51 protein-coding genes and 1 other RNA gene (2 of these 52 cut by a window edge) are annotated in these 57,671 nt (G+C 38.2%); 13 read left to right on the plus strand and 39 right to left on the minus strand.

The annotated features are described in order from the left end of the window. Window positions 1–717, plus strand: partial view of a sn-glycerol-3-phosphate import ATP-binding protein UgpC gene (locus tag D1092_RS00390; protein ID WP_120121682.1) — the 3' portion only. The gene continues 330 nt to the left of window position 1, outside the view; 717 of the gene's 1,047 nt are visible here — the last part of the coding sequence; the start codon falls outside the window, past its left edge; the stop codon is at window positions 715–717. 858 nt (window positions 718–1,575) lie between these two features. On the opposite strand, the gene D1092_RS00395 is transcribed toward D1092_RS00390, so the two are convergent. Genes D1092_RS00395 through D1092_RS00405 form a run of 3 tightly spaced genes read right to left on the minus strand, consistent with a single transcriptional unit; the run spans window position 1,576 to window position 4,132 of the window. Beyond that, window positions 1,576–2,496 carry a metal ABC transporter solute-binding protein, Zn/Mn family gene (locus D1092_RS00395; protein WP_120121683.1) on the minus strand — a complete coding sequence of 307 codons (921 nt, stop codon included), beginning with the start codon at window positions 2,494–2,496 and terminating at the stop codon, window positions 1,576–1,578. Between the two features lie 10 nt (window positions 2,497–2,506). Beyond that, the gene (locus tag D1092_RS00400; RefSeq protein ID WP_120121684.1) at window positions 2,507–3,376 is read right to left on the minus strand and encodes a metal ABC transporter permease; all 870 of its coding nucleotides are present in this window, start codon (window positions 3,374–3,376) and stop codon (window positions 2,507–2,509) included. Between the two features lie 3 nt (window positions 3,377–3,379). Continuing rightward, window positions 3,380–4,132 carry an ABC transporter ATP-binding protein gene (locus tag D1092_RS00405; protein WP_120121685.1) on the minus strand — a complete coding sequence of 251 codons (753 nt, stop codon included), beginning with the start codon at window positions 4,130–4,132 and terminating at the stop codon, window positions 3,380–3,382. A gap of 689 nt (window positions 4,133–4,821) precedes the next feature. Between D1092_RS00405 and nrdH the strand changes: the two genes are divergently transcribed. Genes nrdH through nrdF form a run of 4 tightly spaced genes read left to right on the plus strand, consistent with a single transcriptional unit; the run spans window position 4,822 to window position 8,562 of the window. After that, a complete protein-coding gene (nrdH, locus tag D1092_RS00410; RefSeq protein ID WP_120121686.1) occupies window positions 4,822–5,046 on the plus strand; it encodes a glutaredoxin-like protein NrdH in 225 nt (74 codons plus the stop codon). Next, a complete protein-coding gene (nrdI, locus tag D1092_RS00415; RefSeq protein ID WP_120121687.1) occupies window positions 5,046–5,444 on the plus strand; it encodes a class Ib ribonucleoside-diphosphate reductase assembly flavoprotein NrdI in 399 nt (132 codons plus the stop codon). Before nrdH ends, nrdI begins: the two co-directional genes overlap by 1 nt. Further along, entirely contained in the window at window positions 5,426–7,576 is a 2,151-nt protein-coding gene (gene nrdE / locus D1092_RS00420) for a class 1b ribonucleoside-diphosphate reductase subunit alpha (RefSeq protein ID WP_120121688.1), read from the plus strand. The genes nrdI and nrdE overlap by 19 nt, the downstream gene beginning before the upstream one ends. A gap of 11 nt (window positions 7,577–7,587) precedes the next feature. Continuing rightward, entirely contained in the window at window positions 7,588–8,562 is a 975-nt protein-coding gene (gene nrdF / locus D1092_RS00425; RefSeq protein WP_120121689.1) for a class 1b ribonucleoside-diphosphate reductase subunit beta, read from the plus strand. Here the strand turns inward: nrdF and prmC are convergent. The 4 genes from prmC to secA form a co-directional block, all read right to left on the minus strand. Beyond that, window positions 8,559–9,425: a peptide chain release factor N(5)-glutamine methyltransferase gene (prmC, locus tag D1092_RS00430; protein WP_120121690.1), complete on the minus strand. Its 867-nt coding sequence runs from the start codon at window positions 9,423–9,425 to the stop codon at window positions 8,559–8,561. The genes nrdF and prmC overlap by 4 nt on opposite strands. Then, a complete protein-coding gene (prfA, locus tag D1092_RS00435) occupies window positions 9,422–10,501 on the minus strand; it encodes a peptide chain release factor 1 (RefSeq protein WP_120121691.1) in 1,080 nt (359 codons plus the stop codon). The genes prmC and prfA overlap by 4 nt, the downstream gene beginning before the upstream one ends. Before the next feature lie 191 nt (window positions 10,502–10,692). Further along, window positions 10,693–11,112: a Fur family transcriptional regulator gene (locus tag D1092_RS00440; protein ID WP_120121692.1), complete on the minus strand. Its 420-nt coding sequence runs from the start codon at window positions 11,110–11,112 to the stop codon at window positions 10,693–10,695. Between the two features lie 14 nt (window positions 11,113–11,126). Further along, complete coding sequence (gene secA / locus D1092_RS00445; RefSeq protein ID WP_120121693.1) at window positions 11,127–13,844, minus strand: preprotein translocase subunit SecA; 2,718 nt, start codon at window positions 13,842–13,844, stop codon at window positions 11,127–11,129. Window positions 13,845–14,266: 422 nt separating this feature from the next. Between secA and D1092_RS00450 the strand changes: the two genes are divergently transcribed. The 3 genes from D1092_RS00450 (at window position 14,267) to D1092_RS00460 (ending at window position 17,126) form a co-directional block, all read left to right on the plus strand. Next, on the plus strand, window positions 14,267–15,220 hold the full coding sequence (locus tag D1092_RS00450; protein WP_120121694.1) for a peptidylprolyl isomerase: 954 nt from the start codon (window positions 14,267–14,269) through the stop codon (window positions 15,218–15,220). A gap of 128 nt (window positions 15,221–15,348) precedes the next feature. Further along, entirely contained in the window at window positions 15,349–16,581 is a 1,233-nt protein-coding gene (gene argJ, locus D1092_RS00455) for a bifunctional glutamate N-acetyltransferase/amino-acid acetyltransferase ArgJ (protein WP_120121695.1), read from the plus strand. A 131-nt stretch (window positions 16,582–16,712) separates the two neighbouring features. Then, window positions 16,713–17,126: a (deoxy)nucleoside triphosphate pyrophosphohydrolase gene (locus D1092_RS00460; protein WP_120121696.1), complete on the plus strand. Its 414-nt coding sequence runs from the start codon at window positions 16,713–16,715 to the stop codon at window positions 17,124–17,126. A gap of 672 nt (window positions 17,127–17,798) precedes the next feature. On the opposite strand, the gene D1092_RS00465 is transcribed toward D1092_RS00460, so the two are convergent. The 4 genes from D1092_RS00465 to D1092_RS00480 form a co-directional block, all read right to left on the minus strand. After that, window positions 17,799–18,677 carry a C40 family peptidase gene (locus D1092_RS00465; RefSeq protein ID WP_120121697.1) on the minus strand — a complete coding sequence of 293 codons (879 nt, stop codon included), beginning with the start codon at window positions 18,675–18,677 and terminating at the stop codon, window positions 17,799–17,801. Window positions 18,678–18,838: 161 nt separating this feature from the next. Then, entirely contained in the window at window positions 18,839–20,206 is a 1,368-nt protein-coding gene (locus D1092_RS00470; protein WP_120121698.1) for a leucyl aminopeptidase family protein, read from the minus strand. A gap of 13 nt (window positions 20,207–20,219) precedes the next feature. Further along, complete coding sequence (gene coaA, locus D1092_RS00475) at window positions 20,220–21,164, minus strand: type I pantothenate kinase (RefSeq protein WP_241436499.1); 945 nt, start codon at window positions 21,162–21,164, stop codon at window positions 20,220–20,222. A gap of 59 nt (window positions 21,165–21,223) precedes the next feature. Further along, the gene (locus tag D1092_RS00480; protein ID WP_120121700.1) at window positions 21,224–22,213 is read right to left on the minus strand and encodes an asparaginase; all 990 of its coding nucleotides are present in this window, start codon (window positions 22,211–22,213) and stop codon (window positions 21,224–21,226) included. Between the two features lie 218 nt (window positions 22,214–22,431). On the opposite strand from D1092_RS00480, the gene hslV reads away from it, so the two are divergent. Together hslV and hslU are read left to right on the plus strand one after the other, a co-directional pair. Continuing rightward, window positions 22,432–23,013 carry an ATP-dependent protease subunit HslV gene (gene hslV, locus D1092_RS00485; protein WP_120121701.1) on the plus strand — a complete coding sequence of 194 codons (582 nt, stop codon included), beginning with the start codon at window positions 22,432–22,434 and terminating at the stop codon, window positions 23,011–23,013. Further along, window positions 23,014–24,324 (plus strand): ATP-dependent protease ATPase subunit HslU, encoded by a 1,311-nt coding sequence (hslU, locus tag D1092_RS00490; RefSeq protein WP_120121702.1) that lies wholly within the window; start codon window positions 23,014–23,016, stop codon window positions 24,322–24,324. Between the two features lie 17 nt (window positions 24,325–24,341). On the opposite strand, the gene D1092_RS00495 is transcribed toward hslU, so the two are convergent. From D1092_RS00495 to rpsO, 3 genes are all read right to left on the minus strand, one after another. Beyond that, entirely contained in the window at window positions 24,342–25,337 is a 996-nt protein-coding gene (locus tag D1092_RS00495; RefSeq protein WP_120121703.1) for a class I SAM-dependent methyltransferase, read from the minus strand. 73 nt (window positions 25,338–25,410) lie between these two features. Next, the gene (gene pnp / locus D1092_RS00500; RefSeq protein WP_120121704.1) at window positions 25,411–27,606 is read right to left on the minus strand and encodes a polyribonucleotide nucleotidyltransferase; all 2,196 of its coding nucleotides are present in this window, start codon (window positions 27,604–27,606) and stop codon (window positions 25,411–25,413) included. A gap of 250 nt (window positions 27,607–27,856) precedes the next feature. After that, a complete protein-coding gene (gene rpsO, locus D1092_RS00505; RefSeq protein WP_120121706.1) occupies window positions 27,857–28,126 on the minus strand; it encodes a 30S ribosomal protein S15 in 270 nt (89 codons plus the stop codon). A 313-nt stretch (window positions 28,127–28,439) separates the two neighbouring features. On the opposite strand from rpsO, the gene D1092_RS00510 reads away from it, so the two are divergent. Beyond that, window positions 28,440–30,068, plus strand: a complete 1,629-nt coding sequence (locus D1092_RS00510) for an MFS transporter (protein WP_120121707.1) — start codon at window positions 28,440–28,442, stop codon at window positions 30,066–30,068. A gap of 446 nt (window positions 30,069–30,514) precedes the next feature. Here D1092_RS00510 and truB read toward each other — a convergent pair whose 3' ends face one another. The 24 genes from truB to D1092_RS00630 form a co-directional block, all read right to left on the minus strand. Beyond that, the gene (gene truB, locus D1092_RS00515) at window positions 30,515–31,477 is read right to left on the minus strand and encodes a tRNA pseudouridine(55) synthase TruB (RefSeq protein WP_120122738.1); all 963 of its coding nucleotides are present in this window, start codon (window positions 31,475–31,477) and stop codon (window positions 30,515–30,517) included. Window positions 31,478–31,481: 4 nt separating this feature from the next. Beyond that, window positions 31,482–31,886, minus strand: coding sequence for a 30S ribosome-binding factor RbfA (rbfA, locus tag D1092_RS00520; RefSeq protein WP_120121708.1), 405 nt, complete (start codon window positions 31,884–31,886; stop codon window positions 31,482–31,484). Window positions 31,887–32,012: 126 nt separating this feature from the next. Next, window positions 32,013–34,541: a translation initiation factor IF-2 gene (infB, locus tag D1092_RS00525; protein ID WP_120121709.1), complete on the minus strand. Its 2,529-nt coding sequence runs from the start codon at window positions 34,539–34,541 to the stop codon at window positions 32,013–32,015. Next, entirely contained in the window at window positions 34,538–35,173 is a 636-nt protein-coding gene (locus D1092_RS00530) for an RNA-binding protein (protein ID WP_120121710.1), read from the minus strand. Before D1092_RS00530 ends, infB begins: the two co-directional genes overlap by 4 nt. Beyond that, window positions 35,174–36,805, minus strand: coding sequence for a transcription termination factor NusA (nusA, locus tag D1092_RS00535; protein WP_120121711.1), 1,632 nt, complete (start codon window positions 36,803–36,805; stop codon window positions 35,174–35,176). Between the two features lie 47 nt (window positions 36,806–36,852). Continuing rightward, window positions 36,853–37,479 (minus strand): ribosome maturation factor RimP, encoded by a 627-nt coding sequence (gene rimP, locus D1092_RS00540; protein WP_120121712.1) that lies wholly within the window; start codon window positions 37,477–37,479, stop codon window positions 36,853–36,855. 151 nt (window positions 37,480–37,630) lie between these two features. Beyond that, entirely contained in the window at window positions 37,631–38,332 is a 702-nt protein-coding gene (locus tag D1092_RS00545; protein WP_120122739.1) for a tRNA (guanine(46)-N(7))-methyltransferase TrmB, read from the minus strand. Beyond that, window positions 38,329–39,597 (minus strand): methionine adenosyltransferase, encoded by a 1,269-nt coding sequence (gene metK, locus D1092_RS00550; RefSeq protein WP_120121713.1) that lies wholly within the window; start codon window positions 39,595–39,597, stop codon window positions 38,329–38,331. Before metK ends, D1092_RS00545 begins: the two co-directional genes overlap by 4 nt. Before the next feature lie 131 nt (window positions 39,598–39,728). Then, window positions 39,729–40,142, minus strand: coding sequence for a helix-turn-helix domain-containing protein (locus tag D1092_RS00555; protein ID WP_120121714.1), 414 nt, complete (start codon window positions 40,140–40,142; stop codon window positions 39,729–39,731). A 149-nt stretch (window positions 40,143–40,291) separates the two neighbouring features. Next, a complete protein-coding gene (gene lnt / locus D1092_RS00560; protein ID WP_120121715.1) occupies window positions 40,292–41,926 on the minus strand; it encodes an apolipoprotein N-acyltransferase in 1,635 nt (544 codons plus the stop codon). Next, on the minus strand, window positions 41,889–42,914 hold the full coding sequence (locus D1092_RS00565) for a hemolysin family protein (RefSeq protein WP_120121716.1): 1,026 nt from the start codon (window positions 42,912–42,914) through the stop codon (window positions 41,889–41,891). Before D1092_RS00565 ends, lnt begins: the two co-directional genes overlap by 38 nt. Before the next feature lie 85 nt (window positions 42,915–42,999). After that, window positions 43,000–43,491 (minus strand): rRNA maturation RNase YbeY, encoded by a 492-nt coding sequence (gene ybeY, locus D1092_RS00570; protein ID WP_120121717.1) that lies wholly within the window; start codon window positions 43,489–43,491, stop codon window positions 43,000–43,002. Continuing rightward, window positions 43,488–44,645, minus strand: a complete 1,158-nt coding sequence (locus tag D1092_RS00575) for a PhoH family protein (protein WP_120121718.1) — start codon at window positions 44,643–44,645, stop codon at window positions 43,488–43,490. The genes ybeY and D1092_RS00575 overlap by 4 nt, the downstream gene beginning before the upstream one ends. A 129-nt stretch (window positions 44,646–44,774) precedes the next feature. Continuing rightward, complete coding sequence (miaB, locus tag D1092_RS00580) at window positions 44,775–46,151, minus strand: tRNA (N6-isopentenyl adenosine(37)-C2)-methylthiotransferase MiaB (RefSeq protein WP_120121719.1); 1,377 nt, start codon at window positions 46,149–46,151, stop codon at window positions 44,775–44,777. 36 nt (window positions 46,152–46,187) lie between these two features. After that, entirely contained in the window at window positions 46,188–46,673 is a 486-nt protein-coding gene (gene rimI, locus D1092_RS00585; RefSeq protein WP_120121720.1) for a ribosomal protein S18-alanine N-acetyltransferase, read from the minus strand. After that, a complete protein-coding gene (gene tsaB / locus D1092_RS00590) occupies window positions 46,666–47,358 on the minus strand; it encodes a tRNA (adenosine(37)-N6)-threonylcarbamoyltransferase complex dimerization subunit type 1 TsaB (RefSeq protein WP_120121721.1) in 693 nt (230 codons plus the stop codon). Before tsaB ends, rimI begins: the two co-directional genes overlap by 8 nt. A 710-nt stretch (window positions 47,359–48,068) precedes the next feature. Further along, a complete protein-coding gene (locus D1092_RS00595; protein WP_120121722.1) occupies window positions 48,069–49,097 on the minus strand; it encodes a YeiH family protein in 1,029 nt (342 codons plus the stop codon). A 49-nt stretch (window positions 49,098–49,146) separates the two neighbouring features. Continuing rightward, the gene (gene recR / locus D1092_RS00600; protein ID WP_120121723.1) at window positions 49,147–49,752 is read right to left on the minus strand and encodes a recombination mediator RecR; all 606 of its coding nucleotides are present in this window, start codon (window positions 49,750–49,752) and stop codon (window positions 49,147–49,149) included. Window positions 49,753–49,769: 17 nt separating this feature from the next. After that, window positions 49,770–50,093 carry a YbaB/EbfC family nucleoid-associated protein gene (locus D1092_RS00605; protein ID WP_120121724.1) on the minus strand — a complete coding sequence of 108 codons (324 nt, stop codon included), beginning with the start codon at window positions 50,091–50,093 and terminating at the stop codon, window positions 49,770–49,772. Window positions 50,094–50,107: 14 nt separating this feature from the next. Beyond that, entirely contained in the window at window positions 50,108–52,048 is a 1,941-nt protein-coding gene (locus tag D1092_RS00610) for a DNA polymerase III subunit gamma/tau (protein ID WP_120121725.1), read from the minus strand. 220 nt (window positions 52,049–52,268) lie between these two features. Continuing rightward, window positions 52,269–52,366: signal recognition particle sRNA small type (ffs, locus tag D1092_RS00615), an RNA gene on the minus strand. A 215-nt stretch (window positions 52,367–52,581) separates the two neighbouring features. Beyond that, window positions 52,582–52,986, minus strand: a complete 405-nt coding sequence (locus tag D1092_RS00620; RefSeq protein ID WP_120121726.1) for a hypothetical protein — start codon at window positions 52,984–52,986, stop codon at window positions 52,582–52,584. A 541-nt stretch (window positions 52,987–53,527) separates the two neighbouring features. Then, a complete protein-coding gene (locus D1092_RS00625) occupies window positions 53,528–54,391 on the minus strand; it encodes a prephenate dehydratase (protein WP_120121727.1) in 864 nt (287 codons plus the stop codon). Further along, complete coding sequence (locus tag D1092_RS00630) at window positions 54,388–55,119, minus strand: 3-deoxy-manno-octulosonate cytidylyltransferase (RefSeq protein WP_120121728.1); 732 nt, start codon at window positions 55,117–55,119, stop codon at window positions 54,388–54,390. The genes D1092_RS00625 and D1092_RS00630 overlap by 4 nt, the downstream gene beginning before the upstream one ends. Window positions 55,120–55,223: 104 nt before the next feature. Between D1092_RS00630 and D1092_RS00635 the strand changes: the two genes are divergently transcribed. Beyond that, window positions 55,224–55,787, plus strand: a complete 564-nt coding sequence (locus tag D1092_RS00635; protein ID WP_120121729.1) for a c-type cytochrome — start codon at window positions 55,224–55,226, stop codon at window positions 55,785–55,787. Between the two features lie 923 nt (window positions 55,788–56,710). Here D1092_RS00635 and D1092_RS00640 read toward each other — a convergent pair. After that, window positions 56,711–57,484, minus strand: coding sequence for a molybdopterin-synthase adenylyltransferase MoeB (locus tag D1092_RS00640; RefSeq protein ID WP_120121730.1), 774 nt, complete (start codon window positions 57,482–57,484; stop codon window positions 56,711–56,713). 87 nt (window positions 57,485–57,571) lie between these two features. Between D1092_RS00640 and gshB the strand changes: the two genes are divergently transcribed. Further along, window positions 57,572–57,671: the beginning of a glutathione synthase gene (gene gshB, locus D1092_RS00645; RefSeq protein ID WP_120121731.1), read on the plus strand. It continues 839 nt past the right edge of the window; the window shows 100 of its 939 coding nt (coding positions 1–100); it begins with the start codon at window positions 57,572–57,574; the stop codon falls past the right edge of the window.

Here is a 57,671-nt window from a genome sequence, read left to right on the forward strand (position 1 = left end):
ATAAAAAAACGCATTGCACATGCTGCAAAGCTTTTGGAGATAGAGCCATTTCTTGATCGTAAACCGCGACAATTATCAGGAGGACAACGCCAGCGTGTTGCGATGGGACGTGTAATTGTACGTCAACCCCGTGTTTTTCTCTTTGATGAACCTCTTTCCAATCTTGATGCAAAATTACGGGCACAGATGTGTATTGAGATAAAAACGCTACAGCGTTCATTAGGAACAACCAGCGTCTATGTTACCCATGATCAACTAGAAGCTATGACATTAGCCGATAGAATTGTCGTTTTGAATAAAGGAGCTATCGAGCAAATTGGAACACCAATGGAAATTTACGATACTCCAGCAACCATATTTGTTGCTGATTTTATTGGTTCTCCTCCTATGAATTTTCTTGATCGTCATGTCTTAGAACAACATTTAGGGCATTCATTTTCTTATAGCGAAGAAACGGATTTTTTAGCTTTCAGACCTGAAATAGTCTTATTGGGTGAACACCCAGATAAAGGACCTGTTTTCCACACAAAAATTGAGCTTATAAAGCCGATCGGAACAGGTTGCCATGTTTTAACACGTTGGAATGATCTCATTTTTACGATTGAAATTAAAGAACGTTTGACACACGACTATGGTCAAAAACTAAGTTTCACTGTAGCTCATCAAGATTTTCATACCTTTAACAAAAACACTGGAAAGCGTACAAGGAATAAGTAAACATTAATTGATGTGACAAGACTTTCTTTTATGCATCATCATGATAGTGTTGTGTTTTTAGCGCTCTCTATTACATTCATAAAATCAACGTGTACCGATGAGATTAAAAAATTAAAAGTTTTTGTAATGATTCATTGTCACATAATAGTGAGAATGTCGAAATGCTCATATGAAGGAAATTTATCTTTTTACATTCTATAAGAAGAATATTATTTTCGAATATAATAAAGTTTTTTCATTGTAGAACACATCAATAGGTAATAACTATTTACAAACCATTTTTTCTTTCATTTTGAAATGAGATTTATTTATAAAAACAATATGTTATTAATTTTCCCTGAGGCGATAATTTATGTCTTTTATAAAGAATGAATAAGAAAAATAAAGAGAGAAAACTACTCACAAATGGTGGCACTAAATCCCCCATATCTCAGCTTTGATGGGTGATATAAAAAATCCATTTTATCCTTAAAAACGCGACAATGTTCTGAATGCCTTGTATAAAATAGGGACGCTCTGCTTAACGGCAGCATATTGATTTATAATGATAATTCACGGTTTTGTATGTTGAGTGAGAAAATTCCAAATACCATAAGATTTTCCCATTCCAAATCTGTTTCATGTTGAACTCATAAAAATCATTTGTTTTCCGTTATAAGCGAAGAGAGCCATGCGGATAAAAAACTATTAAGAAAGAATTAAAATGCTTTTTATGAATTAATTTACGTGTTGAGAATTATAGCAAAAGAAACATTGGAAAATAGAATAATAATACTCGCGGCTTGGACACCATGAAATAACAACTCCACTTATGACTTTAATTTATAGGATATAAGTTTCCTTCTATAAAAATATTTTTTAATGTTTTGTGATGGCATCAATGATAGTATTCACATTATGCTCCATCATATCGAGATAAGTTGCAGCAGGGCCATTTTCGTTTGACAATGCATCAGAATAAAGGGTTCCACCAATTTTTAAACCTGTTTCTTTTGAAATTTGTTTTATGAGACGAGGATTAGAGATATTTTCAACGAACAAAGCTGCTGCCTTATTTGCTTTAATTTGTTTGATAAGTTTAGCAACATCAGCTGCGGTTGCTTCAGTTTCTGTTGAAGCGCTTTGGGGGGCTAAGATAGTGAAGCCATATTCTTTGGCAAAATAGCCAAAAGCGTCATGAGATGTAATAATGACACGTTTATCTTTAGGGATTGTGGCAATTTTTGTTTTTAGGGCATCTTGTGCTGTTTTAAGCTTTTTGATGTAGGTTTCGGCATTTTTATTGTATTGAGTGCAAGATTGTGGATCAATTTTACAAAAAGCAACAGCGATATTCTTCACATAGATTTCGGCATTGGGAATTGTTTGCCAAGCATGTGGATCAATAACGTTGTGATGATGGTGATGGGTATCATGTTCTTGATTTTTCATTTTGAGGGAGGGAATGTTAGCACTAACCTCGACAAGGAGTGCTCTTGTCCCACTTGCTGTGATAAGGCGGTCAATGAATCCCTCTAAATGAAGTCCATTGATAAAGATAATCTGAGCATTTTTAAGAGCTTGAGCATCATGAGGGGTGGGTTCATAAGTATGGCTATTCGCATTAGGTCCCACAAAAGTGGTTATAGAGATATTATTGCCTCCTACATTTTTTACTAAATCTGCAAGAATAGAAAAGCTTGCAACAACTTTTATTTTATTGTGTGCAGAAGCAGGAAAGGGAGAAAGGGCAAACAATAAAGCACTCAGCAGAACAAATTTTTGAGTAAATTTAGGCATCTTTTTTTCTTTAAAGTGAGGAAGTATAAAAAAGGTGGGGAAACCATGTTACAATAAAACCGCGTGGGCTTATGAGGCAGGAAGCAAGGTAAATAAATCCTGCGGCAATGATGATAGCAGGGCCAGAGGGCAGTGAGAGATGAAAAGAAAGCAGAAGACCACATACGCTAGAAATGATTCCAAAAAGAATGGAAAGCACACAAATAGGGCCTAAGCGTGAAAACCAAAAACGGGCTGTAATCGCTGGAATCATCATAATGCCAACGGAAAGTAATGTTCCAAGCGACTGAAAGCCTCCAACCAGATTCAACACCACAAGTCCAAGCAATGAAATATGAATATATTTACTCAATGGAGAGAGTGATTTAAAAAAGAGAGGGTCAAAGCTTTCTAAGACAAGTGCACGCCAAAAAATAAAAAGGCAGCAGAGTGTGATCAGCATTATGATAGTGATCAACCAAAGAGCCTGTGTATCAATTGCTAAAACTGATCCAAATAAGAGATGAAGCAGTTCAATGGTTGAATCTTTCAGTGAGATAATAATGACACCTGCTGCAAGTGCAATAAGATAAAAAACAGTCATGGATGCATCTTCTTTCTGAAAGCTATTTCGTGAAATTAAAATGGTTGCTAAAGCAACAATAAGGCCGGCGAAAATACCGCCAAGTGTCATAGATATGAGTGAAAAGCCGCAAATAAGAAAAGCAGTTGCAACACCAGGAAGAATAGCGTGGGATATAGCATCTCCTGTTAAGCTCATTCCACGAAGCATCAAAAAGACACCAACAGGACAAGCACTCATAGAGAGAAGGATTGAGCCGATAAGGGCATTTTGCATAAAGTGGAAATCAACAAAGGGGGCAAGAAAAAATGCATACACGTCTTATAGCCTAAGAAAGAGAGAGTCATTAATAGGAAGGAGGCGCTTTCGTGCACTAATACACAAAGGGTTAGCGGTGAGAGGGGACATAATGGGGTGAATGGTATTGTCGAGAAACTGTGTTGTTTCTCCATAAAAAGCGTTTTGTTGATTAATTTGAATCATTTGAGGAAAAAACTCTCGCACGACAAGAGGATCATGGAGTGCTGTGAGAACTGTGCGTCCTTGCTGTTGCCAGTACGTGATCAGTGTAAGAAGGTCTTTTTGAGTATTGCGATCGATACCATTGAAAGGCTCGTCAAGCAATATAATATCAGCATCTTGTACGATGATACGTGCAAAAAGAGCGCGTTGTAATTGCCCACCTGATAATGTTTCAAGCGAACGGCTAGCAAGTGCTGTGAGCCCAACCATTTCAAGCGCATTCTGAATCTTAGACTCATAAGGGCGCTGGTTTTTCCATAATCCACAAAAAGACCATAGTCCTGTTCTTACAAGTGTTTTCACATCAATTGGAAATGTTTGATCTATATCACATTGCTGAGAAAGATAAGCGATCCGACTGTTTTTCGGCTTTATAACTTTACCTTTAAGAGGTTTAATCAACCCAGCAATGGCTTTTAGCAATGTTGATTTTCCAGCACCGTTATCACCTGTGACTGCGACCAATGAACCTGCTTTTAATTTTGCTGAAAAACCTTTGATCGCTATTCTATTCCCATAGCCTAATGTTGTCTTTTTAAAGTGCAGATTCATAACTTATACCATATTTGCTTATTATTTTAGATAACTATGTAATAATATAACGTTTGTCAATAAAATGTTATATTATTACACAATTTTGAGAGCTGAATATTTTAGTGGGAAGATCGTGGACAATTCAAAATAATCGTCGAATTCTCCTTGACGAAAGAGAGAGAGTATATACTATATATAGTATCAAAATGATTGGTGATTCTAAATAAGCACAAGAGAGGGTATTAGTGTGTTTCGTTTGGTATCTAAGTTATTTCCAATGTTATTGTAAAATTATTGAGCAAGGGTATAGCGATATTCTTGCTGAAGTGTTTCTTTTGGAAGGATTTCCTTTCATTTTTGTAATTGATTTTTGCCGTAAAAGAGTAAGACAGAACTCTTGAAAACGGCGGTTTAGAACGTTAGTTTTTAGACAGCAGGAGGGAGTTGTTTGCCAAGCAAAAGATTGTTTTATAACTGGGGGTTCCCATTTAAGTTGTAGAATAATTTCTTATTCTCATCATAGTCTTTAAGGTTATTTGATGAGGGATTCTGTTATGTTTAGGAATCTGTGTGCTATTTGAAAATAATCACACGTTTTGCGTACAATTTCTGTTGTTTGTTATTCTTGAGTATTTATAAAATTATTAGAAAGTTATTAGATTGACTCTTTTAGGGTTGATTGTTTTGAATTGTGAAAGTTGAAGAAAATGTCGATCACTATCTATAGCAAACCATCTTGTGTTCAATGTGATGCTACACGCCGTGCTTTTGATGCAAAAGGTATTCGTTATCGTGTTGTTGATATTTCCTGTGATGAACAAGCCTACAGTTTTGTTCAATCTCTGGGGTATCGCCAGGTTCCTGTCGTTGTTTGTGGTGAAAATCATTGGTCTGGTTTTAGACCAGATATGATTAGTGGTCTTTGTGTTTAATGGGACTTCTTGTTTATTATTCAAGTGCTACGGGTAATACTGAACATTTTGTTTCACAGCTTGGTCAAAAACTTTTTAAAATTGATAAGAAAAAATCATCTGTGTTGGTTGGTGAGCCTTATGTATTGGTTGTTCCTACCTATGCAGATGGTGAAGGCAGAGGAGCTGTGCCAAAAGCAGTTATTCATTTCCTCAATGAAAGTGAGAATCGCAAATTCATTCATGGTGTCATTGGTGGTGGGAATCGTAATTTTGGTCGCTATTATAATTTAGCAAGCAAGATCATTTCTGAAAAATGTTGTGTGCCTTGCCTTTATCGTTTTGAGTTACGTGGAACTGATGAAGACGTTATTTGTGTAAAAAAGGGATTGGAAAGATTTTGGAAACAATTGGGATAGAACAGTCGCAGAAATCAGGTCAGATCACCGATTATCATGCACTGAATGCGATGCTTAATCTGTATGATGAAAATGGTCATATCCAATTTGATATGGATAGGCTTGCAGCGCGACAATATTTTCTCCAGCATGTTAATCAAAACACGGTTTTTTTTCATAATTTGAAGGAAAAAATAGACTACTTGATAGAAGAAGGTTACTATGAAAAAGATTTGTTTGAGCTCTATGATTTTTCTTTTATCAAAAAGCTTTTTAAGCGTGCTTATGCATTTAAGTTTCGCTTTCCCACTTTTTTGGGTGCGTTTAAATATTATACCAGCTATACACTGAAGACTTTTGATGGGAAGCGCTATCTTGAGCGTTATGAAGACCGTGTATGTCTTGTCTCTTTATATTTAGCAAGGGGCGATAAGGCTCTTGCTGAGAACTTTGTGGATGAAATTATTACAGGACGGTTTCAACCTGCAACCCCGACATTTTTGAATGCAGGGAAAAAACAACGGGGCGAATTGGTATCGTGTTTTCTGTTGCGTGTTGAAGATAACATGGAATCGATAGGGCGTTCAGTTAATTCAGCTTTACAGCTTTCAAAGCGGGGTGGAGGAGTAGCACTTTGTTTGACAAATTTGCGAGAAGCAGGAGCTCCGATTAAGCAGATAGAAAATCAATCTTCCGGTGTTTTACCGGTGATGAAACTCTTGGAAGATTCTTTCTCTTATGCTAATCAACTTGGTGCAAGGCAGGGGGCTGGTGCTGTTTATTTACATGCACATCATTTAGATATTATGAAGTTTTTGGATACAAAGCGTGAGAATGCTGATGAGAAAGTCAGAATTAAGACGCTTTCACTTGGTGTTGTTATTCCCGATATTACTTTTGAGCTTGCACGTAATAATGAGGATATGTACCTGTTCTCATCTTATGATATTGAGCGCGTTACAGGTAAACCCTTTAGTGATATTTCTTTGACGGAGCATTATCGGTCTTTTGTTGATGATGCAAGAATTCGTAAAAAGAAAATAAGTGCACGTGTTTTTTTCCAGACCTTGGCGGAGATTCAATTTGAATCAGGTTATCCCTATATTTTATTTGAGGATACTGCTAATCGAGCCAATCCGATAGCTGGGCGTATAAGTATGAGCAATTTATGTTCAGAAATTTTACAGGTGAGTGAGGCAAGTGAATTAGAGACGGATTTAACCTATCGCACTGTTGGAAGTGATATATCTTGTAATCTTGGTTCCATGAATATTGCAAAAGCAATGAAAAGTCCTGATTTCGGGCAAACGGTGGAAGCTGCTGTTCGTGCTCTTACTGCTGTTTCCGATATGAGCGATATTGCTTGTGTACCTTCCATCGCCAAAGGCAATGCTGAAAGTCACGCGATTGGTTTGGGACAAATGAATTTGCATGGTTTTTTAGCGCGTGAGAAGATTTATTATGGGTCTCCAGAAGCAATTGATTTTACCAATATTTATTTTTATACGGTAACCTATCATGCAATACGTGCTTCCAATTTAATTGCACGAGAGCGTAAGAAAATCTTTGCAGGATTTGAGAAGTCCGCTTATGCAGACGGTCGTTTTTTTGACAAATATATTGAGAGAGAATGGAAACCACAATTTGCACTTGTACAAGAGCTTTTTGCACGGAATAATATTTCTATACCAGACCAAAAGGATTGGCAGGAGCTCAAGGATTTAGTCGTTGAATACGGGCTTTATAATCGCAATCTGCAAGCTGTTCCCCCAACTGGATCTATTTCCTATATTAATCACGCGACCTCTTCTATTCATCCCATCGCTTCGAAGATTGAAATTCGCAAAGAGGGAAAAATTGGGCGCGTTTATTATCCTGCTCCTTACATGGATAATACAAATCTGGATTTTTACCAAGATGCTTATGAGATTGGTCCTGAAAAAATTATTGATACCTATGCTGCTGCTACACAGCATGTTGATCAAGGCCTTTCATTAACGCTCTTTTTCCCGGATACCGCTACCACGCGTGATATTAACCGTGCACAAATTTATGCCTGGAAAAAAGGTATAAAGAGCATTTATTATATAAGGTTGCGACAAGTAGCGTTGAGTGGAACGGAAGTGGATGGCTGTGTTTCGTGCAGTCTATAGGAGATAATCATATGACAAAGATTACAACCAAAAATCCTGTTGTTTGCGCTGTCAATTGGAATAGATTGCATGATGAGAAAGATCTTGAAGTATGGAACCGTTTAACGGGAAATTTTTGGTTACCTGAAAAGGTTCCGCTTTCCAATGATATTCCTTCGTGGTCAAGTTTGACAGAGGAAGAACGTAAGCTCACGATTCGTGTTTTTACTGGTTTAACACTTCTAGATACGATTCAAAATACTGTGGGTGCCATTTCACTGCTCGCTGATGCAATTACAGAGCATGAGGAGGCAGTATTGACCAATATTGCCTTCATGGAAGCAGTTCATGCGCGTTCTTATTCTTCTATTTTTTCAACCCTTTGTTCAACGGTAGAAGTTGATGATGCGTTTAGATGGTCAGAGGAAAATATTCATTTACAAAAAAAAGCCAGATTAGTGCTTGAACGTTATGAAGGGAATGATCCACTAAAGAAGAAAATTGCTTCGACTTTGCTAGAAAGCTTTTTATTCTATTCTGGTTTCTATTTGCCTATGTATTGGGCCAGCCGCGCTAAATTAACAAATACGGCGGATCTCATTCGGCTTATCATTCGCGATGAAGCTGTCCATGGTTACTATATTGGCTATAAATTTCAATTAGGGTTTGCAAAACTTGATGAGGACAAAAAGCAAGAAATTAAAGACTTTGCTTTTAATTTGCTCTTTGACCTTTATAATATTGAATGCAAATATACTGAAGATCTTTATGACGCTCTTGGCTTAACAGAAGATGTGAAAATTTTTCTTCATTATAATGCAAACAAAGCTTTAATGAATTTGGGTTTTGAAGCTCTTTTTCCACCTGAAGTTTGCCGTGTTAATCCGGCTATTTTGGCTTCTTTGTCACCAAACTCTGATGAAAATCATGACTTTTTTTCAGGAGCTGGTTCTTCCTATGTTATTGGTAAGGCAGTTGCTACGACAGATGATGATTGGGAATTTTAAGGGTTGTATACAAAGAGAAGGGCGCGGGGTATACCGTTTAAATCTTTGCGTATTTCTAAACGCTTAAAGCCATTTTTTTCAAATAAGTCGCAAACTTCTTTTTCTTGAGAGTAGCCGATTTCAACAGCAACATAACCTTCTGCTTTTAAGTAGTTTGCGGCTTTATCAGAAAGCTTTCGATAAAAATTAAGACCATCTTTCCCACCAATCAGTGCACGCAATGGATCATAGAGCCGCACTTCTTTGGCAAGATTTTGGATATCTTTTTCTGGAATATAAGGTGGATTGGAAATAATAAGATCAAATTGACCTGTAACAGAATCAAACCAATCACTAAGAAGAGGCGTAAAACGATTTATAACATCCGCATTCTCTGCATTTTTTTTCGCTGCTTTAAGAGCACAGTCAGAAATATCCACAGCCACTGCATAGGATTGGGGAACTTGTTTAAGAATTGAAATAGCAATAGCACCGCTTCCTGTTCCCATATCCAGCAGTGTTATTTTTTCTGATTTTTCACTCTGTTTTTTGAGGAGTGGTAAAACAAGATCCACCAGTGTCTCTGTATCAGGACGTGGTTCTAATGTTTCTTTGGAGAGTGTAAAAGATATGCCATAAAACTCTCTTGCTCCTATAATACGGTAGACAGGTTCACCAGCAATACGTCGTTGAATGGCGTTTTCTAATTGTGCAATTTGCTCAAAAGATAGGCAGAGATTTGGTTGAAGAATTCTATCCGACGCATTTGTGTTTGTTATCCATTCAATGAGTATTTTTGCTTCAAGACTGGCTTCAGAAATTCCTTGGGCATGCAATTTTTCTTGAGTTTGTCGGATAACATTGTTGAGAGTATGTGCGTTCATCCATGGTTATCCATTTCCATAAGGAGGGCTGTCTGATGATCGGATATGAGTGCATGAATAACTTCATCAAGCTCTCCTTCTAGAATGCGGTCAAGCTTATAGAGAGTGAGATTAATGCGGTGATCTGTGACACGTCCTTGTGGAAAATTATAGGTACGAATACGCTCTGAGCGATCACCAGAGCCAACTTGATTTTTACGAGAAGCTGAACGTTCATTTTCTGCTTTTTGTCGTTCGATATCAAATAAGCGTGCACGTAAAATTTGCAGCGCTCGTGCACGGTTTTGATGTTGTGATTTTTCTGCTTGTACAACCATAATTCCTGTTGGAATATGCGTGATACGAACGGCTGAATCCGTTGTATTGACATGCTGCCCTCCGGCTCCAGAGGCACGCATGGTATCAATGCGAATATCTTCTGGACGAATTTCAATATCAATTTCTTCAGCTTCTGGAAGGACAGCAACGGTCGCAGCAGATGTATGAATACGCCCTCCAGTCTCTGTTTCAGGGATGCGTTGTACACGATGAACGCCTGATTCAAATTTCAGTTTAGAAAAGACTCCTTTTCCTGAAATACTAGCAATAATTTCTTTATATCCACCAACTTCTCCCTCATTAAGTGAAACAACTTCAACTTTCCAGTTATGGGAAGCAGCATAGCGTTCATACATGCGGAAAAGATCACCAGCAAAAAGCGCAGCTTCTGAACCGCCTGTTCCTGCACGAATTTCAACAATGGCACTTTTTTCATCAGCAACGTCTTTAGGCAACAGGAGAATCTGCAGCTTTTGCTCAAGTTGTTCCATTTTCTGACATAATAATGGGAGTTCTTCTTGGGCAAGATGACGCATCTCCGTATCTGTGAGTTTATCACCGATAAGTGTTTCAAGATCCGTAATTTCTCTATAAAGCGCACTGAGGGTTTGTATGGAGGAAACGATTGGTTGTAGTTCGGCATATTCAGAAGCTAATTTCACATAAGTTTCAGCATCTGGGTTTTGAGCCATTTGACTTTCAATTATTTCAAAGCGCTTTTCAAGTTGTTTTATACGATCTTTTGGCAAAGAAACCATGACAATATTGGCCTAATTTGTTTAATACTTTTGTTATCATACAAGCAGTTGATTACCTTACAGCATCAGATAAAAGAGGCTCATAAAGTAGAAAAACTCTCTTGCCAATGAAAACGATAGCTTTTTTTGAAAAATTTGTAAAAAATCTGATTTTCATAACGCGCATTTTTTGATGACACATGTGAAATCAGCTACTCAAAAGTTGTTTTCTTCCCATAAAGTTCAAGGCGATGGTGAATAATATCATAGCCAAGAGATTTAGCAATTTCTTCTTGCAACTTTTCAATAACATCAGAATGAAATTCAATAACTTGCCCTGTTTCCACATCAATGAGGTGATCATGATGTTGGCCATCTGCTTGCTCAAAACGAGAGGGTCCACCACTAAAGCTATGACGATGAATTGTCCCATTTCCTTCTAACGTTTTCATGGTTCTATAAACTGTTGAGAGCGAAATACTCGAATCTATTTTGTGAGCACGTTGAAAAATTTCAAATGCGTTGGGATGATCATTTGTATCAGTCAAAATATCAAGAATAATGCGCCGTTGGCGTGTTACTCTTAAACCTGCAGCGCGTAATTCCTGTTCATAGTTTCGCTTTTTATCCATCTTCTTCATTGTTTTTAAACGAAGGCACCATGACAATGTTTGTATTTTTTTTCTGAACCACAAGGGCAACGTTCATTGCGTCCAACTTTACCCCATGTGGTAACATCGTTGGGATCACGGTCTTTTGGGTTAACAATTTTATTTTCTTGTGTTCGTGCCCATAAAGGTGGACCATTTTCTTGATTTTGATCATTAAAGACAGAAGAATCAGCACCAGCTTGCTCAGGCATGACTGGTTCCGTAGGTTGTTGAATAATTTCAAAGCGCATAAGCTTAGAAGTGACAATTCGGCGTAAATTTCTCAACATACTTTGAAAGAGTTCAAAGGACTCTGTTTTATACTCGTTAAGTGGATCGCGTTGTGCATAACCACGAAAGCCAACAACAGAACGCAAATGATCTAAACTTACCAAATGTTCACGCCATAACGTGTCAATGGTTTCGAGCAACATTGCTTTATGAAAATAAGCCATAACCTCTGGAGTATAGCGTTCAGTACGCTCATTTTCGAGTTTTGTAACAGCATCTAATATACGCTCTAAAATCTGTTCTTCGGCAATCCCATCTTCTTTGGCCCATGTCTCGATTGGAAGCTCAAGATTAAAGAGTTGTTGAAGTTCCTCTTCGAGAGCTTTTATATCCCATTTTTCAGAATATGTTCCTGATGGAATATAAGTTTCTACAAGATCTTCCACAACTTCATCGCGCATTTCATGGATCATTTCTGATAAATCGTCTGCGTTCATGATCTCCATACGCTGTTCAAAAATAACCTTGCGTTGGTCATTCATGACATCATCATATTTTAGAAGATTTTTACGAATTTCAAAGTTTCGTGCTTCAACTTTTTTTTGTGCTTTTTCAAGGGCTTTATTAATCCAGGGATGGATAATAGCTTCATTTTCTTTCAATCCAAGTTTTTGCAGCATGCTATCCATACGGTTGGAGCCGAAGATACGCATGAGATCATCTTGAAGAGAAAGAAAGAATTTTGAGCGACCAGGATCGCCTTGGCGACCAGAACGCCCACGAAGCTGGTTATCAATACGACGGCTTTCATGGCGTTCAGTTGCAATAACGTAAAGTCCCCCAGCGGCTAAAGCTTCTTCTTTAAGTTTTTTGACATCTTTTTTGATTTCTTCAATTTTAGCCGCCCGTTCTTCACCATCTGGCATATCCTGTAATTCTTGTCGGATACGCATCTCAACATTCCCACCAAGCTGTATATCAGTACCACGACCAGCCATGTTTGTCGCGATAGTAAGAGCGCCGGGAACTCCTGCTTGGGCAATAATATACGCTTCTTGTTCGTGATAGCGAGCATTTAAGACTCTAAAATCAGTAATGCCCTCTTTTCGCAAACGCTCTGCCAATTGTTCTGATTTTTCAATAGAGGTTGTTCCAACAAGAATCGGCTGTTTTTTTTCGTGCGCTTGACGGATATTATGTACAATCGCTCGATATTTCTCTTCTGCAGTTCGATAAATTTCATCATCTTCGTCAAGACGTTGTACTGGTAAATTGGTAGGGACTTCGACAACGTCAAGACCATAAATATTTCTGAATTCTTCGGCTTCTGTTGTTGCCGTTCCAGTCATTCCAGATAATTTTCTATACATACGGAAATAGTTTTGGAAAGTGATGGAAGCCAGTGTTTGATTTTCTGGTTGAATAGCAACATGCTCTTTAGCTTCTAAGGCTTGATGAAGTCCCTCAGAATAACGTCGTCCAGGCATCATACGACCTGTAAATTCGTCAATGATAACAATTTCATCATTGCGTACAATATAATCCTTGTCACGGACAAAGAGTTTATGAGCTTTAAGAGCATTATTAACATGATGAACGATAGCAACATTTTCTATGTCATAAAGACTTTCACCTTTAAGATGTCCAGCTTGTTCGAGCATTTTTTCAATTTTTTCAGTACCAACTTCAGTAAAAGTTGTTGTTTTTTGTTTTTCATCTATTTCATAGTCTTCTGGTGTTAAGGCAGGAATAAATGTGTCAATAAGGTTATAAAAATCCGTACGATCTTCTAGAGGACCAGAAATGATAAGAGGAGTACGTGCTTCATCAATAAGAATCGAATCCACTTCATCAACAATTGCATAGTGATGCCCACGTTGAACCATTTGATTACGATCAAAGGCCATATTATCGCGCAGGTAATCAAAGCCTAATTCATTATTTGTTGCATAGGTGATGTCGCATGCATAGGCTGCTCGACGGGCATCACTATCAAGGTCATGGAGAATTACGCCTGTTGTTAGTCCTAGAAAACCAAAAATTTTTCCCATTGTTTCAGCATCACGACTGGCGAGATAATCGTTTACTGTCACAACATGAACGCCTTTACCTTCCAATGCATTGAGATAAATTGGCAACGTTGCCATTAATGTTTTGCCTTCACCGGTACGCATTTCCGCTATACCACAGTCGTGAAGGACCATTCCACCAATAAGTTGTACGTCAAAAGGACGCATATCATAAACACGTTTTGCAGCTTCACGAACCGTTGCGAACGCTTCCGGTAAGAGTAAATCAACACTTTCACCTTCACTAAGACGTTTACGAAAGATTTCTGTCTTTTGGTAAAGCTGCTCATCGCTTAATTTTACAAATTGTTCTTCCAAAGCATTAATTTGTGCAACTTTTTGGCGGAGTGCTTTGAGACGTCTCTCATGAGCTGAACCGAAAAATTTACGTGCAAAAACACTTAAACTGACCATCTCTGGCCCTTTCTTTTAATTGTTATCATTCTTGTTAGGAAATTCATATGATTTCCCCATGTTCCACATTTTCTTTAAGTTTTCCGATATCATGAAATGCAGATGGTACCATTATACTTGCCGGTGTGCAATTTTTCACTTCAAATTGTAAAGTAGAGATAAGAGGCTAAGGGCGCTATGTCAACTTTAGGTATGTTATTAACGGATACAATTCAAAGTAATTTAAGATATAACGTGCCACTTTTCTCTATTATTATGTTTTTCATTTGCCTTAGATAGGGTTGAAAAAACTGAGATAAAAGAGCAATTTTATATTTTTTAAAATAAATTGCTAATTTATTTCTCTACGTTTAAATATTAAAGTGTTATGGTAAAGAAAATTGGAATCTTGAACCTGCCTTGCATTTTTAAGGAGTATATTTATGAAATTTAACTTTATCACGCTGTTTTTAGCATCAGCTTTATTGGCAAGTACAAGTTTAGGGGTGAGGGCCACAGAAGATTTGAATTCATCGCCGAATGATTTAAAGACTTTGGAAAAAGCTTCTGAAAAAGCTGTTTCTCCTTCTCATGTTATGGCTGTTATTGATGGGAAGGATATCACAGCAGGACAATTGGATGAGTTAGCGCTTGAAATAAATCCTAATTTAGCCCGTTTTCCCGATGAACAACGCCGTATCATGGTTTTAAAAGCCTATGTGGATATGCAGGCACTTGCAAAAGCGGCAAGAAGCAAAGGTCTTGATAAGAGTGAAGCTTACGATAAACGTATGGCAGTTATGCGTGACAATGTGCTTCAACAGCTTTATTTTAAACAGGCGATTGTTGACAAAATATCGGATACTGATTTGGAGGCTCTTTATAAACAAGAAATTGCTGCTTTACCTAAAGAAGATGAAGTTAAAGCGCGTCATATTTTGGTCAAAACCAGAAAAGAAGCAGAAGCCATCATTAAGCGTTTAAGTAAAGGCGAAAATTTCGAAGAGATTGCCAAAAAAAGTTCAACAGATGGTTCCGCTGCTGTTGGGGGTGATCTTGGTTATTTTAGCCATGGTCAAATGGTCAAGCCTTTTGAAGATGCAGCATTTGGTTTGAAAGTTGGCGAATACACGAAACAACCCGTTGAAAGTCCTTTTGGTTGGCATATTATTAAATTAGAAGATCGTCGTGTAAAACAGCCTCCTGCATTTGATGATGTTAAAGAGATGTTGCGTACACAGTTGATAAAAAAGCGCTATCAAGAACTAATTGTTGATTTGCGTAGCAAGATAGATGTGAAGTATCCTGATCCTAATGTTACAAAAATCATGGAATCGCTTAATCAAAATGGAACGCTTATTCCCGATGAGACATCCGACGAAGAGGATACGGAATAACGAGAAAAATAAATAGATAGCCTCTTTAATAGATAGTTTGCTAAGTTTTTTTCAAAAAAAACGAACAGTTTTCTATTAAGAGGTTATTAAGCTGCGGTCATTTTATTTATTTTTATAGAGAGCATATTGTGGTCTTTAAAATCTCTCCTTTGATGCCCCAAAACATCCAAGAGCTTTCCCCATTGTCTGATGTACGGATAGCGACAGCTAAAGCTGGGATTAAATATAAAGATCGTACAGATCTCCTTTTTATTGTATTCGATAAACCAGCGAGTGTGGCAGGTGTTTTTACACGTTCAAAATGTCCATCTGCTCCTGTAGAGCATTGTCGTGCATCGCTTCCCCATGGGGTTGCAAGGGGGGTTATTGTGAATTCTGGAAATGCAAATGCTTTTACAGGAAGCAAAGGAAAGAATACAACCAATGAAATCATCTGTGCAGCAGCGAATACTTTAAAGGTTAGAGAAAATGAAATTTTTATAGCTTCTACAGGTGTTATTGGTGAACCAATGGATGCATCGGCTATTGTAAATCTTTTACCAAGTATGGCAGAGACAGCAGAAGAGGGAAATTGGTTGGAAGCTGCAAAAGCCATCATGACAACTGACACATTTCCAAAACTTTCTACGCGTACCTTTAATTGTGGGGGGGTGAATGTTACCATTAATGCGATTGCAAAAGGTGCTGGAATGATTGCACCCGATATGGCGACAATGCTCTCGTTTGTTGTCTGTGATGCGACTATTTCTTCGGATATGCTTCAATCCATGCTATCAGAGGCGGTTCAAGGTTCTTTCAATTCGATTACTGTCGATAGTGATACTTCGACATCAGATACACTCATGATATTTGCGACAGGAAAAGAACATTTTCCATGCCTTAAAAGTCAATCTGATCCACGTTATGGCATTTTTGTAAAACAATTGAGTGAACTTCTGCATGAGCTAGCACTCCAAGTTGTATGTGATGGTGAAGGCGCACGTCATTTAATTGAAGTAAATGTAAGTGGTGCTACAACAGATAAGGCTGCCAAGACTATTGCTTTATCCATTGCAAATTCACCGCTTGTAAAAACAGCTATTGCTGGTGAAGATGCTAACTGGGGGCGCGTAGTTATGGCAGTTGGCAAGGCAGGTGTTGAAGTCGATCGTGATCTGTTGACAATTTGGTTTGGTGAACATCGTGTGGCAGTGAATGGCGAACGAGATCCTGCTTATTGCGAAGAAAAAATAGCTGCTTATATGCGAGGTAAACACATCACAATTCGTGTTGATATCGGTTTAGGTGAAAGTAGTACGACGGTTTGGTCTTGCGATTTAACAAAAGAATACGTTATGATCAATAGCGATTATAGAAGTTAACGGATACATCATAAATTTGACATTAGATATCTGTATATTTGAGGGAGAGTAGGGAGTATTTTAACACTTTTATTTTGAAGTAGAGGGTGATAGGGAAAAGGTGGTTATCTTTATCCTGTTTGGAGAGCGATATGGGTACAAAAAGTTCACTTCTTCTTGTTGTTGCGTGTGCATTGTTAGATCAAGATAATCGTGTTCTGCTTACCAAGCGTCCTCAAGGAAAATCACTCGCTGGTTTATGGGAATTTCCTGGTGGAAAGGTTGAACAAGGCGAAATTCCAGAAATATCATTAATTCGTGAATTAGAGGAGGAGCTAGGTATTCATGTTCAGGTGGATAATTTACAGCCCTTAACATTTGCAAGCCATAGCTACGAAACATTTCATCTCCTAATGCCCTTATATCTTTGTCGCCATTATGAAGGTGTTGCTAGAGGGCGAGAAGGGCAAAATTTAAAATGGATTTTTATTGGTGATCTTGAGAGATATCCTATGCCTGATGCTGATAAACCATTGGTTCAGATATTAAAAAATTATCTTCTTTAAGGTATATAGGAATAAAATATTGTTTAAATATAAGTAGTTATTTATAATTTCTCATATTAGATGGAAAAGCTCAATCCTGTAAAATTTTCACATTTAAAATCTATGGATGCTCAATCAATCAAAACCATTCTTGCACGCTTCAAGCGGAGAGCTTCATGTGGGTAAAACAATTTAAAAAAAAACATGAAATTTGTGCTGAAAGAATACTCTCCAATAGCTAAGAGATTATCGCAACATTGAGAATTGGAAAAATTTATAAATGGTAGCTTTGCATAATTCAGGAGCATAAAATGGTGCTATATAATGGACTTACACTGTTTATGCATATGTCGTGAGTTGAGCTTAGGAGTGCTAAAAGATATCAGGGGTATTTATTTCATAAGATATCGATAATAAGAAAAATTCAAAAGACTCTTTAGAAGAGAATGCTTTGAGCTTGTTATGAGAGATTACTTTACATGTTCAACACTTTAAGCATTATCGTCATACATTTAATATAATAACATAGTGTTTATAAGCATAAACTATCCTTTTTCTGTTGATATTCCCTGACTTTTAATTCAAAAAAATTTCGATAACGTACAAAGAATTGTGTGTAAGAAAACGATTTAAAACAAATAAAATATGCGATTAATAGACGATTAAATATCAAAACATTCAATGATTTGTTTTCTATAGGGGGATATTAGTTTCTTGAATTGGACGACGTTTTGCGATGGGATATCGTTGATATGTTTTAGCGACACGCATAATGACTTCTTCTAGGGGTTCAATCGTCACGTCCATAGAAAAGCCATTTGCATGAATAACATTTTCATGATCAACCATAATGGCAGCATGACCTTGCCAAAAAATTAAATCACCTCGTTGAAGTTTATCATTTTCTGAGAGTGGAGTTCCTATAGTTTTCTGCTGCATGTCAGTATCGCGTAAAACCATTTGACCGGTCATCATCATAGAAAGCTGGATGAATCCTGAACAATCAAGCCCAAAGCCACTGGCTCCACCCCAAAGATAAGGCGTGCGGATAAACATTTCAGCAACGGTAACATAATCTTTATACACGTGTCCGATGGGACTAAGCTGATTACTAATGATAGCTTTTCCGTTTTCAAGTATAGAATACAGAGTTTCACGGACTTCGACTTCATCAACAACAGTTACCTTACTTCCCATGGATAAAGGATATTCCATTGGTCCACGCAAATCAGCTTGAAAATATTGAAAAGTACGTGGGACTGAAACGATATGCGTTTGCTTTACGGTTGATGTACAAAGCGCTGTTGTATCAATATAGCCAACATAATTATCTTTGAGGGATTGCCCCCAAGACATCGTTTCTCCATGTTCAAAGATAAGAAGTTCTTCCCCGAATAAGCACTCTGTCTGCCTTTCGCTTTTTTTATTGTTTTCTTTAAACAGTCCAGCAACAGGAACATTAACACGTCTTTTTTCACCTTGCACAAAGCGCTGCGCTGTAACCTCTGTTTCAAGACGTTTATCTGCTAGATCTTCTCTGAATGCATGTAACCTTGGATCTTTAGAGATCATTCGTTGCCCTTTCATGTTTGTCTTTAAAATAAGTTTATAACCACTGTAAAATCGCAGAGCTTTTCATCTTTAAATAAAGCAAAGAGCATCACTAGAGACGGTAAGCAGTTATTTCTAAAGCCTCACAATTGTCCATTTTTATGGATATTTTATGTCAATTTTTAGTTTTTAAAGAGATTATAAAGAGCACGAATAACTTGTGCAGATCCTCCCACAGGATAGCCTGGTTTTTCTTTAGGAACCCACCCATAAAGATCAAAATGCGCAAAATGTTTGGTTCTTTCAACGAAAGAGTTAAGAAATAAAGCAGCCACTATAGAGCCGGCATAGTTATTTCCCGTTATGTTGTTCAGATCAGCATTTGGTGAGGATAACATTTCCAAGTAAGGTTTCCAAAGGGGCATTTGCCAAAGAGGATCGAAAACAGAGTGAGCAGACTGAGAAATCTGTTGTGCCCATATTGCATCATTACAATAAAATGCGGGAAGATCTGGTCCTAATGCTATACGTGCTGCTCCCGTTAAAGTAGCCATGCAAAGCATGAATTGTGGGCTTTCTTCATCACCATAGGCAAGTGCATCAGCAAGGACAAGTCGCCCTTCAGCATCTGTATTCCCCACTTCAACAGTTAGACCTTTACGACTTTTGAGAATATCACCTGGTCGGTAAGCATTCGCAGAAATTGCGTTTTCTACAGCTGGAATCAAAACACGCAGACGGAAAGGCAATTTCGCATCCATAATAAGTTTAGCCAATCCCAAAACATGTGCTCCACCTCCCATATCTTTTTTCATAAGCAACATGTTATTGGCTGATTTAATATCCAGCCCTCCCGTATCAAAAGTTACGCCTTTGCCGACCAACGTTATTTTAGGATGATGCTCTTGCCCCCAGTGTAATTCAATCAATCGTGGTGCAGTACTGCCTGCTCGTCCTACGGCATGAATCATCGGAAAGTTATGGGTTAAGAGATCATCTCCACAAATACTGTGGACATGAGCACCGTATGTTTTCCCTAGTTGTCGTGCCTCTTCTTCAAGAGTATCAGGGGTCATATCATTAGCTGGAATATTGATGAGATCACGGACGAAGAAGACAGTTTCATAAATACGTTTGAGCTCATCAAAATCAACGGACTCATTGACATGGATAGATAATGATTTTAAAAGAGAATTTTGGCGATAACGGTTAAATTGATAGCTTCCCAGTGCCAATCCAAGATAGGTATTTATTTCATCAGAGGTTTCACCTTCTAAATGCCAGTGACCAGCAGGAAGTTTTTGAGCAAGAATACCTGTGATAAAGGGATCGCTCCCATTGCCAATTCCAAATAAAACTTTTTTTAAATGTCCCGTTTCGTGAGGAACAAAGAGTATTTGTCCTGCTTTGCCAGTAAAATCATTAACTTTTATCCATGCTGTCGCTGAGGCATCAAGTGATAAGTTAGCAATATTTCTTGGATTTACTAGGATAATAGGGCAACTGTTATCAATACGTGTTGAGGTAAAATGAATGGAATGTTGTTGCATAGTTATGAGATCCTTATAGTCGTCTAAGTGCGACATACTCGACCAAGTGATTTTTTCCCTTTCTAAGAATGAGATTGGACCGTGGTCGTGTTGGCAATATATTTTCTTGTAAGTTTTTTAAGTTAATCGTTTGCCAAATATTTTCAGCAATTTTTAAGGCTTCTTCTTCATGCAGGAGTGCATAACGATGAAAATAGGATTCAGGATTTTGAAAAGCTGTTTTACGCAAACGTTTAAAACGTTCCAAGTACCAGTGTCGAATGACTTCTGTTTCAGCATCGACATAGATTGAAAAATCAAAAAAATCTGAAACAAAAGGAATGACTTTTCCATCTTTAGGAAGATCACTGACTTGCAGAACATTAATACCTTCAATAATTAAAATATCAGGGCGGTCAATGATAATTGTGTGATTTTTTAGAACATCATAAGTCATATGAGAATAAAGAGGAGCAGGGACATTTCCAATACCTGCTTTTATAGCCGAAAGAAAGCATAGTAATTTTTTGATGTCATAGGAATCAGGAAATCCTTTACGATTCATACGATTTTTTTGTTCTAAGATCGCATTAGGATAGAGAAAACCATCTGTTGTGATCAGATCCACTTTAAGACTAGATGTCCAACGTTTTAACAGTTCTTGAAGGATACGAGCGGTGGTAGATTTTCCTACGGCTACAGAACCTGCAATTCCAATAATAAAGGGCGTTTTTTGACTCTCTTCTTGGTGGAGAAACTGCTGACGTTTGTGAAAAAGTTCCTGCACTGCTTCAACATGACATGAGAGCAGACGTGATAAAGAAAGATAAATGCGTTGGACTTCTTCAAGATCGATAGGATCATCAATAGAGCGTAAACGCTTAATTTCATCAAAAGTTAAAGTAAGAGGTGTATCCGCACGAAACTCTGACCATTCTTGTGCTGTAAAAACACGATAAGGTGAATATCGGTCAGAAATGGATTTGACCAAATTATCTTCCTGATTAATTTTTTTTATAATCGTATCAATCATTTTTATTAACTTATTGTCCAGTCATTCCAGTATGTACGGATTTGTGCCAATGAGTACCCTTGTGCCAAAAAAGCCCATAAAAGCAGACGTGCTTTTACGGCTGACAAATAACCAGACATAAAAGCTCCTGAAGCAATCATATCGATTTCTGAACCTTTATAGCCATAAGTTATACGAGTTGTTGAGCCATTACAACAACGGCTAGCAATAATAATTGGTATTTTTTGTGCGTATTGTTGTACAAGATCTGCTTCTTGAAAACTACAGTGTCCTGCACCAAAACCAGCGATAACAAGTCCAGCATAATGTCCACTTTCAAGGCAAAGTTTCATTAATTGTGCATCAGATGATAAAGAGGAATAGAGAAGTGCAATTTGATGATCATAGTTTTGAGGAAGATCAAATGTTGTAGGAAAAAATTTTCGGTCATTGAAATAAATAACTTTTCCCTCTAAAATAGTCCCTACAATACCTATCATGCCTGATTGAAATGTTTCAACCTTGACAGTGTGGCTTTTATAGAGCCAATAAGGTGAATGAATCGTATCATTAATGACAACAAGAACGCCTCTGTTACGACTTTGTGGGGTGGCCGCGACACGCGTTGCTGCTAAAACATTAGCGGGTCCATCAGCGCCTGCTTCATGGGGTAGCCGCATAGCGCCAGTAATAATAAGTGGTTCATCTTCCTTCCAATAAAGAGAAAGAAAAAAAGCAGTTTCTTCAAGAGTATCAGTCCCTTGCGTTAAGACAATTCCTTTTGCACCAGCGTTTATTTGTTGTTTTGCCCATTCTATTATTTCAAAAAGAATTTTGAAAGATAAAGATCCACTGGGTATTTGCATTAATGTTTGTGCATGAATATCAGCAATATTATTTAAATCAGGAACACTTTTTATGAGGTTATCTGAGGTTAAAGTTGGTTGCATGTGGCCAAAACGATCGGCAGTCATTGCAATTGTTCCACCTAAGGTTCCTATAGCTATTTTTTTCATAATTTTCCTCTATAAAGGCACAAACTGTTTACATAAAACTATTTAGCAGTAATTTATATTGACAACAATAATATCATTTTTTCAATTTCAACAAATTGAGTGATGCTAAATCATTGTGTTTTGCTGTATATGTTCTTAAATAGGACAATAGACATTGAGTTTTACATTAAATAAAAAGATAATATTAAAAAGAGAAGTAATATTTAAGGAGTGTCCTTATGACAGAACATAAGCCAGACATAATGTATGGTACAACGATTATTACGGTACGAAAAGGTGGCAAAGTTGTGATGGCTGGCGACGGTCAGGTTTCTCTTGGACAGACGATTATGAAAGGCAATGCACGTAAAGTTCGTCGTCTTGGGAAGAACGGCGTGGTTATTGCTGGTTTTGCAGGTGCTACGGCAGATGCTTTCACATTACTGGAAAGATTGGAAACAAAGCTTGAGCAATATCCTGATCAGCTTATGCGTGCATGTGTAGAGCTTGCGAAGGATTGGCGAACAGATCGCTATTTGCGTCGTTTGGAAGCAATGATGCTCGTGGCTGATAAGAAAGTAACTTTAGCTCTAACAGGGCTTGGTGATGTTTTAGAACCAGAAGATGGAGTTATGGCCATTGGCTCTGGAGGAAATTTTGCTCTTTCAGCAGCGCGGGCACTGATGGACTTGGATTTGGATGCTGAAACGATTGCCCGTAAAGCTATGACTATTGCCGCTAAAATTTGTGTTTATACCAATGATCATTTTACGATTGAAACATTGGATGCAGAATTATCTTCTTTAGAGAAAGCTATTTAAATGTGTGTTGTATTTTCCCCTCGTGAGACTGTTTCTGAACTTGATCGTTTTATTATTGGCCAAAATGACGCCAAACGTTCTGTAGCTATTGCTCTGCGTAATCGGTGGCGTAGACAACAGCTTGAAGAGCCGATGCGTGAAGAAGTAATGCCAAAAAATATTTTAATGATAGGACCAACAGGTGTTGGTAAAACAGGGATCGCACGTCGATTAGCAAAACTTTCTGGAGCCCCCTTTGTTAAAGTAGAAGCGACTAAATTTACTGAAGTTGGTTATGTGGGGCGTGATGTTGAGCAAATTATTCGAGATCTTGTTGAAATTGCCATTTCTCTTGTGCGTGAAAAGAAACGCGATGAAATAAAAGAAAAGGCTCACGTGAATGCTGAAGAGCGCGTTTTAGATGCTCTTGTTGGTAAAACAGCAAGTCCGGCTACCCGTGATAGTTTCCGCAAAAAATTGCGTGAGGGTGAATTAGATGAGAAAGAGATTGAAATTGAAGTAGCCGATAATAATAGCAATAGTGCTTCAACCTTTGATATTCCTGGTATGCCTGGGGCGCAAATGGGGATTATGAATTTATCCGATATTTTAGGCAAAATGGGCAGTCGTACAAAGGTGCGTAAAACAACAGTAAGGGATGCTTTTAAACCGCTCATTGATGATGAATCTGAAAAGCTCCTTGATCAGGAACAAATTATTCAAGAAGCGCTTCGTGTAGCTGAAAATGACGGTATTGTTTTTATCGACGAGATTGATAAAATTGCAACGAGGGATGGTGGAGCCAGTGCAGCGGTTTCGCGTGAGGGCGTCCAACGTGATCTTTTGCCTTTGGTGGAAGGAACAACAATTGCTACAAAATATGGGCAAATCAAAACAGATCACATTCTCTTTATTGCCTCTGGTGCATTTCATGTTTCCAAGCCATCTGACTTATTACCGGAGCTTCAAGGACGTTTGCCTATTCGCGTAGAATTAAATCCTCTCACAAGAGAAGATTTACGACGCATTCTAACAGAACCAGAAGCAAGCTTGATTAAACAATATATTGCTCTTATGGCAACGGAAGAGGTTCATTTGGAAATTACCGATGATGCGATTGATGCTTTAGCAGATATTGCTGTAGATTTAAATGCAAGGATTGAAAATATAGGGGCACGTCGTTTGCAAACTGTTATGGAGCGTGTTTTAGATGAGATTTCTTTTACGGCACCGGATAGAGCTGGAACATCATTTAAAATTGATGCTGCTTATGTGAAAAAATCTATTGGTGAGCTTGCTGCTGATATCGATCTTTCCCGTTTTATCCTTTAGAGATATTGCTGTTTTGTTTATCTGCGTGCTTCAATAATTTTGAAACCATGGGCTTGTTCATGGATCAACACTGTGCGGAAAATATCTTTTAACAATGTTTCATAGGGTAAGTGGCGGTTTGCAACAAGAAGTAGACTGCCACCTGGCCTTAGGCATTTTTCAGCATTTATAATAAAATGTTTTCCTAAGAAGACATCTGTTGTTTGTTGTGTGTGAAACGGTGGATTTGAAATGATTGTGTCATACAGATTTTTGACAGGTTCATGCACAAGGTCATGCCAATAAAAATGAATTGGAAAAGGAGCTGTTGCGAGGTTAAGGTGTTGCTTTGCTGCTTTCAAAGCGTTGTAGTCTGCTTCATAGAGATCAAGAGTCGTAAGTTTTACATCGCTTTCAAGTGCAACGTGAGAAAGATAGCCCCAGCCAGCTCCAAAATCAGCTGTTTTCCCAGAAATAACTTTGGGCAGATAAGAAGCAAGGGCAGCAGATCCTAGATCAATACGGCCATGTGAGAACATACCAGAAGTGGTTTGAAATTTATCAAAAGAAAGCGGTGGTGAGCGCAATTGTGCAATATTTTGTTTTTCTATTTGTGGAGGAACTTGCAGCCAAAATACGAGACCATGACTTTTAGACAGTTTATGGGTAATGGGAACAATTTTTTTGACCCATTTCATCATTGAAGCAGCACCAGCTGTTTTATTTCCACTGATCACAATCCATCCACTGGGTTTAACGCATTCTAATAAATCAAGGAAACAATTTTGGTTAAAACCACGATATTTGCTCAGGTGCAAAAGCGCACCATCATAAATGAGAGTTTTATCTATTTGAGGAGAGCAGTGAAATTGAGTATCGACAAATTTTAAAAAATCTGGTCGCCAAGGCGTGATGACTTTTAAATTTTGTGCCCATTCTGGAGCAGGGACCTCCGTTAAACCGAAACTTAACCAGCATTGGTTTGGATCTGGATAAGGGAGAGCATGATTTTCAAAAGGTAAAAATGATAACACATGTGATTCTTTCAAAGAAAAATGCCACTCCAATGTTGGGATGGCATTTCATTATTACGATAAGAAGAAAAAATTACTCTTCTTTTTTCTTCCGACGACGCTTATTTTCAGGCTGTTTTTTTTCATCCATGCACTTTTCTTCTCTCACCGATTGATCATCGGTAATTTCCTTTCCGGTTTCTTGATCAACAACCTTCATTGATAACCGAACTTTTCCACGTTCATCAAAGCCCATAAGTTTAACCCAAACTTTATCACCTTCCTTCACAATATCAGTTGTTTTGGTGACACGTTCTGATGCAAGTTGAGAGATATGAACGAGCCCATCGCGCGAACCAAAGAAGTTTATAAATGCACCAAAATCTGCAGTTTTTACAACTGTTCCTTGGTAGATAGCACCAACTTCAGGTTCATCGACAATAGAATGGATCCAGCGTTTTGCTGCTTCAATAGTTTTAGCATCAGCAGAAGCAATCTTAATGGTACCATCATCTTCAATATTAATTTTTGCACCAGTTTGTTCCACGATTTCTCGAATAACTTTACCACCAGAGCCGATCACATCGCGAATTTTATCGACAGCAATATTCATAACTTCAATACGTGGTGAAAATTCGCTTAGTTCAGCGCGTGCACTGGTTAAAGCTTTGCTCATTTCATGAAGGATATGGATTCGGCCATCTTTGGCTTGTTCAAGTGCGATTTTCATAATCTCTTCAGTAATACCGTCAATTTTGATATCCATTTGCAAAGCAGTAATACCATTTTCTGTTCCCGCAACTTTAAAATCCATATCCCCAAGGTGATCTTCATCTCCTAAGATATCAGACAGAACAGCAAAGCGTTCTCCTTCTTTAATCAAGCCCATGGCAATACCCGCAACGGGGCGTGCTAAAGGAACACCAGCATCCATGAGAGCAAGCGATGTTCCACAAACCGTTGCCATAGAAGAAGATCCGTTAGATTCAGTAATTTCTGAGACAGCACGAATGGTATAAGGAAAAGATTCTTTTGTTGGCAACATGGGGTGAATCGCCCGCCATGCTAATTTCCCATGTCCAATTTCACGACGACCAGGAGAACCAAGGCGTCCTGTTTCTCCTACTGAGAATGGTGGAAAATTATAATGGAGGAGGAATGTTTCCTTATATATTCCGGTTAAGGCATCAACATATTGTTCATCTTCACCAGTTCCCAAGGTTGCAACGACAATTGCTTGTGTTTCTCCGCGGGTAAAGAGCGCTGATCCATGTGTACGGGGTAAAATACTCACTTCCGATTGAATAGGGCGCACAGTAGAAAGATTGCGTCCATCAATACGCCTTTCTGTATCAAGAATGTTTCCGCGAACAATTTTTGCTTGCAACTGTTTAAATACGGTTGCAATTTGGTCTGTACTAAATTGACAGTCTTCTTCTGTTTCTGGCATAAACTTATCGATAATTTCTGTTTTTAGTGCATCAAGTGCAGCATAACGTTCTTGCTTATCAGTAATTGTGTAGGCCTTTCGTATACTTTGTTCGGCCATTTTCTGCATTGCTTTTTCAAGGTCAGAAAGATCTTCAGGAACAAAATCACGCGGATCTTTTGCAGCAACTTCAGCAAGCTTGATAATGGCATCAATGACAGGTTGAAGGCCTTTGTGACCGAACATTACAGCACCCAACATAATATCTTCTGGTAACTCTTGTGCTTCTGATTCAACCATCAAAACAGCACTTTCTGTTCCAGCAACCACAAGGTCAAGTTTTGATTCAGGCATTTCATCGATATGAGGATTGAGAATATATTGTCCATTACAATAGCCAACGCGGGCACCTGCTATAGGCCCCATGAAAGGAACCCCTGACAAGGTCAATGCGGCAGAGGAGGCAATCATCGCAAGAATATCGGGATTATTTTCAAGATCATGCTGTATAACGGAAACAATAACTTGTGTATCATTTTTATAACCCTCAACGAAGAGAGGACGAATGGGACGATCAATCAAACGAGAAACCAAAGTTTCATTTTCACTTGGACGACTTTCACGTTTTAAATAGCCCCCAGGTATTCGACCAACAGCATAGGATTTTTCTTGATAATTAACGGTGAGTGGAAAAAAGTCCTGGTCTGGTTTTGGGCTTTTTGCTGATACAACGGTTGCTAAGACAATAGTTTCTCCGTAGGTTGCAATCACGGCACCATCAGCTTGACGTGCTATTTTCCCTGTTTCAAGGGTGAGCGGACGCCCGGCCCATTCAATTTCTATCTTGTGCGTTTTGAACATTTTTTATCCTTAATGACCAGTGTTTAAATCTTTGATTGCTCACATTCTGGCTTCTTTGTGTAGTACATTTTCAAGTTCTGAGGTGGACAACAAGTTTACTTCCATTTTTGTTGCGAGAAGAGAGAGATGAATCGCCTTAAATACGAAATGATGAGCAGCTCTATCCCATAATAACTTGTCAGTTTTTAAATTTTTATCTAAAGGCAACATGTTAAAAAAATGGGTGGTTTTTTTACACCACCCCATTTTTTTAGCGACGCAAACCTAACTTCTTGATAAGTGTCTGATAACGATTTTGGTCAATTCCTTTAAGATAATCAAGAAGGCGCCGGCGTTGGGACACCATCTTTAAAAGACCACGACGAGAATGATTATCTTTTTTGTGAGATTTGAAGTGGTTTGTTAAATTAGAAATACGTTCAGAAAGTACAGCAATCTGTACTTCTGGTGATCCTGTATCACCAACTTTATTTGCGTATTCTGCGACAAGAGCTTGTTTACGTTCAGCTGTAATCGACATCGTATTATCCTTTCAAAAAATGAAGAAATATAAAGTCACCCATAGCCAAGATGTCGTCCAGCCAGGGTCTGCGAGAAAATAAGAAAAGTCAAAGACTCTTACCTATTTTTGCTCTTATATAGTAAAGAAGATTAAAATACTAGTCCTTGACAGCATTTTGAAGTCTTTCTTTAAATAAAGCTTTTGTTTTGAAATATTGATTTAAATAGGGTTTTATGAGAAGTTTTTTAAAGATTTATGCATTCTTTTGATACGAAGATTATGAGCGTGTATGTAGTAACAAAAATGACAAATACCGATTTGGAGGAAAAAGATGCAGAGCAGTTCAACATTCAAACTTTTCCGTAATTCGGTATTTCGAAATTTATGGTCATCTACTCTTATTTCTAATTTAGGAGGGCTAATACAGGCTGTTGGAGCAGGGTGGTTAATGGCGTTAATTAGTTCTTCGCATTCCATGGTTGGGTTGGTTCAGAGTGCGACAACATTACCACTTGTTATGTTTTCTTTGATGGCAGGGGCATTAGCGGACAATTTTAATCGGCGTCAAATTATGTTGTGCGCACAGATTATGATGATGGTCATATCCATGAGTTTATCTATTTTAGCCTATATGGGATTTTTAACACCTTGGCTTTTATTATGTTTTACGTTTTTGATTGGATGTGGCACAGCCTTTTATAATCCTTCTTGGCAAGCAACTATAGGAGATATAGTGAGCAGGGAAAATATTCCCGCTGCTGTTAGTTTGAATAGTGTCGGCTTTAATTTGATGCGCAGTGTCGGCCCTGCTATTGGGGGTGCCATCATTGCAACTTTGGGGGCATCTGCCGCTTTTTTGTTTAATGCTATAAGCTATATCCCTCTTATTGGTGCATTATTTTTCTGGAAATCGAATTATGAAAACAACCCATTACCAAGAGAAAGGCTGTTAGGGGCTGTTTCAGATGGTTTGCGTTACGTTGCGATGTCGCCTAATCTCCTGAGTATTATGGTCCGAGCGTTCCTTTTTGGTATAGGGGCAATTTCGATTTTAGCTCTTTTGCCAATTGTTGTGCATAAAGTTCTCGGAGGGAATGCCCTTCTTTATGGTACATTGCTTGGTTCTTTTGGGTTAGGAGCCATGACAGCAGGGATTATTAATGCATTTGTACGGCATCATTTGCGTTCAGAAACAATTATTGCAAGTGCATTTATTGGTTTTGCCGTTTCTTGTTTTTTATTGGGAATAAGTCGCTCACTGATTATTAGTCATATTGCTTTATTTCCTGCAGGTTTATGTTGGGTTTTGGCATTATCATTGTTTAATACATCTGTACAACTCTCTACACCACGCTGGGTTGTTGCACGTGCTTTAGCACTTTATCAAACGGCATCTTACGGGGGGATGGCTATTGGTAGTGCAGTTTGGGGAGTTTTGGCTGATGGTTATTCTCCAACAATTGCTTTGAGTGTTTGTTCTCTATTCTTGATTGTTGGGGCTCTTGCGGGGGTAAAATTTAGAATTCAAGAAATCCCTCAAATCGATTTGAATCCTCTTGATCATTTTAGAGAGCCAGAACTCTTACTCGATCTAAAAGCAAGAAGTGGCCCGATTATGATCATGATCGATTATCAAATTCATGAAAATGATCTGGAAGAGTTTCTTAAAGTGATGACGCGCCGACGTCATATTCGTTTACGTGATGGTGCGCGCCAATGGGTTCTTTTACGAGATCTTGAAAGACCTGAATATTGGACAGAGGCTTATCATATGTCAACATGGGTAGATTATTTACGCCATAATCACCGTCGTACAAAAGCGGATGCTGAAGTTAATAAGCGTTTGCGACATTTAAATTGTTCTCCTAACGGTATAAGGGTGCATCGCATGATTGAACGACAGACAATCCCCCAAGTCAATGAGATGCTCTTAAAAGTTCCTTCAGATCATCTTCCTTAAGGTTAGAGCAGCTTTTTAATATGGTTGTTATATTCTTTGGATCAATTGGTTGGCATAAGCACAAGAAAATAAATATTTTAATGATTAGTGTATTTCTTTATAATGGCACTTTGTTATTTTTCTAGTGATGACTCCAAAAACCTTAAGCTTTTCTCATTTTGAATCGATTGATTTTATTTATATTGATCAATAAAAACTATTTTCTTGCACGTAAAAACGGGACTAATGTGTGAGTAAAAATGAGAAAAAGCTTCTTATGAAGCTTCTTAAATACGAAGATTTTAAAATTAAGGGATGGCAAAGTGTATGGTGGTGTTGGCTTGTAGCACTATTTTTAAATTTTGATATGAATGAGATGAGCATAGAGAAATAAAAGCAACATATCTCTCTCTTATTTGATAGGGAATAATATCTTTCAGTAAGAGACTGTTAGAAGAAAGAAACACTTAAATTGTGAAAATCCGCTTTGGTTTAAATAGACCTTTATCAAGAGTGCCAATAGCAAGAAGTTGTTCCTTATAGAGGGCGCAAGCCTCCTCTTCATCAAGGGGTGTTTTATGGGCATACAAAGGAATAGAATGCCCTCTCATGACTCTTTGCGCTTGGGTTTCAGTAAGCGGATAATGAGGAAGACAATCTAAAGCAGCTCCCGTTTCAATTAACAGTTCATCGAGCGTTGAGAAGTCTTTTTCAAAAGAACTCTCATTTGCATCCGTGGTGTTTTTATTGGGCGATATTGCTTCTTTTAGTTCATCCCATGTAATGAGATCCTCTTCATAAAAAGGTGCAACGGCAATACGTCTTAAATCAGCGATATGCCCATAGCACCCCAGATCACGTCCTATATCGCGTGCTAGCGAGCGCACATAAGTTCCTTTCCCGCAGGTTATTTCAAAGACAGAGTGCTCTTTGGTAGGCATTTCTATTAACTCGAAAGTTTCTATTTCTACTTTACGGGGCGCAATTTCAACGATTTCTCCTTCACGCGCTAGATCATAAGCGCGATTTCCAGCAATTTTAATTGCTGAAAATTGTGGAGGTGTTTGCAAAATGACACCTGTATATTGAGGAAGAAGAGCAAGTATTTCTTCTCGTGTTGGACGTTTGAGAGATGTTTTTGTTATTTTTCCTTCTAGATCATCTGTTGAACGTTCTTGCCCCCAAGCGATATGAAAACGGTATGTTTTTTTGCCTTGCATCACGTAAGGAACGGTTTTGGTTGCTTCACCTAAGGCAATAGGGAGGAGACCAGAAGCAAGAGGATCAAGCGTACCCGCATGTCCTGCTTTTTGTGCATGAAAGAGCCATTTGATTTGTGAAACAGCTTCTGTTGATTTCATTCCTTTTGGTTTATCAAATATGACCCAGCCAGAAACAGGACGCCCCTTTTTTTTGCGTTGCCGTGCCATTTCTTTAATCCTCATCTTTATCCCTATGAAGATCACGCGCAACCTCAGGTGACCGAAGGAGGGCATCAATTTTTGAAAAATTATCAAAACTATTATCAAGTCGGAAACGCAGTTCTGGCATATATTTCATTTGTCGTAATGTATGACTGATTTCTCCACGGAGAAAACGACTATGTTTATTGAGAGCATCAACAACATCGGTATGGGAAGAATTTTTAAGCGTGCTGAGAGGCGATACAAAGCAAGTAGCAATTTTTAAATCTGGTGACATGCGCACTTCAGAGACAGAAATGACAACATTCTTCAAGACATCATCAAGCAAAACATCACGCTGTAGTATATGCGCTACTGCATGACGTACTTGCTCTGCTACTCTAAGTTGCCGTTGTGATGGTCCTGCATTTTTCATCAAAGTTTTGTCCTTGCACCAAGACCTCTTCTTTTGAACACTCAAATAAGGAAAAAAAGAGACATTGTGTATAGAATTCCAATAATTTTTCTCATTTTTAAATAGAGTAAAGACTATTGGACTATTTTATAATGTACGATTAATATGTTCGATACGGAAAGTCTCAATGATGTCTCCTGCGCGCATATCCTCATAATTTTCAAAGGCTATTCCACATTCTTGACCACTTTGCACTTCATTGACTTCATCTTTGAAACGCTTGAGTGTTTTCAGTTTTCCTTCGTGAATAACGATATTATCGCGGATAAGGCGAACACCAGCTCCTCGTTCTATTTTACCTTCTGTAACACGACATCCAGCCACTTTTCCGATTTTTGTAATATTAAAGACTTCTAGAATTTCAGCATTACCAAGGAAAGTTTCACGCTGTTCTGGTGAGAGGAGACCAGACATGGCCGCTTTGATGTCATCAACAAGATCGTAAATGATGTTGTAATAACGAATTTCAATTCCTTGTGTTTTAGCAAAATCACGTGCCTGTTTATTGGCTCTAACATTAAAACCAATAACAGCTGAGTTAGAAGCTTCTGCAAGAGAAATATCACTTTCGGTAATTCCTCCAGCACCAGAATGTACAACACGCGCACGAACCTCATCATTTCCTAATTTTTCTAATGCTGAAGCAATCGCTTCAATTGATCCTTGCACATCCCCTTTGATAATGAGAGAAAATTCCTTAATACCAGTCGTTTGCAATTTTGTCATCATCTGTTCGAGAGAGCCACGCGAACCGGTTTGTCGCGCAACAGCTTTATCACGTGCTAAGCGCTGACGGTATTCAGAAATTTCGCGTGCTTTTGCTTCATGCGTGACAACAGCAAAACGGTCTCCAGCTTGTGGCGTTCCTTGCATGCCTAAAATTTCAATAGGTGTAGAGGGAACGGCTTCTTTGACATGGCGACCATGGTCATCAATCAAAGCACGCACCCGCCCCCATTCATTTCCGGCAACAATAATATCAGAAGGATGTAATGTACCTTTTTGAACAAGAACGGTTGCAACAGATCCGCGCCCCCGATCAAGTTTAGCTTCAATAACAACGCCCTCTGCAGTTCGTTGAGGATCTGCTTTTAGATCAAGCATTTCAGCCTGAAGAAGGATAGCTTCAAGAAGTTTATCAAGATTTTGACCCGTTTTAGCGGAAACTTCAACGTCCAAAGTCTCACCACCCATAGTTTCAACAAACACTTCGTGTTGTAAAAGTTCTGTACGCACTTTTTGTGCATTAGCAGCGGGTTTATCAATTTTGTTGATAGCAACAATAATAGGGACACCAGCAGCTTTAGCGTGATTAATTGATTCAATTGTCTGCGGCATGACACTATCATCAGCGGCGACAACAAGAACGGCAATATCAGTAACACGAGCTCCACGGGCACGCATAGCAGTAAATGCAGCATGCCCTGGTGTATCAATAAAGGTAATTTTTTGACCGTTTTGTTCTACTTGATAGGCGCCAATATGCTGCGTAATACCACCTGCTTCACCAGAAACAACATTTGCTTTGCGAATAGCATCCAGAAGAGAAGTTTTTCCGTGGTCAACATGGCCCATAATGGTTACAACAGGAGGACGCAGCTGCATATTTTGAGGATTATCTGTTATATTAAAGATACCTTCCTCTACGTCAGATTCTAAAACACGTTTAACAGTATGACCAAATTCAACGGCGATGAGTTCGGCAACGTCCGCATCAATAACATCGCCAGGTTTCATCATTTGTCCTTGTTTCATTAAAAATTTAATGACATCAACAGAACGCTCAGTCATACGTTGTGCGAGCTCTTGAATGGTAATTGTTTCAGGAAGAACAACTTCACGAGAAATTTTTTCTCTTGGTTCTTGGTTTTGTGCACGCTTAAATTTTTCCTGTCTGCGTCGCATTGCAGCCATTGATCGCCCCCGCGCACTTCCTTCATCGTCTAGTGCACTATTAAGAGTTAGTTTTCCACGGCGTCGCTCATCGGCTCCTTTGATCACTTTTGGTGCACGTATTTCTGATTTAGCAGGATTAGCACGTCGGCTATGCCGTTCTTCCTCTTTACTTTCATCTATTTTGCGCTTTTCAATCACAGTTGTGTTTTTAGGCGTAATAGGAATATCTGTCTTTTCGATGAGGGGAGGCTCAGAAAAAACAGGCGGAATCTGTATTGGCGATTTTTCTTCCTCTTGTTTTTGAAATCTTTCTTTTTCTTTGATTTCTTTCTCTAAAATTTCTTCACGCTCTTTAGCGCGTATCGCTTCTTTTTCAGCTTGTTCTCGTGTTATTTTTTCTTGGATGTGTGCTTCTTCTAAGGCGCGAAGTCTTGCTTCCATCTCAGCCGATGAAAGATTGCTTTTGGCCACAGATTCTTGAGGTTTTTTTTCCTCAAAACGGGGTTTAGAGCGCTGGGGTGCAACATGCGGTTTTGTAATAGGCTGTTGTACTTCAGCTTTTTCATCAGGTCGCGTAATTTTACGTCGTTTTGTTTCGACAACGACAGCCTTCGTACGGCCATGGCTAAAGTTTTGTTTGACCGTACTCGTTTCCAAGACAGACCGCTTGAGAGTTAGTGTCTTCTTGCCTGTTGTTTTGTCGTTGTTATTTTCACTCATTGTACTTCCTTCACGGCTTGTGCCGTCATCTCACCGTGTTTACTATGCTTGTCATCACGATAGCTGATCAATTTATATGTCGTCTTAAGAAATCCTTCCGCAGCCTTTGTGTCCAATAAGGCTGCATGCATGACAGGATTAGAGCCAAAAGCCACACACATTTCATCACTTGTAAATAAAGATATTGTTTTTATCGTCCGATTTGTTTGTTGTTGTATTGTATGGATGGCCTGTGCAATTTTTCGTTTTCCATCTTCTGTTGTTTCTTTAGCATGAAGTACAAGAATAACTTGACCAGAGCGGATAGCAGCGTCAACTTTGGTTGCTCCTATAACAACAGCTCCTGCTTTTCTTGCCATGGAAAGGCTTGAAAGAGCAGCTTTGAGTAAAAGCGTATCAACAATATGCACAAGATTTGGTGCAACCTCAACATCTGTTTTAAAATTTTTATGAAAAGCTTTCTGTTTGATCGCTTTATCAATAACAGCATGATGAGCAGAAATCCAAACGCCACGCCCTGGTAAATTCGCTTTAAGATCAGGAACAATTTGGTTATTGGGACCAATAACAAAGCGGATCAGCGTTTGTGCTGAAGCATTTTGCCTGGTCACAATGCAAGTCCGTTCATTCATTTAAAGTGTATCCACATCCAAATCATCTGTTTTTTCATTTTCTGCAGAATTTTCATCTTCTACAGGATTTTCTGTAATAAGATCAGCTTGGTCTATCCAGCCTGCTTGTACACGTGCTGCTAAAACCATAGCTTCTGCGTCCGCGCGTGTAATGTCAAAAGGGGTTAAAATACCAGAAAAACTTTTTGTTTGTCCTTCTTTGCGTTCTCTCCAACCAGTTAAATCATCAACGGCATAGCCAGCAAAGTCTTCTATTGTTTTTACACCATCCTCTCCCACAGCAACCAGCATAGCACTTGTCATTCCAGGAAGTGTTCGCAATTCGTCAGAAACCCCAAGCTTTTTACTTTTTTCATCAAGTTCTTTTTCCTGATGTTCGAGATATTCGCGGGCCCGACTTTGGATCTCCGCAGCGGTATCATGGTCAAAACCATCAATAGAAGCAATCTCTTCAAGATCAATATAGGCGATTTCTTCAATAGAAGAAAAACCCTCTGAAGCCATAACCTGTCCGATCATTTCGTCAACCTCTAAGGCTTCCATAAACAATTTACTGCGTTCAGTAAATTCTTTTTGACGATTTTCAGATTCTTCTTTTTCCGTTAAAATATCAATATTCCATCCCGTTAGTTGCGAAGCTAAACGAACATTCTGTCCGCGTCGTCCAATAGCAAGGCTGAGTTGATCATCTGGAACAATGACTTCAATGCGTTCCGCATCTTCATCAAGAATGATTTTAGAAACTTCAGCAGGTTGCAGAGCATTAACGACAAATGTTGCAGCATCAGGCGACCAAGGAATAATATCAATTTTTTCACCTTGTAACTCTGCAACAACAGCTTGTACGCGGCTTCCTCGCATTCCCACACAGGCTCCAACAGGATCAATGGAACCATCGCGTGAAACAACGGCGATTTTGGCTCGTGAACCTGGATCACGGGCAACTGATTTGATTTCTATAATACCATCATAAATTTCTGGAACTTCCATCGTAAAAAGTTTTACCATAAATTGAGGATGGGTGCGTGAAAGGAAAATTTGAGGTCCACGCGTTTCACGGTGTACATCATTGACAAAAGCACGAATACGGTCTCCATAGCGGAAGGATTCACGGGGAATGAGTTCATCACGACGCACAATAGCTTCACCGCGTCCTAAATCAACGATAACGTTGCCATATTCCACACGCTTGACTGTACCAGAAATAATTTCACCAACTTTATTTTTAAATTCTTCATATTGCTGATCACGTTCTGCGTCGCGTACTTTTTGTACAATCACCTGTTTAGCAGATTGTGCCGCGATGCGTCCAAAATCCATAGGAGGTAAAAGATCAGCAAAAAAATCACCAATTTTTGCATTTTCTTGACGTTTGAGTGCATCGGACAAAGTAATTTCCGTTGTATAGTCTTCAACAACATCAACAATTTTAAGCAGGCGTTGTAATTTAATTTCACCTGTTTTGGAATTTATTTCAGCACGAATATTGGTTTCTTGACCATAACGAGAACGTGCTGCTTTCTGAATAGCGTCAGCCATCGCAGAAATAACAATTTCACGGTCGATAGACTTTTCACGTGCAACAGCATCTGCAATTTGCAGAATTTCAAGCCTGTTAGCGCTTGTAGCCATCAATTTTCTCCTTCTTTGTGTCACACGATGGGTATTCCCCAGTGATATTATTTTTTGAAATTGAGCGTCTGTATTGAGTCTGTAGGATTATCTTCGGGAATGAATTGTTGACTTAAATCTTTATTTTTTTTCAATGCATCGCGAATAAGCTCATCGGTAAGTACTAAATGCGCGCTTGTGATATCACAAAAGGAAATAGAGGTATACATGGCTTCTCCGTAAGCAGCTTTATCAGTGTTTAAAATAAATCCATCTTGCGTGATATTGGTAAGTGTTCCACGAAATTTTCGGCGTCCATCAATGGCTGTTTTGGTTTCAATTTTTGCAAGATGTCCTTGCCAATGAAAAAAATCGGATTTTCTTACCAATGGACGATCAATTCCAGGAGACGAGATTTCTAAATGATATTTACGTTCAATAACATTCTCCACATCAAGGAGAGGGGAAACAGTCCGACTAACAGTTTCACAATCCTCTACGGTTAGAGAACCATCAGCCCGTTCAACCATAATCTGAAGTGTTAAACCATTTTGTCCAAGAAGCTTCACACGAACCAAACGGAAACCTAAAGGCTTAAGCAATGGTATGACAAGAACAGCAACCCGCGCCTCGATACCGTCTTCTTCAAAAAGGCGTGGCTCATCAAGATTGCTTATTTTTTCAGCTTCGTTCATACATTTTATCCAAGTTATTTTCACTAGTCTTATGATATTAAAAAAGAGCAGGCCCCACGACCCACTCTTCATCATAAGACCAAGAATTTACTTACTGATACTCTTAAATTCAAAATTTTTCAAGATGTTTATGAGAAAAGCGCTTGATCTTTTATTTCTTGATAAAAGTGAGATAGGTAGGCGTTCGTCCTTCGCGTAAAGCTTTTGCTTCATAGCGGGTTCCTTTCCATAGTGGATAAGGGGTCTTCCAATCTTGGGGGCTTTCAGCGTTCCATTCAAAGTGATCATGGTGTGCACAATGATAGAGGGTCCAGTTTACATAACTATCTATATCGCTAGCAAAGCGAAATTTTTTTCCCATTTTAAGAACGCGAGCAAAACGGTTAAGATTTTTTATATTGATGAAACGTCGTTTCCAGTGTTTCTTTTTCGGCCAAGGATCAGGATAGAAAAGATCTATGCCATCAAGTGAGTTATCAGGGAGCCAATCAAGCAGGTGTGTAGCATCATCATTATAAAGGCGAAGATGATTTTGATGGTGTGTATGCTGTTCAAGGGAGGACAATATTTTTGCTATGCCATTGATAAAGGGCTCGATGCCGATAAAACCGGTTTGCGGAAAATGCTCCATTTCATGGAGTAAATGTTCACCACCACCAAAGCCAATTTCAAGTCGAATTTCTTTTACTTTGCTTGAAAATAAGGATGTAAGATTTGAGGGAGGGGGGACATTTAAATCAATATTAAAATTGGGGAGAAGCGTTTTTATACGCACAAGCTGACTGTTTCGTAGCTGCTTTCCTTGTCGGCGACCAAAAAAGGCTTCACTCTTGCGTGTATTATATTTAATCATGGGATTTTGATCATTGTTTGAAGCGTTTTCACGAGATCCGTTTTTTCCCATGAAAATGAACCATCATGTTTTGGTTTTCTCCCAAAATGACCGTAAGCTGCTGTTTTTGTGTAGATCGGTTTATTAAGGTCAAGGTGTTTTCGAATTCCAGTAGGGGAGAGGTCCATTATTTTGCGAATGGCTACTTCAATAACCTTTTCATCAACTTTTCCTGTTCCATGAAGATTAAGATAAATCGACAAAGGTTGTGCAATTCCAATTGCATAGGAAAGTTGAATCGTGCATCGCTCTGCTAAATGAGCAGCGACAATATTCTTAGCTAGATAGCGTGCCGCATACGCGGCAGAACGATCAACTTTTGTTGTATCTTTTCCTGAAAAAGCACCGCCTCCATGGGGGGCTGCACCTCCATAAGTATCCACGATAATTTTGCGTCCCGTCAATCCAGCATCGCTTTGAGGGCCACCAATGACAAATTTTCCTGTTGGGTTAATATACCAACTGCATTGAGCAGCAATGGGAATATCATGTAAAGCTTGACGAATATAAGGCTCAACGACTGCACGGACTTTATTGGAATCCCAACTTTCGTCAAGATGCTGTGTTGAAAGAACGATGGATGTTACCTCTATAGGTTTTCCATTTTTATAGCGTATGGTGATTTGGCTTTTAGCGTCTGGTCCTAATTTACTCGTTTCTCCTTCTCCTTTATGGCGGGCTGCGGCAAGAAGTTTGAGAATCTTATGCGCATAATAAATTGGCGCAGGCATAAGGTCAGGCGTTTCACGGCAAGCATACCCAAACATGATGCCTTGATCACCTGCTCCTTCTTCACCATGCCGATCTGTTGCATTATCAACACCTCTTGCAATATCAGCGGATTGAGGGCGCAAAAGAACATCAATTTTTACGGTTTTCCAATGGAAGCCTGTTTGTTCATAGCCAATAGCGCGAATAGCACGGCGCGCTGCTGTCCGAAATCGCGTAGGGTTAATGAGTGGGAAGCCAGTTTTATCATAGATAAATTCTTTATTTTTATCTTTTTTTAAGAGCGTATCGGGAACACGAACTTCACCGGCAATAACAACACGGTTTACGCTGACGAGAGTTTCACAAGCAACGCGCACTAACCATGGATCAGTCCCAGTTTTTTGCGCTTCTTTATAGATCATATCAACGATTTCATCAGAAATACGATCACAAATTTTATCAGGATGTCCTTCCGATACCGATTCGCTCGTAAAAAGATAATCTTGATGCGGCATAGGAACTCCTTCAAAAAAGAAAACAAACAATTCAATTAATTGCCTACTAAGGGCGATACGGTTTGCCAATTCCATAGCAAATCGTCAATGCAAATTTATATGAATGAGAGAGGAAAAATATAATTTTAATTTTATAGCTTATCTGCCAAATCTTCCTCAGAAAGCGCTTTTGCCAAGTCAATGATTTTGCGACGCACTTTAGCATCAGATATATTCGTAAAAGCCCGCATGAGCTGGATACCTTCGTTGCTAGAACAAAAGTCCATAAAATTGTGATCACTTTCAGCAAAGCCCTCTACCTGTTGGGAGGTAAGACCTTTATCAAAAAAGTAAGAAACAGGAACATCCATAATTTCTGCTATCGCTTGAAGACGACTAGCACCAATACGGTTTGTTCCTTTTTCATATTTTTGGATTTGCTGAAAAGTAATACCTAATTTTTCACCTAGTTTTTCTTGAGTAAGTCCTAAAATATTACGACGTAAACGGATACGAGTTCCAACATAGATATCTATAGGGTCAGGTTTTTTTCTAGTTTCGGTCATAATGCAACTCTTTAATTTCCAGCACTTTTCTTTTAAACCAACATCAGATTTATACGAGGCTGGTTTATCATATAATTAAAATAACATGTAATACTTTTTCCCAATATTACTGGTACACGCAACATAATACCGTGCAAGGAGCACTTGAATCATTTAAGTTGTTTTGTAAAACCAAAACCAATACGACACAATAGCATAAGGATAAATAAGATAAAAGTAGAGAAAGTTCTATATTCATTGCTTCCTATAGGAGTAATGGATGATGGAATTTTTGAATCAATAATGCCCACAGCATTTTGTTGAAGAGCTACAACGATTCGTCCATAAGAATCAATAACAGCTGATATTCCATTATTGGCTGCTCGTATGAGGGGAATTCCCAGTTCAACGGCACGAAGTTGTGCTTGTTGAAGATGTTGATAGGGACCTGGTGTTACACCAAACCACGCATCATTTGTAACATTAATGATTGCTTGAGGTGGGGAACCTTTAAAAGTCATTTCATGAGGAAATATTGCTTCATAACAAATCAGTGGGAGATAAGAAAATCCGTTTGGCATTGTGACAGTTTTGCGCACTTGTGCAGCACTATATCCACCAATATTATCAGCAAGAATACGCAATCCAATCTTTTTTAATAAATTCTGATAGGGAAGATATTCACCAAAAGGAACCAAATGGAGTTTATCAGAAGTGTGTAAAATATTCCCTTGAGCATTAATGACTGCAATTGTATTAAAATATTGTGTTTTGGAATGAGAAAGATCATCACTGGCGCGTATAGCTCCGATAATAGCCCATTGTTTAGGTTTTAAAAGAGAGGCAATATGCATTGTGACAGATGAGTTATCATAGAGAAGGTAAGGAACGGATGCTTCGGGCCATACGATAAAATTGGGTTCTGGATTTTTACCAGTTATCGGTGTTGCACTCAGATGCATATGCGCTTCCAACATAGCTTCTCGTGTATTATCGCGCAATTTTATATTTTGTTGGATAGAAGGTTGAACAATGCGAACCCAATAATTGTTCTTTTGATCTTCAGTTGTATCCTCTATCGTATGGAGACGATAAAATCCAAAACCACTGTGAATGAATATGAGTGCTAAGCAAAGAAAAAGTGCTGCTTTCTTTTTTTCATCCGTGAGTAAAACTGTTGGCAAGCTGTAGGTTAAGACGGCAAGAATATTCATTCCATAAAGTCCCACGATTGCATCAGTCTGCATGAACATCGGGGTTGGCATGGCTGTATAGCCAAGAGCATTCCATGGAAATCCTGTGAATAAGAATGCACGCAACCATTCGGCCAATCCTAAGGCAAAGGCTAAAACAAAAAAGCGTGCTATTCCTTTTGTCCATAATAAACCGACAATGAAACCAGAAAGAAACCAATAAAGAGAAAGGTAGAGAGGAGGAAATAAAATGGCGAGAGGGACTGCCCAACCAAAAGAATCTGGATCTGTTAACAAAGCATTGCAGAGCCACCAAAGTCCGCAAATAAAATAACTAAAACCAAAGGTCCCACAGCTTAAAGCATAGGTAAAAAAATATTTTTTATTGTTTGGGGAGGACTGTATTGAATCAAGAAAAACAATAAAAATAGGAAAAGTTAGAAAGCAAAGAGGTGTTAAATAAAAGGGTGGAAGAGCAAAGGAAGTAAGAGCACCACACAGAAATATCCCCACCTGCCGCTTCCAGCCGGTAACAGAGAGCGAAAAAACAATAAAATTGTTTAAAAACGCTCGACTATTCTCTAGAGATTGCATTGTTTTCAAGCTTCTCATTTTCTGGAATGCGAAAAATGCGCAACCGCTTAATTCGGCGTTTATCAGCTTCTAAAATGCGAAATTTATAGCCAGGGACAGCTTCGACAACTTCTCCTTTTGCAGGAATACGATCAAGAATGGAGACAATTAAACCACCAATAGTATCAACTTCATCACCATATTCTCCTACGATAAAATCAGGTCCAAGAGCTTTCTCTACATCTTCTAATTCAGTTCTTGCATCAACAAGCCATTTATTGTTGTGTTCTCGTACGATAGCATTGTCGACATGATCATGTTCATCTTCGATATCACCAACGACCAATTCAACAATATCCTCCATTGAAACGAGACCATCTGTACCCCCATGTTCATCAATAACTAAAGCCATTTGTGTTCGTGTGGTTTGCATCCGTGTTAATAATTTGCTTGCAAGCATAGAACTGGGAACAAAGAGAACGGTTCGGATCAAATCTAATTCACCGATAGGGGTATGTAAATCTGTATGGTTTAATTGAAGCAAATCAGATTTTTGATCAATTTTTGTAGGGTTTATAATGAAGCGAGTCATATAATTAAGAATATCGCGGATATGGATCATGCCACGTGGATCATCTAAAGTTTCAGCATAAACAGGTATGCGAGAATGACCAATTTTTGCGAAACATTTAAGGGCTTCTCCAAGCGAGGTATTTATTTCCAATGCTTCAATTTCAGAACGCGGTATCATAACATCATCCACGCGTGCTTCACGCAAGCGTAAAATATTATGCAGCATAGTACGTTCTTCAGGTGAGAAGAGGGCGGTATCTTTTTCACTGTTAGTAGTAAGTGCAACGGCAAGATCATCGCGCAGTGATGTAGATGCACAATTACGACCCCGTAAGAATGAAAACAAATGATTTATCAGGGAATATTTTTCTGTATGATTCGTCTGTTGAGAGTGATCTTTTTCATTATTAGAAGATGTTTGACTATTGTTTTGTGTATTTATTCTGTTGGCCATGGTTTTAAAATCTTCTAAACTTTCTTTTTATAATTAGGTGAATGAGAGGCTTTAATTGGTATGCTCGTCATATTGATATTAAAAGTTAAATTTTATCATTTATAGATAACTCAGCGTAAGGATCTCTTATGGAGAGCTTTTGAAGGATTTCTCTTTCGAGCATTTCCATTTGATGAGCTTCATCATTGGTTTCATGGTCATAGCCAAGCAGATGCAAGATACCATGAACGATCATATGCGTTAAATGGTCTTGAAAGGTTTTTCCTTGTTTTTCTGCTTCGAGCACAACAGTTTCTCGCGCAATAATAATATCACCCAGCATGGGACCAGGAGGGTCTCCAGCTTTAATTGGGAATGCTGGAAAGGATAATACATTGGTAGATTTATTCTTACCCCGCCATTGAGCATTGATTTGTGCCATATGTTCATCATCAGTAAAAAGCAGGCTAATCTCGCTTACAACATTTTCCAATGAAACATGATGCATTGTTATCGTTAATGCTTTTTCGGTGATATTATAAAGCATTTCCTCATCATTCCACCCTACGCTTTTAATCATTATATCAATAATAATCATGATGAATCAAATTCATTTTTTAATGTATCATATGCGCGTGATTTTTTTATATTTTGTATTTCAGAATCACGATCATAAGCATAAACGATAGCAGCAACGAGCGGGTGGCGTACAACATCTTTTTCCTCAAAGCGCACAATTGCGATATTTTCTACATTTGAAAGAATACGGATTGCTTCAATGAGACCTGATTTTTGCCCCATAGGCAAATCAATTTGGCTTACATCACCGGTAACGATCATACGCGTTCCTTCCCCAAGACGTGTGAGGAACATTTTCATTTGCATGGGTGTCGTATTTTGTGCCTCATCAAGAATAACAGCAGCATGGGAAAGCGTTCGCCCGCGCATAAAGGCAAGAGGAGCAATTTCTATGACACCAGAAGCTAAAATGCGTTCTATTTTTTCAGCAGGCATCATATCATAAAGTGCATCATAAAGTGGTCGTAAATAGGGATCGACTTTTTCTTTGAGATCACCAGGAAGAAACCCCAGATGTTCTCCAGCTTCAACAGCAGGACGCGAGAGAATAATTCGCTCAATGATACCACGCTCTAGAAGCATTGCAGCATGAGCAACAGCAAGATAGGTTTTTCCTGTTCCCGCTGGCCCTATACCAAACACAAGTTCAGTATGCTCCATAGCGCGTATGTAAGCATCTTGTGTTGGAGTCCTTGCATGAATTATTTTTTTATGGGTACTCAACCGTGCTGATATACGTTTCGTTGCAGATTTGTGTGTTATCGTGTCTTCTTTTTGCGTCTGTGGTATAGTTGCCATAGCAATCGCTCCTTTTATATCTGATAAAGTGAGCTCTTGATGTGTTTTTGCACGTTCATAAAGTTGCTGCAATACATATTGCGCATGCTTTATAACAGAAACATTTCCATGGATTAAGATTTCATTACCACGCGGATGAATACTCAGTTTGAGTTTTTTTTCGATATAAGCAAGATTCTCGTCAAATTTACCAAAAACCGCTTTTGCATATTTATTATTTTCGAAAATCAAAACAACTTGACTCGTATCTGAAGCGCTTTCTTGTTCCAAGGGATCAATTTTTTCAACGTCAGCATTTGTTTTTTCTTTAACGCACTTTATTTTTTCATTTGAAGCTTTCAGCCTATTCTCCATATCTACATAAATATTACGCATTTTTTTGAGTAAACTCTATAAAAGACAAATTTTCTTTCATAAAAATTCATTTTTTAGATGTAATTATTTTATTTGAAAATAAAAGAGTTTTCCAAAATTTTTATTATTAACAAGATGATAGAGGCCTATTTATCTATTTGTTACTTCACCGACAAAACTATTTGAGCTTGCATTTTTAATATGAACTTCTATCACGCTACCTGTAGAGGATTCTGTATCGACGACAACCGGTAAAAGCCAAGGGGAACGCCCCACCATTTGCCCTGAGTGACGTCCAGTTTTTTCGATAAGAACATCCGTTTTTTGACCGATTTTAGAACGTAAAAACGTATCTTGCTGTTCGAGGAGAAGAACTTGTAAATGTTGAAGTCGGGCATCTTTTACAGATTCATCAACATGATTTTTCATTGTGGCTCCCACTGTTCCAGGACGGGGGGAATATTTAAAAGAATAAGCTGAACTGTATTGTACTTGTTGAATAAGCTTAATGGTTTCTTCAAAGTCTTCATCTGTTTCTCCTGGAAAACCTACAATAAAATCACCTGAAAAAGCAATATCTGGTCGTGCGTTACGAATTTTTTCTATAAGATGAAGATAATGAGAGCTTTTGTGTTGGCGGTTCATGGCTTTTAAGATGCGATCTGAACCGGATTGAACAGGAAGATGCAGGTAAGGCATTAACATATCAAGATCTCGGTGCGCGGCAATAAGACTCTCATCCATATCACGCGGGTGGCTTGTTGTGTAACGCAAACGCTTTAAACCATCGAGTTTTGCAAGATGATAAAGAAGATCACCAAGACGCCAGGTTTTGCCATTTGCACTTTGTCCATGCCAACCATTAACATTTTGTCCAAGCAGCGTAATTTCTTTAACACCCGCTTCAATGAGTTGACGGGCTTCTTCGGTAATTTGCTCGACAGAGCGCGATATTTCAGCACCCCGCGTATAAGGTACAACACAAAAAGTGCAAAATTTATCGCATCCTTCCTGTACTGTTAAAAATGCGCTAACACCGCGTTTTCTTACTGCACGTTTATTATGAGGCGGCAAATGAGCAAATTTATCTTCAACAGCATAATCTGTTTCAATAATTTTTTTGCCTTGTTTGGCTTTTTCTAACAATTCTGGTAAGCGATGATACATTTGCGGACCAATAACGAGATCCACTGTTGGAGCGCGACGCAAGATTTCACTGCCCTCAGCTTGTGCAACACAACCTGTTACACCAATTGTCAAGGGTTTATCAGATGTTCGTTCTTGACGCATAACGCGTAAACGACCCAGATCAGAATAAAGTTTTTCTGCTGCTTTTTCACGAATATGACAGGTATTAACAAGAATAAGATCGGCATCATTGGGCGTTTGTGTTGTCACATAGCCTTGCGCACTGAGACTATCAGTCATCCGTTGGCTATCATAAACGTTCATTTGACACCCATAGGTTTTGATAAAAACCTTTTTAGGGGCAACAGGAGATGTATTTTTAGGATTTACTTTATTCATAATGCTTGTCTAAATGTTTTTCACATAAATCTCAATCTATTTGCTTAAAAGTTTTTGCATGATAATTGCATCACCACGACCATTTTTTGACGAATAATAGGCTAGACGTTCAGAAATTTTTTGAAATTCAAAACGTTGATAAAGGGTTAAAGCAGAAAGGTTTGTGGATTCTACTTCCAAGAATAATTTTATAGCGCGTTTATCGTGAAGATAGCGAATTGTATGATCAATAAGTAGGGTAGCAATTCCTTGTTGACGATAATGAGGATGGACAGCAATTGTGATAATTTCTGCTTCATCAAGAATGAGACGGCATAGGCAAAAGCCTAAAATTTGGTCAGATTGATTGATAAAAAAGACTTTATATCCAAAGATAGAGTGATCTGTTAAAAAGGTATCAAAAGTTCGTTTTTCCCAAGCAGGGGTAAAACAATGTTGATGAATTTGGTGAAGAGCAACACTATCCTTAATGTGTAGTGAAGCAATTCCAAAACGCTTTTTTGTCAATGAAAATTTAATCATTATTTTTTCGTGGTAAAGCAAAATTGGTTTGTTGTTTTGCATCAGCGTTGCGTAGATAGAGGGGGCGAGGCGAATTTTGTGGTTGTTTGTTTGCAGCAAGATAAGCATAGTTTATAATATCCGCTGTTTCGCAAGGAATTTTTTCTAGGATAATTTTTTTATTTATTTTATGGTTTTTAATATGTTGCTCAATGATATCAGCGGCTGGGCCAGTCAGTTGGGTTTTTTGGGGCAAATCGTCGAGGATATTTTCAATTGTTTTTAACTTCGGTTCTCCCAAAGGAGTGAGATCATTATGGAAATTTTGATGATAGAACATCTCTCTCCCTGCTTCGATAACAACAGTAATTGCTGATGTAGTATTTTTACGGGTTGTGACTTGTACTGCTAACGCTTCAAGTGCACTCACTCCAACGGCTGGTATCTCAAGTGCTAATGCTAAAGCGCGTGCCGTGGCAACACCAACACGCACACCAGTAAATGATCCAGGTCCAACATTGACAGCAATACGCTCAACTTGATCAAGTGTTATATTGGCTTGTGTCATTATTTGTGTAATCTGCCCGATAAGTCTTTCAGCGTGTCCTTTATTCATGCGCTCATCGATACGCGCAATAACGGAATTATGACGAATGAGCGCAACAGCACAATAAATTGAAGCAGTATCGATAGCAAGAACAAGCATAAAAACATTTTAATTGAATAAAACGATAAACAAAAAGTCTACGTTATTTTTAATCTTTCTTATCGTTGTATAGTTCATTTGTATAAAAGTTGCTAGTACCAATAAGCAACAATATCTTTTTATGGAATAAGGCAAAATGTTGATTTGATCCTTATTTGTGTTGTTTATCAAGAAATTGATTTATAATGATACTTTATTGTTTCTATGTTTAATTTAAATCCATAAATCAAAACCATTTTCCTACATATCATAAGTAGAGTTAGTGTATGGATAAAATTATTTAAGAAAGGATTATTTAAATGAAAGAGTTGTTCAACATTGGAAGCTAGAAATAATATGATGCTACCATTTGGTGTTTCATAAGCATAAAGATTGGGCTGTACAATAGATTTTATCACGTCATGGATGGATTTTAATTATATTTTTCATTAACACTATCGTGAAAAAGAGCATGTGCCTTGAGAGGTGTCTTTTTAACACGTATATGAATGTGCAACATACATATATTCTATTTTGTGCGTTTTGCTTTGCGTGAGAGGCGTAACCTCATTAAAGAACACATTTCTATCGGTTTTTTATAAAAACTTTCCATTTGATTAAGAGAAGAGATGAAAGAAATGGCATTGTTTTATATGAGTTCTATATTTTTATGTTACGCCGTTGCAAATTATTATAGAATAAAAAGTTAATGAAAAAAAAACAATAATATTTCAAAATGTTATATGATTCAAATCATTCAATTGTATCATGATAAGGCTACAAATACCGAGAATAATTATAGAGCAGGTTGAAGCTAAAATAACGCGCCATCCTGCTTTTTTTAATGAGCGAATATCAACGCCTAGTCCTAATGCGGCCATTGAAATGACCGTGAACAATTGAGCAATAAATTTGATAGGATTTAAAGCGGTTTCGGGGATAAGATTACTTGAGCGGACCAACATCATTATAATAAAACCAATAATAAACCATGGAACGAGAGTATGCCAACGAAAGTGTATTTGTTCTGATCGACGATAGATGAGTGACAGAGCAAAAATAAGAGGTCCTAACATGAGAACGCGTACCAATTTAACAACGGTTGCAATTTGGACACTGGCAAAAGAAACAGATGCGGTAGCTGCCAAAACTTGTGGTACAGCATAAACAACCATGCCGGCAAGCACACCATATTGGTTAAAGGATAAATTCAGAAATGGATGTGCAAAAGGGAGGCATAAAATAATAAGGATCCCCAAAAGAGCTGTAAAAGCAATTGATGCAGCAATCTCTTCGTGTTTTGCTTTAATGACAGGGGCAACGGCAACAATGGCTGAGTTCCCACAAATAGCATTTCCGCAAGCAACGAGCATTGCCAAATGTTTAGAAAGTCCGAAAACTCGGCCGATGATAAAGCTGAGAATAATGGTTACAAATATAACGAATACAATGCTTGCAAGTAAACTCCAACCAGCGGAAAGAACGGCATGAATACTAATGCTTGCTCCTAGAAGTACAATCGCAACTTCAAGAAGTGTTTTGGCACAAAAGTTTATACCTTTTTGAAAATAGGTTGGCATTGTAAAACAACTACGGGTAACAGACCCTAAGAGAATTGCTAAAACAAGACTTTCAAGCCATGCTTGCCCAAAGAGCTGTTTTTCTAAGACTTCTAAACCATACGCTAAAGCTGATATGAGTAAACATACTAAAATACCAGGACCAAAGCTGTTTAAAAGTGAGAGGTTTTTCTTTAGCATTTGAATATTCCCCCATCATTAAAGAGCTAAAGGCTAAGATAAAAAAGTTTTAAAGATTTGTTCTTGCTTGTACAGCCGCTGCTAAAGTTCCATCATCAAGATAATCAAGCTCGCCTCCTACAGGAACACCATGGGCAAGTCGCGTAATTCTAACTGAAAAATTAGAAAGCTGATCGGTGATGTAGTGAGCGGTTGTTTGTCCTTCGACAGTCGCATTGACAGCAAGAATAATCTCCGTGATTGGGTTTTGTACAACACGTTGTATTAAGGTGTCAATGTTGAGTTCGTCGGGACCTATTCCATCTAAGGGTGAGAGTCGGCCACCCAATACATGATAACGTGCTGCTAGAGTTTTTGCGCGCTCAAGAGCCCACAGATCAGCAATGTCCTCAACAACAATGATCGTTGTATCATCGCGTCGCGGATCAGTACAAATTGAACAAGGATCAATGGTATCGACATTGCCACAAACAGAACAAATACCGACTTTTTCTATCGCTGTTTGTATTGCTGCTCCTAAAGGCTCCAGCAAAGTTTCCTTTTTTTTAATAAGATGAAGCGCAGCACGACGCGCTGAACGCGGACCAAGACCTGGTAACCGTGCTAAAATCTGAATGAGATGCTCAATTTCAGGGCCGGCAATGTATTTAGACATATATTTTGTTCCATACATTAAAATGGAAGCTTGAAACCTGACGGAAGCGGTAGCCCTGCCGTCATGCTTTTGGTTTTCTCTTCTAGTGCGTTGTCAATTTTTGTTCTTGCTTCATTATAAGCTGCCATAATGAGATCTTCAAGAATTTCAGCTTCTTCAGGTTTGAGTAATGAAGGATCAATTTGAATTGCTGTTATAATATTTTTGCCATTTAACGTAATATTGACGAGGTCACCCCCTGCAGTGCCGGTAGCTTGCAGGCTAGCCATTTCCTCTTGAATTTTCTGCATTTTCTCTTGCATTTCTTTGGCTTTTTTCATCATGCTCATCATTTCACGCATAGGAATAGGTATCCTTATTCATCATTGCTATCATTTTTATTTTTAAAGAGATCAGTATTTTTAAAGGTATTGGGGGGTAAATCAAGGTCATTTTTTTCTCTATTAAGTCGAATATCGACAATTTTTGCTTCTGGAAAATGGTTGAGGATTTTTGCGATATCCGGATCTGTCTCAGCATTAGAAAAAAGAGACTTTTGAATCGCTACACTTTCTTCCTGTAAAGTTGGACCGCCTCCTTCATTAACAAAAGTTATTACATAGCGTTTTTCAGTCCATTGAGAGATTTTTTTTTCGATATCATGAGCAAGAAATTGTGGGGTATTTTCAGAAAGCCTTAAAGTAATATGTCCATTTTCAAAAGAAACAGGATGAACAAATTCTTTAACAAGGAGTTTGAAAGGCACGTCATTATATTGTTCGGCTAATTTAACAATATCGTGTAAAGAATTAATCACGAGGGATTTAGGTTCAGTAATCTCTCCTGTTGTTTGCGTGACAGACTGCGATAAATTCGCATTCTTTTCAGAAAGTTTAGTCGATTGAGAAGTTTCTAGAGTTTCTGTTACTTCTTGGGCGTTGGTTTTATCAGTCGTTTGATTTTTAAAGAAACTTTCTGGCTTTAAGGAGTGGTCTAACGGGGTTTGCAAGGATGTTTTTAAATCTGATTGATTGGGTAATGTACATGAAACGCTCGAGGAAGCATGGCCATCAGCTGTTGTCTCTTTTGTTATATTATTTGCATTTATCGATTCTTTATGAGAAGAGTTTGAAACAAACGTGAGAGGCATTTTTTCTTGTGTAAGTTTTTTTAAAGCTTCATCAAGAGTTGGGAGATCGGCTGTGTGTGCAAGACGAATTAAAAGCATTTCAGTTGCTTGCAGTGGACGCGCAGTTTGATTAACTTCTTGTAAGCCTTTAAGTAACATTTGCCAGTTTCGAGATAAAACAGGAACGGAAAGTTTTTTTGAAAAGTCTAAACTTCTTAAACGTTGTTCTTCAGTCAGGGAAAAATCTTCTACTACTTCTGGTGTGAAACGTAAACGTGTGACCAGATGATTAAAGTCGGCTAATTCTGTTAATATTGTAAGAGGATCAGCACCTGCATCATATTGACTGCGTAATTCATGTAAAGCACGGACAACATCGCCTTTCATGATAAATTCAAAGAGATCAATAATACGTGCTTGATCCGCTAATCCCAGCATTGTACGCACGGCAGCGGCATTAATATTGCCATTACTATGGGCAATTGCTTGATCAAAAATGGATAATGCATCACGTGCAGATCCTTCTGCAGCACGAACAATCATAGAGAGTGCTTGATCTTCTACTTCGACCTTTTCATATTTCGCAATTTTGCGCAAATGCGCACTCAAAGCTTTTGATTCAATTCGTCGCAAATCGAAACGTTGGCAACGCGAAAGAATTGTAATGGGAACTTTGCGAATTTCTGTTGTGGCAAAAATAAATTTCACATGGGATGGTGGTTCTTCAAGCGTTTTCAACAAACCATTAAAGGCTTGCGTTGAGAGCATATGGACTTCATCGATAATATAAACTTTATAGCGCGCAGAAACAGGACGATAGCGTATTTGTTCAATAATTTCACGAATATCGTCAATGCCGGTATGGGAAGCGGCATCCATTTCTATAACATCAATATGGCGCCCTTCAATAATTTGTGTGCAATGTTCCCCAAGAGAGTCTAAGAGGGTTGTTGGTTGGTCAATATCTTTTGTTTTATAATTGAGCGCACGTGCCAAAATACGTGCTGTTGTAGTTTTACCTACACCACGAATCCCTGTTAACATCCACGCTTGCGCAATACGACCTTTTTCAAAGGCATTGGTGAGAGTACGCACCATAGCTTCCTGACCAATGAGGTCAGAAAAGTTTTGAGGTCGATATTTACGAGCAAGAACACGATAGGCTGTTTCTACCGGTGCATTTTCCATGAATATTTCCAACTTCGAAGTTTTTTATGTGTACATTTTGATCATACACAGAGCATAGGTCAATACTGTACTCTCATATAAAAGGATTTTTTCTCAATCAATGTACTTTTATGGGATCACTTACTTAAAAATAATCAAATCGCTTTACATGCTGCATAAAAACGCTGCTCTAAGGATTAAATGCTTTTCTAAAATATAGCAAGAAAATCGCTTCAGAAAAATAGGAGGCCGGCACGATGACCCGTACCAGAACTCGTTGGGGCTGCTTCTTTCCAGACCTGACCCAGTTGGCGAGTAGTTCGTCCACCACCAACCTCCCAAGCCCATATTGTCGATTTAGAATGAAAAATCAAGCTCAGAAACAAAAAATATAACACAAATCCAAGAATTTTTCTTTTGATCTTCATTCTTGTAGAATAGACAACAGAAAGTAATGGAGATTTAAATTTTCAGCAATAACGCCTCCACTGATTGGCTATGAACAAAGCTTTTTTATACATCTAAACAACGCTAATATATTTTTGAAAATATTATTAAAAATCTCCTGCATCACAATCTAGACCAATAACTCTTTCCTTAGTAATATTTTTAAAAGTATAATATCCTGATGGAGGAAAACCTATATCGAGGGACTTTACATCTTTGAGCATAAAGATTTTACGTTCTTTATCATGTGTTATTTTCTTTTCATCATCTGCAGTAATGTGTAGCTTATTGACGTCAGAAGGAGATGAGTATGATAAAGTAAAGGATGCTTTTTCGGGTTTAAATGCTTTGCACCCATATTCAGCACCTTGCTGTATTTCATCGGATGCACCAATCGTAACAGTTTCATTGGTCTCAAAGTTCCATTCTCTTTCGCCAAATCCAGCAAACGCAACACTAGAGTAAGCGAGAATATTTGCAGTTAATAATCCTTGCATGAAGATTTTTTGCATTATTTTTCCTTTTTTAACAAAATGAATCACAAGTCAGTGTTTAGAAATAGGAAGGTTCAAATGCAATGTAAAAAATATGGTTAAACGACATCTTATAGTTTTATAAAAATACGTTGAAAATTATCTGAACTCAAGAGACTTGAATGATCTATTATCTCAAGTATATCCTTATGATAAGTTAAATTATTTTTATGAGCTCATTTAGAAGTTCGTTATCTTTAGGAAATGATATCTTTTCTTAAGAGTCTTTCTTTTATATAAAGAAACATGGAGTATAGGTGCTTTCATTTTTGGTTATTGTATTTTTTCACATAGGTCTTTGTATGCGTTGAATTGCTGTTTATCATAATATAATTTGTTAAAAACCATTATCGAAGCAATTTATATATTCCGTTATCGGATATTATTATTCTTTTTCTGCTTTAGCTTCATGATGAAGCACGTTGAGCGTAAAAAACGAGTTTCTCTAAGACACATTCCATTATAGGATTTTCAGGATGTCTTTCGGTATCCATAAAAAATGATGGTGGCTTTGTTGCTTTTATATATGCGATGTTCGATCGTTTTGTGCTGGATAAGTACCGATAATACGCAATTCAGCAGAAAAGAAGGATAATTCTTCTAAGGCAAGTTTCATCATGGGATCTTCAGGATGTCCTTCAATGTCAACAAAAAATTGTGTTGCATTAAAATTTCCACCAATTTGATAGCTTTCTAATTTTGTCATATTAATACCATTTGTTGCAAATCCTCCCATAGCCTTATAGAGAGCAGCAGGAACATTGCGCACTCGAAAAAGAAGACTGGTGATGATTTTTTCACCATTTTTAGGTTTTGGGACATGTCGTTTGGATCGTGAAAGGATGACAAAACGCGTAATATTATGAGGGTTATCTTCAACATCTCTTTCAAGAATATCAAGCCCGTAGAGTTCTGCTGCGATCAGAGGGGCTAAGGCTGCTTGTGAACGTTGAGCACTTTTTTTGATAAATTTTGCAGCGCCAGCGGTGTCAGCAGAAACAACAGGTTTCCAACCGTTGTTTCGGATGATTTTTCGGCATTGTGCAAGGGCATGCGTATGACTGTGGACGGTTTTAATTTCGTCATGGGTAACGCCAGGCAAAACCATGAGTTGAAAATGGATAGGCAAAAAATACTCATCAATGATATAAAGTGATGATTGGGGTAAAAGATGGTGAATGTCCGCAACCCGTCCAGCAAGAGTATTTTCGATAGGGATCATAGCAAGATCAGCTTTCCCACTTTCTACCAAATTAAGGGCATCTTCAAAAGTAGCAGAGGGTACAGCATCCATATTGGGGAACATATTAGAGCAAGCAATATGGGAATTAGCACCGTATTCTCCTTGGAAGGAGATTTTATTGGTTTTTTTGAGTGTTCTCATGCTAAAATCTTACGTACTCTATCGAGATCAGATTGTGTGTCTACGCTTAAAGGAATCGTATCGACTATTTCCACATCGATACGCATATTATGCTCTAAAGCCCGTAATTGTTCAAGTTTTTCACGCATTTCAAGCGTAGAGGGTTTGAATGATACAAATTTCTCAAGTGCTTCGCGCCGATAAGCGTATATTCCAATATGATGATAAAGAGGACCATCTCCATAGGGAGCTGTGGCGCGCGTAAAATAAAGAGCACGAAGGCGATTTTGAGAAAGAGGCGTTCCAATGATTTTGACAACATTGGGATCTCTTTTTTCATCTTCCTCAATGATTTGAGCCCCCAAGGTTGCGATATCAGTAAAGCTATTTTCTAAAGGGCGTAGTGCACTGATGATTTCATGTGGCATGATCGTTGGGAGGTCCCCTTGTATATTTAAAATAGCATTGTAGCGTTGTTCAGGATCAATATGCATTAAAGCTTCATAAATACGATCAGATCCAGACTTATGATCACTTCGTGTTATGAGATATTCATGCCCATACTCTGCAACAACTTTGGCAATATCATTGTGATCTGTAGCAACGATCGTACGCCCTATTGCTGCTTTTTTGGCTTGTTCTGCGACATAAACAATCATCGGCTTTCCACCGATTTCAGCGAGAGCTTTTTGGGGAAGGCGCGTTGAGCCTATACGGGCAGGAATAAGAATAATCGGTTCAAGAGCCATTGTAAGATTCCAAATGTCGTCTGTGATACATTTATGATGTTGTGTGTTATAAAGAAAAAGCTTATACTAAAAATGGTAATGAAATCATGAACATTTGAGTTTTTATGAATCGCTCGAAAGTTATCTATTTTATTTGTGCGTGTTTATGCGTGGGGGTTGTTGTTGTAGGAATTTCTACGCTTAGTGATATAGTTTACGATTATTCTCCATCAGCCCAATATCATCACACCGTTACCAAGAATGATACATTTAAAGAAAAACAAAAAGAATCTGACATTGCCATATCACTCAATAGCCGCCTTCAACAAGGAAATTTTGAAAATGGGCGTAAAATTTTTCGTCAATGTGCCATATGCCATACTTCTGGACGCAACCAGGCAGGGCGTGTGGGGCCAGTTCTTTGGGAGATTGTTAATCGTCCTTTGGCCGCAGCGGCAGGTTTTGCATATTCACGGGCATTGCGCGCACATTCTGATCAAAAATGGGACTTTGTAACGTTAGATCGTTATCTACATTCTCCACATAAAGCATTCCCTGGAACTATTATGTCTTTTCGTGGAATTAAAAATGACCAAGACCGTGCTGATCTTTTACTTTATTTACGCAGTTTGTCCGATCATCCTGTTACCATACCAACGGATAATGATAAAGAAAGTGAGCCAAATTAACTTATATTATAGAGGCTCATTTTAGAAAGAAGGATGATTAGTTTGTTTGTTTATGATTTTAGTTTCAAGGTTTTATTGCAAGAGCTCTTACTTGATGTTTTGATAGGGAAAAACGCCTTTCATGTAAAACAGCATACGCTTAACGTTGCATATTTCTCCGCTTGTTTTAAAGAGATCTTTTAAGAACGTTCACTCTTTACACTGACTATCTACAGATTGGTTTTCAAGATCCATTTAAGTCACTTTTTTCACATATACTTATCTGTGAAATTATCGCTGAAGGATTATTCATTCATGAGCGATAGCTTTCTGCTTTTAAATATAACAATTATGTGGTTAAAGCTCTCCAAGAGGTTTAACTTAATTTTTCTATATGGATTAATCTCCATGTGTTTTTCTTATAGACAGAGACTATTTGATTGTTCTTATACGTGCAATAATCCTAAGCCGCATTTTATGATGCTTGATAAATAGACATTTCTCTTGAGGTTAGAGGTGTAGGTACAGATTATTGATCTCATCAAGAGTATTGATAACTAAAATATGACTTAGATTATTTATTTATGGATTATGGTTTGAAGAAAGCACTTTCATGTGAAGCGATTTTATGCATGAAGGGCAAAATGGTTGAATAGATTTCTGTAGATTATATTTTTAACTATCTCAAAAATTCTTTACAGAAAAACATTGATGGCAGCACGCGTTTGCACGAGTATCTAACCGTTTATAAAAGAGGACATGAAATGACGTTGATAATCATTATAGAGGAGATTTTTTTCACAAAAGATCTTTAATATTTGTAATAAGTTTAATTGTTTACAGTGTTTTGATGATTTGCGGTAAAACATCAGGATTCCAGTTTCAATACATATCGCAAGAGTCTTGAAAGCCAGTAGGGATAAAATTATGATTCTCCAAGCTTCTTAATACGATGTATTTTCTCTGGAATTTGTTCGTTTATAGGTAATAATATTAAATTGTGCTAATAATCCGTTATAGAGAAGAATCTTTCCTACGAGTGGATCTCCGATGTTTGTGATCATTTTAATCGCTTCCATGGCTTGTAGGGTTCCAATAACGCCGGGTAAAACACCGATGATTCCAACTTCAGCACATGTTGGGATAGTATCGGGAGCAGGAGGGGTAGGAAACAAATCGCGATAGTGAGGATTATTGTCTTTATACGGCATAAGGACGGTTAATGAACCATTAAAACGTTCTACAGCGCCGCTTATTAAAGGCTTTTTGCATTGGGCTGCGTGATCAGCAAGAAGATAGCGTGTGGTAAAGTTATCACTTCCATCAACAATGATATGGTAGTCATTGAGCAGTTTATCCACATTACTTTTATCTAAGCGTAGGGCGTGTTTTTCAACCATAACATGGGGGTTTATGGCTTTTATAGTGCTTTCAGCACTGTCTGTTTTGCTTTGGTTGATTGCATTTGTCTTATGAATAATTTGGCGTTGTAAATTGGAAAGTGAAACGGTGTCATTATCGACAATTCCAAGGGTTCCAACACCTGCCGCAGCCAAATAAGTTAAGACAGGTGCTCCAAGGCCACCAGCACCCACAACAAGAACACGCGCTTGTTTGAGCTTTTGTTGTCCCGCACCACCAATCTCAGGCAAAATGATGTGACGTGCATAGCGTTTGATTTCTTCATTATTGAATTTTGTATCTATTTCTTGTGTCATGAATTTTCTCTTGTCATTGTTATTTTATTGTTTACTAAGTTTATGGTGCATAGACCAGTCTGCTTTTAGGATAGGGAGGATTTATTTATGAAAATTGCCATTCAGATGGATCATATTTCAACGGTTCGGATTCAAGGAGATACGACATTTGCTCTCGCTTTAGCAGCACAAGAACGTGGACACACTC

Origin of the sequence: Bartonella krasnovii (assembly GCF_003606345.3) — a bacterium.
Taxonomy (GTDB): domain Bacteria; phylum Pseudomonadota; class Alphaproteobacteria; order Rhizobiales; family Rhizobiaceae; genus Bartonella; species Bartonella krasnovii.

What these genes read in the sequence shown, in the direction of transcription:
- rimP (WP_120121712.1), bottom strand. Translation starts at nt 37,479, where the DNA reads ATGAACGAAGCTGAAAAAATAAGCAATCTTGATGAGCCACGCCTTTTT.
- D1092_RS00610 (WP_120121725.1), bottom strand. Translation starts at nt 52,048, where the DNA reads ATGGAAAATGCACCGGTAGAAACAGCCTATCGTGTTCTTGCTCGTAAA.
- hslU (WP_120121702.1), top strand. Translation starts at nt 23,014, where the DNA reads ATGTGTGTTGTATTTTCCCCTCGTGAGACTGTTTCTGAACTTGATCGT.
- D1092_RS00440 (WP_120121692.1), bottom strand. Translation starts at nt 11,112, where the DNA reads ATGGATAAAAAGCGAAACTATGAACAGGAATTACGCGCTGCAGGTTTA.
- recR (WP_120121723.1), bottom strand. Translation starts at nt 49,752, where the DNA reads ATGTCTAAATACATTGCCGGCCCTGAAATTGAGCATCTCATTCAGATT.
- D1092_RS00465 (WP_120121697.1), bottom strand. Translation starts at nt 18,677, where the DNA reads ATGATCTCTAAAGATCCAAGGTTACATGCATTCAGAGAAGATCTAGCA.
- rpsO (WP_120121706.1), bottom strand. Translation starts at nt 28,126, where the DNA reads ATGTCGATTACAGCTGAACGTAAACAAGCTCTTGTCGCAGAATACGCA.
- tsaB (WP_120121721.1), bottom strand. Translation starts at nt 47,358, where the DNA reads ATGCTTGTTCTTGCTATCGATACTGCTTCAATTTATTGTGCTGTTGCG.
- ybeY (WP_120121717.1), bottom strand. Translation starts at nt 43,491, where the DNA reads ATGATTATTATTGATATAATGATTAAAAGCGTAGGGTGGAATGATGAG.
- D1092_RS00640 (WP_120121730.1), bottom strand. Translation starts at nt 57,484, where the DNA reads ATGACACAAGAAATAGATACAAAATTCAATAATGAAGAAATCAAACGC.
- D1092_RS00545 (WP_120122739.1), bottom strand. Translation starts at nt 38,332, where the DNA reads ATGATTAAATATAATACACGCAAGAGTGAAGCCTTTTTTGGTCGCCGA.
- D1092_RS00470 (WP_120121698.1), bottom strand. Translation starts at nt 20,206, where the DNA reads ATGCAACAACATTCCATTCATTTTACCTCAACACGTATTGATAACAGT.
- nrdF (WP_120121689.1), top strand. Translation starts at nt 7,588, where the DNA reads ATGACAAAGATTACAACCAAAAATCCTGTTGTTTGCGCTGTCAATTGG.
- prmC (WP_120121690.1), bottom strand. Translation starts at nt 9,425, where the DNA reads ATGAACGCACATACTCTCAACAATGTTATCCGACAAACTCAAGAAAAA.
- D1092_RS00450 (WP_120121694.1), top strand. Translation starts at nt 14,267, where the DNA reads ATGAAATTTAACTTTATCACGCTGTTTTTAGCATCAGCTTTATTGGCA.
- pnp (WP_120121704.1), bottom strand. Translation starts at nt 27,606, where the DNA reads ATGTTCAAAACGCACAAGATAGAAATTGAATGGGCCGGGCGTCCGCTC.
- secA (WP_120121693.1), bottom strand. Translation starts at nt 13,844, where the DNA reads ATGGTCAGTTTAAGTGTTTTTGCACGTAAATTTTTCGGTTCAGCTCAT.
- D1092_RS00405 (WP_120121685.1), bottom strand. Translation starts at nt 4,132, where the DNA reads ATGAATCTGCACTTTAAAAAGACAACATTAGGCTATGGGAATAGAATA.
- nrdI (WP_120121687.1), top strand. Translation starts at nt 5,046, where the DNA reads ATGGGACTTCTTGTTTATTATTCAAGTGCTACGGGTAATACTGAACAT.
- D1092_RS00630 (WP_120121728.1), bottom strand. Translation starts at nt 55,119, where the DNA reads ATGGCTCTTGAACCGATTATTCTTATTCCTGCCCGTATAGGCTCAACG.
- D1092_RS00395 (WP_120121683.1), bottom strand. Translation starts at nt 2,496, where the DNA reads ATGCCTAAATTTACTCAAAAATTTGTTCTGCTGAGTGCTTTATTGTTT.
- rimI (WP_120121720.1), bottom strand. Translation starts at nt 46,673, where the DNA reads ATGATTAAATTTTCATTGACAAAAAAGCGTTTTGGAATTGCTTCACTA.
- prfA (WP_120121691.1), bottom strand. Translation starts at nt 10,501, where the DNA reads ATGGTTTCTTTGCCAAAAGATCGTATAAAACAACTTGAAAAGCGCTTT.
- D1092_RS00605 (WP_120121724.1), bottom strand. Translation starts at nt 50,093, where the DNA reads ATGCGTGAAATGATGAGCATGATGAAAAAAGCCAAAGAAATGCAAGAG.
- metK (WP_120121713.1), bottom strand. Translation starts at nt 39,597, where the DNA reads ATGCCGCATCAAGATTATCTTTTTACGAGCGAATCGGTATCGGAAGGA.
- D1092_RS00555 (WP_120121714.1), bottom strand. Translation starts at nt 40,142, where the DNA reads ATGACCGAAACTAGAAAAAAACCTGACCCTATAGATATCTATGTTGGA.
- lnt (WP_120121715.1), bottom strand. Translation starts at nt 41,926, where the DNA reads ATGAGAAGCTTGAAAACAATGCAATCTCTAGAGAATAGTCGAGCGTTT.
- D1092_RS00635 (WP_120121729.1), top strand. Translation starts at nt 55,224, where the DNA reads ATGAATCGCTCGAAAGTTATCTATTTTATTTGTGCGTGTTTATGCGTG.
- D1092_RS00620 (WP_120121726.1), bottom strand. Translation starts at nt 52,986, where the DNA reads ATGCAAAAAATCTTCATGCAAGGATTATTAACTGCAAATATTCTCGCT.
- infB (WP_120121709.1), bottom strand. Translation starts at nt 34,541, where the DNA reads ATGAGTGAAAATAACAACGACAAAACAACAGGCAAGAAGACACTAACT.
- nrdH (WP_120121686.1), top strand. Translation starts at nt 4,822, where the DNA reads ATGTCGATCACTATCTATAGCAAACCATCTTGTGTTCAATGTGATGCT.
- truB (WP_120122738.1), bottom strand. Translation starts at nt 31,477, where the DNA reads ATGGCACGGCAACGCAAAAAAAAGGGGCGTCCTGTTTCTGGCTGGGTC.
- miaB (WP_120121719.1), bottom strand. Translation starts at nt 46,151, where the DNA reads ATGAATAAAGTAAATCCTAAAAATACATCTCCTGTTGCCCCTAAAAAG.
- hslV (WP_120121701.1), top strand. Translation starts at nt 22,432, where the DNA reads ATGACAGAACATAAGCCAGACATAATGTATGGTACAACGATTATTACG.
- D1092_RS00575 (WP_120121718.1), bottom strand. Translation starts at nt 44,645, where the DNA reads ATGCGTAATATTTATGTAGATATGGAGAATAGGCTGAAAGCTTCAAAT.
- rbfA (WP_120121708.1), bottom strand. Translation starts at nt 31,886, where the DNA reads ATGAAAAATGCAGGACCATCACAACGGCAACTTAGAGTAGCAGAGCAA.
- D1092_RS00530 (WP_120121710.1), bottom strand. Translation starts at nt 35,173, where the DNA reads ATGAATGAACGGACTTGCATTGTGACCAGGCAAAATGCTTCAGCACAA.
- D1092_RS00510 (WP_120121707.1), top strand. Translation starts at nt 28,440, where the DNA reads ATGCAGAGCAGTTCAACATTCAAACTTTTCCGTAATTCGGTATTTCGA.
- D1092_RS00460 (WP_120121696.1), top strand. Translation starts at nt 16,713, where the DNA reads ATGGGTACAAAAAGTTCACTTCTTCTTGTTGTTGCGTGTGCATTGTTA.
- D1092_RS00565 (WP_120121716.1), bottom strand. Translation starts at nt 42,914, where the DNA reads ATGGCCAACAGAATAAATACACAAAACAATAGTCAAACATCTTCTAAT.
- D1092_RS00480 (WP_120121700.1), bottom strand. Translation starts at nt 22,213, where the DNA reads ATGAAAAAAATAGCTATAGGAACCTTAGGTGGAACAATTGCAATGACT.
- nusA (WP_120121711.1), bottom strand. Translation starts at nt 36,805, where the DNA reads ATGGCTACAAGCGCTAACAGGCTTGAAATTCTGCAAATTGCAGATGCT.
- D1092_RS00625 (WP_120121727.1), bottom strand. Translation starts at nt 54,391, where the DNA reads ATGAGAACACTCAAAAAAACCAATAAAATCTCCTTCCAAGGAGAATAC.
- D1092_RS00595 (WP_120121722.1), bottom strand. Translation starts at nt 49,097, where the DNA reads ATGCTAAAGAAAAACCTCTCACTTTTAAACAGCTTTGGTCCTGGTATT.